A 46967-nucleotide genomic window follows, 5' to 3' on the forward strand; every position below is an offset into this window, starting at 1 on the left:
CTTATTAGTTGATGTTTTAGATTCTATAGATGCTGAAACAGCAGGAATTGAAGAGATCGACCGAATCATCGGAATGCTGGACGACTTAGAAGAAAAGTGCAAACAGTTCCGTCACGATTGGGAAGAAAAATAAGCTCGAAAACCGTTTCTTTATTAGAGAGACGGTTTTTTTTGTTATAATGAACTCATTAATAATTTGATTACGCTTACAATAGCAAGTCACAAAGGGGTAGTGAAGAGATGGAGAAATTTCAAGAAAGCATGTACAAGCTGATTGTTGAAACATCAACGAAATTGCCAAAAGACGTTCGCCGTGCCATTCTTGCAGCTAAGCTAAAAGAAAATGCCGGAACACGTGCTGCGATGTCTTTAGATACGATTACAGATAATATCTTAAAAGCAGATGAAAATGTCTCGCCGATCTGTCAGGATACGGGACTTCCTACTTTTAAAATTAAAGTTCCTGTAGGAGCGAACCAGATTAAGATGAAAAAAGCCATCCGTCAAGCGATCGCGGATGCAACAAAAGACACGAAACTTCGTCCGAATTCAGTTGATTCGATCACTGGAGACAACAGTGGAGACAACTTAGGAGACGGGACGCCTGTTATTAAATTTGAGCAGTGGGAAGAAGATTACATCGATGCTCGTCTGATCTTAAAAGGCGGCGGTTGTGAGAACAAAAACATTCAATATAGCCTTCCTGCTGAATTAGAAGGCTTAGGACGAGCGGGACGTGATCTAGACGGTATTCGTAAATGTATCATGCACTCCGTTTACCAAGCTCAAGGCCAAGGCTGTAGTGCCGGCTTTATCGGTGTTGGTATCGGTGGCGACCGTACATCAGGTTATGAGCTTGCTAAAGAGATGCTATTCCGTTCGGTAGATGACGTTAATCCGAACGAAAATCTTCGTAAACTTGAAGAGTATGTGATGGAGAACGCGAATAAGCTCGGTATCGGTACGATGGGCTTTGGCGGTGAAACGACATTGCTAGGCTGTAAAGTTGGTGTGATCAATCGTATTCCAGCGAGTTTCTTTGTATCAGTAGCTTATAACTGCTGGGCTTACCGTCGTTTAGGGGTAAAACTTAACGCTGAAACGGGAGAAATTCAAGATTGGTTGTATACAGAAGGTGAAGAAGTGGATTTCACTAAAGCTGAAGAGGAAGCAGCTGCGGCTGTTGAACAGCAAGAAGAGAAGACGAGAAGTGTCACACTTGAAGCTCCTATTACCGAAGAGCAAATCCGTGAGCTAAAAGTCGGAGATGTTGTGACGATCAACGGAATGATGCACACGGGTCGAGATGCTATTCATAAACACTTAATGGATAATCCTGCTCCAATCGATCTAAACGGTCAAATCATCTACCACTGCGGGCCAGTAATGGCAAAAGACGCTGAAGGAAACTGGGTTGTAAAAGCGGCAGGACCGACTACAAGTATTCGTGAGGAGCCTTACCAAGGTGATATTATGAAAAAGTTCGGAATCCGCGCGGTTATTGGTAAAGGTGGAATGGGTCCAAAAACATTAGCAGCTCTTAAAGAACATGGTGGTGTTTATTTAAACGCTATCGGCGGTGCTGCACAATATTACGCAGAGTGCATGGAGAAAGTTGAAGGTGTCGACCTGATGGAATTCGGTGTTCCAGAAGCGATGTGGCACATTCGTGTTAATGGATTTACAGCTGTTGTAACGATGGATTCACATGGAAACAGTCTACACGAGCATGTGGAGAAATCGTCCTTACAGAAGTTAGAGCAGTTTAAAGATCCCGTATTTAAATAAAATGAATGTGTGAGCCACAGTTCTGATATGGAACTGTGGTTTTTTATTTTTACAGCGTGAGATGAATAGGGAGTGTCGAAAAATATCTATATTTGTAGACTCGTGGATAAATCGCAAAAACTTTAGGATTGAGCATAAAAACTTATGGATTGAAACACAAAACTTTAGGATTAGGCATCAAAATTTGTGGATTGAAGCACAAAACTTTAGGATTCACCATATTAACTATCGGATACAAAGCGCCAGGATATTTGGTTTCAACAAATTACACTCGTTTCCTTTATATCCCTAGCATGGTTTTCTACAATTACACCAAAATAAAGGTATAGGTTGTCGCTTGAAGGAGGAAGTTTAATGAAAATCAATCGGCTCCTGTGCCTAATATTGGTTTCAATCATATTTTTTACACAAACGCATGTTATTTATGCTCAAAGAGGCGTATCCAATCAAAGACTGGAATGGTACTTTGAGAAAAAAGGGGAAGAGAAGCCTCCGATTACAGATGCAAGATACATGGAGCTCGTCCATAAATACGATAGCCTTTTTATTGGGGACCCGACCAAAAAAGATATCTATTTAACCTTTGATAACGGATACGAAAACGGTTATACCGATAACGTTTTGGATGTTTTGAAGAGAAAGAAAGTACCTGCAGCCTTTTTTGTAACCGGACAATTTATGAAGACTCACCCTCACCTAATTAAACGAATGGCTGAAGAAGGGCATATTGTTGGGAATCACTCTTATTACCATCCAGATCTTACCCAAGTGTCTGATGCACGTTTGAAGAACGAGCTTGAAAAAGTAAAGCACAGATACACGGAGATAACAGGTAAAACTGATATGAATTATATTCGACCTCCAAGAGGAGTGTTTAGCGAAAGAACGATTATGCTTGCTAAACAAGAAGGCTATACACATGTGTTCTGGTCACTTGCCTTTTTAGATTGGGAAACCAATAAACAGCGTGGTTGGCAATATTCATACAATCAGATCATGAAGCAGATTCATCCAGGTAGCATCATGCTTCTGCATACGGTTTCTAAAGACAATGCAGATGCACTCGAACGCACGATTGAAGCCCTTCAAAAAAGAGGCTACACATTCAAAAGCTTAGACGACTTACAGCTTAAGAAATCTGTGCCAACACCATTATTGTTTAAGTCTTAAAAACACTTTTGCATACTTTGCGAAGGTGTTTCTTTTTGTACTAAAAGGATACAAAAAACGCTTAAACCTTTGCTTTTGAGAAAACAGTGGTTTAAGCGTTCAAGGATTATTTTAAAACAGATAGCTGCACGTCATCGAGATAGATCTCATGTTCGCCTAGTGGTGATCCTAGACTTTTTCCAAAAAGGAACTTTAAAGACAACGTATCTGTATCAGTAGGGGTTATTTTGTACGTATAGGTGGTTTTTTCAGTTCCGATTTCAATGCTCTCAGCAAAATAACGCTTGTACTGTGCGTTCTCTAACGTTACCTCTATGTTGCGAGCGATCTGTGAGGAAACCGAAAAACGTAGTTCGTAATTCAATCCCTTAACTAATTTTAAATTGCCTTGTTCTAAAAGAACGCTCCATGGCTCATTTCCTTCAGAATTGATGTTAATCATGGCTTTGCCTTCCTCACTCATAATTTCAGCGTTAGCATCGTAATGAATGTAGGGGCTCCAAAATGAAAGGCCGGAAAGAAAATCTCCATTTTTTAATGGTTTCATTTCCACATCGTTGTAATCAGGAATGTTGGTTAATTTTTTCAAAACAATATCATCTAAGTAAACATCAGCAGGATTGCCGCCTAAGTAAAAGATTAACTGGCTATTATAATCTGACGTTTCTCCTTCATACGTAAACCTTACCTCGTGCGTATCACTCTTTTTGTTCAGAGTTACTTTAGCTGGTGTTACATAGTACTGTTTGCCGCTTTCATCTAACACACCAATTGCAATGGATCGAGCTCTATCGGCTTTTCCTTTAAAAGTTAAAAGGTATTCATTTCCTTTGATCAATTGGATTCCTTTTTGAACAAGGTATCTATCTGTTTTGTTAGTAGAGTGTCCCTTTAAATCAGCATGAAATTCACGAGATTTCTCGCTAACAACAGCTCTATCTTTTTTGTGTTTGGAAACAAAGTTCCAGTACGTTAATCGATCCATCGCGCCTTGATCGAATGTTCCGTTATAAATGTGGTTACCATCGCGAAGTGGTGGCTTAGAGGCGGACTCATCAATGGGCTCATTTGTAACTTCTTCTACACGCACGTTACCGATCCAAACAGGAACGCTTCCGTTGTTTCCTAGATTGAATTCTAATCGAGCAGCAAGGTCTGTATCGGCAAGCATATCAAAAGTAAAGGAATAACTTGAAAGTGCAGTGCCTAATTTGATATTTTCTTCATTGGAGTATTTACCCCAACCTCGCTCTGCGCCACCGCCAACTTTAACAGTCATTTGTCGATCAGATGCTGCTTTTGCATCAAAGCTAACTTTGTAACGTCCGCTTTTACCGAGTGAAAGAAGTTGGATCGCTTGAACAGAATGTGAAAATGCTCCAGGAACTTGTGGAGTGATCACTGCAAAATTCGTATTATCGATCATTTCTTTATCAGCTGAAGCTTCACCACCAAAGTCGGGAAGGGTAACAAGATTCCAGTAGGATGGATCGAAAGGCTGTTCATTTTGATTGATAAGTGTAAAAGGTCTTTCAAAGTTTCCGTCATAAATCAGGTTTCCATCTTCAAGAGGTTGTTTAGCATCTTCAGGCAGTTCAACAGGTTTTGGAGTAGGTTCCACTGGATCTCGGTAATCGCGGTTTTTCATCTCATATACACGAACATAATCAATCTCCATCTGTTGAGGGAACGTAGTCGTTTCATCAGGATCTCCATCAAACCATCCGCCAACAGCTAGGTTCATGATTAAATAAAAGTTTTGATCGAATGGCGCTGGATACGAGTACTTGATCGGATTATTTTGTCCTTTTGCATACCACTCATTTTGCGTTTGGTACAGTTCACCATCTACATACCATCTGATCTCACCAGGTTCCCATTCGATGGCATATGTGTGCCAAGTATTGATTCCCTCGTTAAAAGGGAATTCAAACTCTTTTCCTGTATACCGATTGTTTGGCCAAGTCTCCCCATAATGGAGCGTGCCAGCTACTTTATTAGGTTTACTTCCCCAAGCTTCCATGATGTCTATTTCCCCTGATGCAGCCCATCCGCCATATCGGTCCTTTTCAGGCAACATCCAAACCGCCGGCCACAATCCTTTACCAGTAGGAGATTTAGCGCGAACCTCATACCGGCCATACGTTTGACTGAATAATCCCTTTGTTTTTAATTTGGCAGACGTATAATCATAAGTACCTGAGTCATCAGTCGTACTTTCTTTTTTAGCACGGATAATCAATTTACCGTCTTTGATAAATGAGTTCTCATCTGAGTTCGTATAATACTGTTTTTCATTGTTTCCCCAGCCTGGTGTAATGAGATTCCCATCTTCATCTTTTATCCAGTTACCGATATCATACGTCCACTTTTTTGGGTCAATTTGAGGTTTGTTAAATTCATCTGACCAAGTAAGAGACCATTTCGCTTTCCCTTTCTTTTTTTGTACTTCTTTATCCACATCGTCATCTGCAGAGGCAGTCCCCCCGCTAGGCATCATTAATAAAGCAGAGAGAGCAAAGGCATAGATTTTTTTCACTGAGCAATATCCTCCTTTATTATAAATACTGAAACGAAAGCGGTTTCGAAAATACAAAAAAATGATAAGCGCTATTTACGAAAGCGCTTTCGTTAAAGCTATTATAGAGATTATAAAAATTCAAGACAATCTGACTTTAGTATTATTTTTATATAAACTCTTTTTTTGATTGAGATTGAAGTTGGTAGAACAAGCAAGTTTCGTCTACAATAAGGAAAGCCACTTTTAGCTAAGAAACGAGTGAAGATATGATGAAGAATACTAAACAAAATAATCCCATTATGAAGATTGGCGAGACAATTCCTTTATCCATTAAACGATTAGGTATCAATGGAGAAGGAATCGGATTTCATGAACGACAAGTTGTATTTGTCCCTGGAGGGATTCCGGGTGAAGAAATGTCGGTTATTATTACAAAAGTCTTTCCAAATCGAGCAGAAGCAAAGATTAAAAAAGTATTTAAAAAGTCAAAGGATAGAGTAACACCACCTTGCCCGATCTATGAGACGTGCGGGGGATGTCAGATTCAGCATATGTCCTATCCAGCGCAACTAAAAGAAAAACGAGATATTGTTGTGCAAGCCTTCGAGCGATACACAAAGATTCATAGGGATAAATTGAATGTGAGAAAAACAATTGGAATGGATGAGCCTTGGGCCTATCGCAACAAGTCTCAGTTTCAGGTGGGTAAGATCGATGATACTATCATTGCTGGTCTTTACAGCAGCAACTCACACAAGCTGATTAACATTGATCATTGTCTCGTACAACACGAAGATACGAATATTGTAACGAATAAAGTGAAACAGATTATTAGAGATCTGAACCTTCCTGTATATGACGAAAAAGAACAAACTGGAAGCATTCGTACGATTGTAGTCAGGACGGCTTTCCGTACAGATGAAATTCAGCTAGTAATCGTAACTGCAACCACTGAGTTGCCGAAAAAAGAACTTTTTATAGAAGAGATCAAGAAAAGACTGCCTCAAGTGACATCTCTTGTTCAAAATGTAAACGAAGAGAAAACTTCGCTTGTATTTGGTGATCAGACGGATGAGATTTACGGAAAAGATACGATTACTGAGCATCTTGGCGATCTTCGTTTTGAGCTATCAGCGCGTGCATTTTTTCAATTGAATCCTGAGCAAACCGTGAGCTTATATAACGAGGTAAAAAGGCAGGCGAACCTTACTGGTAATGAAAAGGTCGTTGATGCATATTGTGGGTCAGGCACGATCGGCATGTGGCTTGCAAAAGATGCCCAAGAAGTGAGAGGGATGGATATTATTAAAGAATCCATCATGGATGCTAGAAAAAATGCTGACAAACATCACATCAAAAATGCTTTTTATGAAACGGGAAAAGCAGAAAAACTTCTCCCGAAATGGGTTAAAGAAGGCTGGCAACCCGACGTTGTAGTGGTGGATCCACCAAGAACGGGGTGTGATCCTGTTTTCTTAGATACAATCATAAAAACAAAACCTAAAAAAATGATTTACGTTTCATGTAATCCGTCAACATTAGCAAAAGATGTCCACATGTTAATAAGTAATGGTTATAAAGTAGAACAAATCACTCCTGTGGATATGTTTCCGCAAACATCACAAGTTGAAGCTGTTTGTACGTTAGTACTGAAATAAGTCAAGATACGAAGGGAATGCTGCTGTGTGAAAACGGAAAAAGAGAAAATGATAGATGGCGAGATGTATCGTCCCGATGATGAGCAGCTTGTAAACGAACGAATTCAAGCAAGAAGACTGACTCGAGAGTACAATGCAACAACAGAAGAGGAAGTGGATAAGCGTACATCTTTAATAAAAAAATTATTCGGATCAACCGGTCAGAATGTTGGAATAGAACCGAACTTTAAATGTGATTATGGCTATAACATTCATGTTGGGGAAAACTTTTATGCCAACTTTGACTGTACCATTTTAGATGTGTGTGAAGTTCGATTTGGAGATAATTGTATGCTGGCACCAGGTGTTCATGTTTATGCGGCTACACATCCATTAGATCCAAGTGAAAGAAATTCGGGTGTAGAGTATGGAAAACCTGTTGAAATTGGAAATAACGTTTGGCTCGGTGGGGGAGTCATTATTAATCCAGGTGTAAAAATTGGAGATAATGTGGTTGTAGCTTCTGGAGCTGTAGTCACCAAAAATGTTCCGGCTAACGTAGTAGTTGGGGGTAACCCAGCAAGAATCATTAAAACGATTGAAATGAAATAATATATTTAAAGCTTAAAAAATTCAGAAATATACACACTATCCACATGTTTTTCCACAGAAAATGTGCATAACTATTGTGTTTTGCACAAATTTGCACACAATAACTATTATGTTAATTTCAAATATCAACATTATCAACAGTGTTGTGGATAACTTTGTCCACAATATATTAAAACCATAAGGATTTCTATACTAAAAAAAGACCTGCTATCCCAGCAGGTCTTTTTTGCACTTAGCGACGACTTTTTTTCTGGCGTCGGTCAGCGGCTTGTGCACGTGCTTGTGCTTCAAGATCGTTTTGATCTGCCAATTCACTTGAGTACTCGACATCAAGTCCTTTGGCTTGAGAAGCTTTAGCATTATTGTGCAATGAGGACTTTCGGTTACGTTTTTCCACACAAATACCTCCTTAAAGATATCACGATGTTTGAAACGTAAAACAAAAGCAATTGAGGAACTTGTCCTCAACTATAGAATGTGCATTTTTCAGCTAAATATTATAGGAAGAATCATCCTTTTAGAAAATCCGTTTCAGATGCTCGCTTTCCACGGGACGTGCCTATGAAGAAAAACTTAGGAATTATCTTCGTTTGTCATTTCTTGTGTCTCTGCCGTTGATTCTGCAGACTTTAATTCCTCTTTATATAGAATTTCTTGTGTTTTTGTTAGATCGTTGTTTCTTTCTTTTGCTTGTTGTTTACGGCTTTCCATAACTTTACCTCCTTAGAAAAAAATAAACACCACTCAATAGGAGTGATGTTCATTAGTATGCGCAGAGTAAGTGTACACATTACCTGTATTAAGCTTCCTTTAACTGTTCTTCCACAATTTCAAGAGGCTGTGATTGAGTACGAAGCATGTGCATGAGATAGTTATCTTTTTCAATCTGATATAGGTTATAGATATCCTGACCTTGGTTTAACTGATCATAAACATCTTTTCTTGTTTCGTTGGCTAACGTCACATAAGGAATTTTTTCAGCTGCTTTTTGTGAACGAATATTTACTTTACGAATACGCATAAAGATTGTGTGGATATCTTTTTCATAAAACAATTCAGAAAAGAAAGCATCTTTTGCTAAAGAATTGTACCCTTTTCCAAAGTAAGGCTGACCAATCCAGGTGCCAAGAAAGCCATAGCCATCTTGGACATCAAATAAATTAATGGTGCCGATTGGATTATGCCACTCATCCAAAATCGTTCTGGAAATAATGTTTCCTTGGTCCTCTTCCTCGATCGTTTGCTTCGTTAGAAATAGAAATTCTTCGAATGAAGCCGCTTTTTGACGCACAAAAGGGAAGACGTCTGGGTGCACCATTAAATTGTAAAGAACATGACTCTCTGATAAATCACGCTTTTTCAACAATTTAATCCCTCCTAGAGGGCAGAAGTATCCCCCACCCTCGAATTAAGAATAAAAATTAATTCGGGGTGGGAATCGAACCCACTAGGACCAGTCATAGCTGGTGGCGCACCAATTGCCTTCCCTTGCTTCAATATTTAATTTATGAAAATAATGTTGTATTTGACTCTTGAGCGACTTTTAAAATGTTCCGGATTCGCTTAATCCGCATGTTGCTCTATTTGTATCATAAGACATTTTTTCAAAAAAGAAAATAGTTATTTTGTAGATTTTTTGTAAATTATTTCACCGTCAATCATGGTCATAACAGGGGTAGCAGAAAAGTGGAACGGATGCTCGGTCCAAAGGGATAAATCTGCATCTTTTCCTGGCTCGATACTGCCTACTCGATCATCTATTCCAAGATTTCTGGCAGGAGCGATGGTGATCCCTTCAAGCGCCTTTTTTTCACTCAAACCTTCCCTTACAGCAATTGCCGCACAAACGTTTAAATACTGTATAGGGATGTAAGGGTGATCGGTCGTAATGGAAACATCAACATTATTTTCAGATAGTATACGATACGTTTCCCATGATTTGTTCTTCAGTTCGATTTTGGACTTTCGTGTCAGAGTAGGACCAACGCTTACTTTCAAGTTCAAGTCTTTAAATGAGTCTGCAATAAGGTGGCCTTCTGTACAGTGTTCAATACGAAAATCTAAGTTGAATTCCTCCGCAAAACGGATAGCCGAAAGAATATCATCTGCACGGTGAGCATGAATGCGAACAGGAATCTCACGGTTTAAAGCAGCTGCGATCGGTGCAACACGCAAATTATCTTGATACGCTGAATCTTTTGCTTGATAGAAGGCTTCACGAAGCATGCCCATAATTCCCATACGAGTGATGGAATCATTATGACGTCCACTATGGATACGTTTTGGATTTTCACCCAACGCGATTTTAAGTCCTGCTGTTTCCTTAATAATCATCTTTCTAATGTCATGACCATGCGTTTTGATAACAGAGGTTGTTCCACCAATAACATTTGCACTTCCGGGCATGATGTGAGCAGTAGTTACTCCAAAACGAACAGCATCTTTAAAGGCGATGTCTAGAGGGTGGCAGCCATCGATCGCACGGATGTGAGGAGTGAGCACCTCGTGCGTCTCGTTAGCATCATTTCCAGCCCAGCCTGTTCCTTCATCATACAAACCTAAATGAGTATGAACATCAATGAATCCTGGTAGAAGATGCAGGTTTTCAGCTTGGATGATCTCCATGTCAGCTGACGGTTCTATGTGTGCTTCGACAGCTGAGATTTTGCCGTTTTCTACTAGAACATCTCCTTGCTGAAGTTCGCTGCTCGTAATCGGATATACTTTTGCTTTTTGGATTAATGTTTTCATAATGTGTCACCTGATAAATTATTTTTATTATCATTGTAACAAATCATGTAAAGCCCCCTTTAAGTGAGGATATGTAAACGTATAGCCTAAGTTTCCCGCTTTTTCAGGAAGGACGTGCTGTCCCTTGAGAATCAACATACTCATCTCTCCAAACATGATTTTAAAAGCTATAGATGGTGCCGGGAGCCAGTGTGGGCGATGCATAACGTCAGCTGTTACTTGACCAAATTCTTTCATCTTAACAGGATGTGGGGAAGTAACATTTACAGGTCCTGAGTATTGTTCATTCTCTATGGCTTCTGTAATGAGTTTTGCTACATCTTCTACGTGCACCCATGAAACCCACTGCTCGCCTGAACCAACCGTACCCCCTGCAAAGAATCGATAGGGAAGGCTTAGCTGGGGAAGTACTCCACCGTCTTTACCTAGTACGAGGCCGAACCGTGTGAAAACCGTTCTGATACCAAGGGATTCTGCTGCTGATGCTTTTGTTTCCCAGGCTTTTACGACTTCGGCTAAAAAGTCAGAGCCATGCTTTGAGGATCTCTCTGTGAACACTTCGGTTTCAGAAGTACCATAATACCCTATGGCAGAAGCGTTAACCCAAACAGAAGGCTTTTGAGGCATCTTCTTAACAAGCTTTAATAATTCTTCTGTCACCTTTAAGCGGCTGTTTAAAATCGATTTTTTCTTTTCATCGGTCCATCTGCCATTTATAGATTCTCCAGCAAGGTTAACAACGGCATCGATCGGAGGCAGGTCAGGTTCATTGCTTCCCATCCATTGCACATATTGAACGCCTTTTTTCTCTGACTGTTTATCTTTTCTTGTCAGAATATAGACTTCATTTCCAAGCGCTGTAAGGTGCTTGGTTAGAAATCCCCCTACAAAGCCAGTGCCTCCGGTTACTAAGATTCTTTTCAAGGTAATCCACCTCTTTCCAATTTATTTATTTAAAAATTATGAATATTTGATATAATTCATCTTGTACATATTATATTACCCTATTAAGGAGGAAAGAAGGCTTATGGAGCTCCAAAGAAATGTGCAAGCAAAAAAGAAGAACCCCTTTTTGAAAGCGCTCTTATGGATTGGGATTGCTTTAGCTGGTGGAATCGCCTTGTCGATCATCGCGCTTCAAAGAGATGAGAAGATCAACGCGATCTGGTTTGTTGTTGCTTCATTGTGTACGTATGCTATTGCATACCGCTTTTATGCAAGATTTATTGCTACAAAAATCTTCAGCCTTAATAAAAACAATGCAACACCTGCAGAAAGGTATGCAGATGGGAAGGATTATGTACCAACTAACAAATGGGTCCTTTATGGACATCATTTTGCAGCGATCGCAGGTGCAGGTCCCCTTGTAGGTCCAACATTAGCGGCACAGATGGGATATCTTCCAGGAACCATCTGGATTATTGTCGGAGCTGTTCTTGCTGGTGCTGTACAAGACTTTGTTATTTTAATTATTTCCATGAGACGTAGAGGTAAATCAATCGGTCAGATTGCAAAGGAAGAAATAGGGCCAGTTGGTGGAATGCTAGCGCTGATCGGTGTTTTTGCTATTATGGTTATTTTAATTGCCGTGCTTGCACTAGTAGTTGTTAACGCACTCAAGTCCAGCCCATGGGGTACATATACGATTGCCATGACCATTCCAATCGCTCTTTTCATGGGTGTTTATATGCGATATTTACGCCCGGGAAGAGTAGGGGAAGCGTCTATAATTGGTTTTGTATTGTTAATATTTGCTTTGGTCAGCGGCCAATGGGTAGCAGACTCACCAACACTAGCACCTCTTTTTACTTTCGATGGTGAGACTTTAGCTTGGATGCTGATTGTTTATGGCTTCCTTGCATCCGTTCTACCTGTTTGGATGCTTCTTGCACCAAGAGACTATTTAAGTACGTTTCTAAAAGTAGGGGTAATCGGAATGATGGCACTCGGTATTCTTATCGTAATGCCTGAGATTCAGATGCCTGCACTTACTAAATTTATTGATGGAACAGGGCCTGTATTCGCAGGGAACCTTTTTCCGTTCTTGTTCATTACGATTGCATGCGGAGCCATCTCTGGTTTCCATGCTCTGATCTCTTCAGGCACATCTCCTAAACTGATTGCGAACGAGCAGCATGCTCCTATGATCGGTTACGCCGGAATGTTAACTGAATCATTTGTTGCGATTATGGCGATGGTAGCGGCAACGCTATTAACTCCAGGGATTTACTTTGCGATCAACTCACCAGGTGCTGCGATCGGAACGGATGTCGCGACCGCTGCTACCACGATATCCTCTTGGGGTTTCACAGTATCAGCAGATGAGATCAATGAGCTCGCTAAAAATGTGGATGAGGAATCGATTCTTTCTCGTACAGGCGGTGCTCCTTCGTTAGCAGTAGGGATCGCCCAAATTTTCTCGCAAGTGATCGGTGGGCCACAATTGATGGCGTTCTGGTACCATTTTGCGATACTATTTGAAGCCGTGTTCATACTAACCACCATAGACGCAGGTACACGGGTAGGCAGGTTTATGTTGCAGGATCTTCTCGGACAAATATATAAGCCGCTTCGAAAAACAGACTCTATGCCGGCTGTATATTTCACGAGTGCGTTAGTCGTTGCAGGCTGGGGTTATTTCTTAGTTGTTGGTGTAACTGATCCGTTAGGCGGAATCAATACACTATGGCCGTTGTTCGGTATCGTTAACCAAATGTTAGCGGCCATCGCACTTATCGTGGCAACAACTGTTATCTTGAAGATGGGCAAGAAGAAGTTCGTATGGGTCACATTAGTTCCCCTTGCTTGGTTGATGATCGTAACGTTCTCAGCTGCTTGGCAAAAGATTTTTTCTGATGTTCCGAAAATTGGTTTCTTGAAACAAGCAGAAGTGATGAAGGAAGCAATAGCGAGCGGCAATTTGCCTGCAACTGTACCTTCCATGGAAGCTGCTAAACAGCTGGTCTTCAACAATACGTTAAACGCGTATTTAACCGCGATTTTTATGTTGCTTATTTTAGGAGTGCTGATTGATGCGATGCGCATCTGGTACAAGGCGGTCAAGAGCGAGAAGCCTTTAGAAACATCAGAAGAGCCGTTTGTACAAACAAAGCTTGGTGATGTATCGTGACATTTCAAGCCGCTTGGCAATGGGTGAAAAACATCTTCCAGATCCTTTTATATATCGGAAAGGGCATCTCAAATCTCCCTGATTATCAAGCATATGTGAAGCACCTAAAAGAAAATCATCCAGAGCGCACACCGCCTACTGAAAAAGAGTTTTTTGCAGAGTTGCTCGAGAATAAATATGGCGCAAATGCAAAACGTTGTTGATAAGCCTTCATAAGTGCAGGTTGCACTTTCACGAAAAAGCATTCTCTCCAAAACGGGGAGGGTGCTTTTTTTATGTCATGAATGGATCAGTGCCCTTTTTGTTAACAAATCCATACAGATACAAATCGATGGTTTGAAGGATGTTTAAACAGTACGAAATCCATAAGATATGGTACACTATTTGGTGAAAGAAGGTGGGTAGATGGCTGTTATAACAAGGATTTCTGCTCAGCAAAAAAACGACGAACGATTCAATATTTTTATACAAAAAGGCCCAAAAGAAGAATTTGCGTTTAGCGTAGACGCAGATGTTTTAATAAAATTTTCACTTCAAAAAGGTATGGAGATCGATGAAGAAGAATGGGAATCCATCATTGAAGAAGATCAATATCGAAAAGCTTTTAATAAAGCTCTTCACTATTTATCTTTTCGAATGCGAACGGCTCATGAGATCGAGGTATATCTAGAAAAGAAGGAAGTTCCTGAAGCCACGATCAAACGTGTTCTGCAAAAACTTTCGGAGTATGATTTTGTGAATGACCAAACATTCGCAAAATCACTCGTAAGAAGCCGTATGAACACATCCTTTAAAGGACCCGGAATGATTCGGCAGGAGCTGAAGAAAAAAGGAATCAGTGATCGTCACACGGAAGAAGCACTTGATCAGTTCAGTTATGACGAACAACTAGAAGCTAGCATTGCGTTTATTCAAAAACAATTTTCAAGCGGAAAGAAACGTTCTGAGAAAGAACAAAAGCAAAGGATTGCTCAGCAGCTTCAGCAAAAAGGCTATATGTGGGATGTTATTGAGATGGCATTTCAAGAAGCGAAGATCAGTCAATCTGCTGAAGATGAAAAAGAAGCCTTGCTGGCGCATGCTCGCAAAGCTCACCAAAAATATAAGAAGTATAGTGGCTTTGAATATGAGTCACGCATGAAGAAATTTCTTTACAGCAAAGGCTTCAATTCCGAAGTGATTTCAGAACTGCTTAACGGGGATGAAATTAACGATCTATAAAGATTTCAGGTCGGTTGTCGTCCTGTTCAACGATTAGTGACGCAACTTGCTCTGGAGACTTTAAACGTGAGCGATCTGCAATATGAGTGGATTCATCCCAGAATGGCGTATCCATTCCACCCATATAGACGGCTGTGGGATAGATATTCGATCCGTCCCATTCCTTTACGAGACTTTCTGTAAATCCTCTAACGGCAAACTTAGAAGCACAATAGACGGATTCATTTACCTTTCCGCGTAAGCCAGCAGTGGAAATGATATTCATGACCTTGCCAAAGCCCTGTTTTTTAAATAACGGGAAAGCAATCTTCGTTGGGAAAATCGTGCCATAAACATTCGTTTCAAGCATTCCTGTAATATCTGTTTTAGATAAGTTTTCAAGAGGCTCGAAAACTCCCATACCTGCATTATTGATCAACAAGTGAACGTTCTCACTTTGAAAGATGGATTGCAATATGGATTCTGTTTGTTCGTAATTCGTAACATCACAAACTTTAAACGATACCTTGTTTTCGCTGTGAGTGAATGATTGAACAGCTTCCTCTAATTTTTTCTCATTACGACCAACGAGATATACGTTGTACGTTTTATTATATTCGCGGGCTAGTGAGAGTCCTAAGCCTGAACCGCCGCCCGTAATAATGACAGTCTTACTCAAAATTATCACTCCTATGTAGTTAATTCTTAAGCATATATAGGGTACAGAAAAGAAAGGAAGTAATCAAATGGAAAAAAGATTCAGCGAGATGACAGAAGTTGAAATTAAAGGCGAAATTGCTTCCCTTCGAGCAAAAGCACAAAAAGCAGAACAAATGGGTATGGTAAGTGAGTACGCAGTTTATGAACGCAAGATCGCGATGGGTAAATGCTATCTGATGGACCCGTCAACGATCGAAAGCGGGAAAGAGTACGGAATTCAAGGGGACCCGGGATCGACTTTTTCTGTGCTGTACCTAAATGGTATTTTTGCCTGGGGTTACAAAAATAAACAAAGTGCACTCGAAGCATTGCCGATTTCAGTTCTTGAATAAAACGTTTTAGCATTTACAATGATGTCTATGGAAGTGGTTGATCTCCGTTTCAGGTGCTCCCTTTCCGGGGGGCGTGCGGTGAGCCACCTCGGCGCATTGCACCCTTAGGTGTCTCACCTGTCCCGCTGATCCCCCAGGAGTCTCGCACCTTACACTCCAATCAACTAGTCAGAGAAGCATTGTAAACACTTAAAGATAATAACTTCAAAACAGAAATCAACAAAGACTATAAACATAAAAAACAAAATAAAGAAGCGGTACAGGACCGCTCCTTTATTCGTCACTATGAACGCTTACGTGTTTGAATTTCAAGCACATAGTTATTTAATGCTTGCTGGGTCTCCCCGTTCACTTGGTTGTACGCATGCTTCGAATTGGCACGCGGTGAGTGAAAGGGGTCAGAATATTTACCGTTAAATCGCGTTGATGAGAAGTAGTCTTTCTTGTTCAACTGATTCACCCCCCAGAATGAAATTCATAACCGCAAGAGTTACTGATCATCTCGGTGTTGATTGGACAAAAACATTCGTTCCTGCGGATGGTCACGAATGGATCCATCTGGCCGTTTAGAAGAGAATTCTTCTTTTGATCTCGGCTCACCTGAGAAGGAGATCCGATTAGGGAAGTTTTTCGATTTATTGCGCATGTGATTACCTCCTTATTATCGGTTCTCAACTAGTATGAAACGTGAGAGAACCCTTTATGTGACGGGGGTTTCTTTAAAAATTGGTTAAGGAGGGAGAATAATGGAAGAGCGTTTTGACAGATTGGCGAAATTACTGCAAGAAAAGAACCCAGCCCTTACAAATCAAGAAGCAAGGGAATGGGTGGAAGGATTATGGGAAGATTTTGAGTCTACTCGAGCGAAAGCGGGATGGGAGTATGAAGGACAAGAGGTTACTGAGAAAATGGTAACCCAATTGATTACTTCATATGGCCATAAGCTTCATGAGTATTTTTCAAACAATCCTAAATTTCAGCGATTTGTAAAAAAAGACGGGCCTATTCAATAAGCCCGTCTTCTTCCTATTCATTATTGTTGATGAGGTCGAGTGGAGAGAATTCCATCTTCTTTTTTAAGCGGTCTTCAGAATAAACCCAGCCTGTAAAAGAAGTAATGATGTTCAAGTTTTCATCTAACTGTACCATCGCGACAAAAGGATAGTGTCCTTTACTTCTATATCGAAGATCAATAAATTGAACGAGGTGCCCGTGATCGTTTTTCTCGACTTCCCACCTGTGTACAGGAGAAAAGGAAAGAAAGGCAGATATATTTTTATCTTTTTTCGCTGCATCGATCAATTTCGTTTTTGGAACAGCTAGACGATCAAACGTATCCCAAACCGTAACTTTTCCATTTTTCAAACCGGCTACAAAGAATTCATGCTTCGATTTAATGGCAAGATGGTATTGTCCCCAACGAATCGTAGGGCTAGCATAAATCTCTTCAGCTTCTGGAATCTTTTTCAGCACAATCTTATTTACTCGCTGCCTGGACATGATTCGAATGATGTAATAAACGACGAGTATGATATATACCGTTAGGAACGTGTATCCTGGATCAACACCAACATACCAGAGCAACAAACCTCCTATATGCAAGAAAAAGATAAAGGGATCAAAGATACTGATGACACCTAGTGCGATCCATTTCTTTGAAACAGGGTACAGTGCCTGTGTGCCGTAAGCATTAAAGATATCAACGAATACATGAAGGAAAACTGCGATCGCTGTCCATAACAAAAGCTTTCCGTTATCAGCTTCAGGAACAAATAACGAGATAGCCCCAAATAAAAGCAGCGGCCAGATCACAAGAGCAGGCAATGAATGTGTAAGCCCTCTATGATTGCGGATGTATACCGCATTATTTTTAAGTTTAAGTACTGTGTCAAAGTCTGGTGCTTGGGAACCGATTAGTGTCCCAGCAAGAATGGCTTGGGAGGTCACTGGATCATTTGCAATTGCAGGGTCCAGCATCGCTAATCCACCTAACCCGAGCCCCATTACAATATGAGTGCCTGTATCCAAGGCGATCACCTCCTATGTAGGAATGGAGTGAAATAATATGTTAACAGTTTTTATGGAGTATAAAGTAAGTCCGGATTCCATTCAATATTATGAGTCTCAAATGGTTTCTGTGATTCAAGAACTTAAAGCTTTTGGAGCTTCTGATATTCAATGGTATAGGGCAGCAGATCAGCCTTCCCTATATGTTGAATGTTTCCAAGTTAATGATCAAGAATCATATGATACGATTAAAAAAAATCGAACTACACTTCAGCATCCTGTTTTTTCATTACTTAATGAATGTGTAACAGGAGGACTTGAAAAAGTCCATTGCTGGGCGTTTGAAAAGCTTAATACAAAGGAAGATCTGTAAATTGAACACAACAAGTAATAGTATATTTTCCCTCAATGATTCATATGTGAAACAATTTCAAGACCATTTGTTAACTTGGTATAACGAGAACAAACGAACATTGCCTTGGAGAGAAAATCAAGACCCCTATCGTGTTTGGGTCTCTGAGATTATGCTTCAGCAAACAAGAGTAGATACGGTTATTCCTTATTTCGAACGTTTTACTCAACTGTTCCCAACGCTTCAGGACCTCGCTTATGCGGATGAAGAAAAAGTCTTAAAAGCATGGGAGGGTCTAGGTTATTATTCCCGAGTTCGAAACTTACAAACCGCAGTAAGAGAAGTATGCGAATCTTATGGAGGAAAAGTACCGAATACGCCAAAAGAGATCGCTGGATTAAAGGGAGTTGGCCCATATACAGCAGGCGCGGTTCTAAGTATTGCGTACGGTATTCCAGAACCTGCCGTTGATGGTAATGTTATGCGTGTTTTATCACGAATTCTATTGATTGAAGAAGACATCAGTAAACCAAAAACGCGTATACTCTTTGAAAAAGCAGTGAGGGAACTGATCTCACATGAAGATCCGTCTTCTTTTAATCAAGCATTAATGGAGCTAGGAGCATTGATTTGTACACCCAAATCACCAGCTTGCTTATTATGTCCGATGCGAGAATTATGCAAAGGGTTTGAGAGTGGAAGACAAGCTGAACTTCCTGTAAAGTTAGGAAAAACAAAAGTAAGAACAGCTAAGATGACTGCAGGTGTGCTAGTGAATAGTAATGGAAAAATTCTTATTCACAAAAGACCATCAGAAGGCTTGCTTGCTAACATGTGGGAATTTCCGAACACCGAGTATGTGGGGGAGCACAAAGATGCAGAAATAAATGCGTTGGTTGGATATGTACAAGAACAGACGAATTTGGGAGCATCTGTAGAAGATAAAGCAGGATACATTGAGCATGTTTTTTCTCACTTAAAATGGGAAATTCAAATTTGGCAGGGAAAAATCGAAAGTGAAGATAATTTAGAACAGCTGCCGGCAGATTGGAAATGGGTCAGTGTAGACGAGCTTGACACATATCCATTTCCTGTCTCTCATCAAAAAATCATTCGGCTTATAAAGGAGGCATTAATTGTATGAACTTAGATCTTGAAGGAAAAGTTGTGCTTGTTACAGGTGGTTCTAAAGGGATCGGTCAAGGTATTGCTCATGCCTTTTTAGAAGAAGGTGCAAAAGTAGGAATCGTCGGTCGTAACTTGGCTGATCTGGAAGCTACTCAAAAAGATGGGATCGAAATTTTTCAAGGTGATGTAACGAATGCCGATAATCGTGAAGAAGTGATGAATGAGTTCGTTACAAAGTTTGGAACGATTGATGTTTTGGTTAACAATGCAGGTGGAAGCAATGGGTCTTCTGTTATGGAGACAAGCATCGAGCAGTTTGAAGAAGCGATGCATCTGAATTTTCTTTCAGCTGTTGATCTGAGCAAGAAAGCGGCAGCGATAATGAGCGGGAAATCAGACGGTGGAGCTATTATTAATATTTCATCTATTTTTGGCCGAGAATCTGGTGGTAAGCCTACGTACAATGCAAGCAAGGCAGCCATGATTTCCTTCACAAAGTCATTTGGTGACGAGATGATCAAGAAGGGGATTCGAGTAAATGGCGTCGCCCCTGGATCGATCTTGCATGAAACAGGAAATTGGAAAAAAAGATTGGAACAAGATCCAGACAAAATCAATTCGTTTGTAGAAGAACATATTTCTGCTGGCCGATTTGGGACGGTAGAAGAAGTAGCCAACGTTGTAGTGTTTTTAGCTTCCAAAAAGTCATCATGGGTCGTTGGAAGTACGCTGAACGTGGATGGCGGACAGTCTTATAGTAATTTTTAAAGGATATGAAGGAAAAACAAGCCCCTGCAGTGTGCAGGGGCTTGTTTGTTTGTGCTCGTCCAGCAGCTGGTAGGCTTGCTGGACGAGCGATTCCCAGGGTTTATGAGCGATTCCCAGGGTTTATGAGCGATTCCCAGGGTTTATGAGCGATTCCCAGGGTTTATGAGCGATTCCCAGGGTTTATGAGCGATTCCCAGGGTTTATGAGCGATTCCCAGTCAATCAGGATATCAATCGTATTTAACCTCAGTCCCATGCGTCCAATCGGCTTCATCTCGTTTCATTCCGCCTCTTGCTTCAATCTCTTTAATGATCTCGCGGTGCATGCTAGTTCCTTCTTCGTTTAAATAAGGAGCCACCTGCTGCAAAGAGTGGTGAAAATATGCGAGTTCCGCATCCTTCCAATCGGTCTTACTCGTCATACTCAATTCCGTCATATCTCTTCCTACATACATGAGTTGTCCCTCCTTTTATCAAGATTTAGTTATTCATTCATTTATCCCCTATATCTCAATGTTTTAATACTGGAAATATCTAATAAAAAAAGTGCTTATAAAAAAGGACTACACCGGGTAAATTATATTTCGTGGAGGTGAAAAACATGGACAAACAACAAAAACAACAACAACAACAAGCTCGTCAAAAGCAACAAAACGCTCAACAACAACAAGCTGGTCAATCTTACGGGACTGAATTTGCTAGCGAAACTAACGCTCAAGAAGTTCGCCAACAAAACCAACAGTCTCAACAAGGTAAAAACCAACAACAAAAATAACCTCTATCCAGGAATGCTCCCTAATCACTAGGGAGCATTTTTTGGTTCCTCTTCATTTTTTATCTGACATTCACAAGAATTACATACGTTTTCTAAACATGACCGATGGGAATACTAGTGACGAGTGGAATTATTTGAAAAAAGGCGCTTTTATGAAAAAAACAGGGACAAGTACATTTCCAAACTATTCTTAAAACGATATAATAAAGAAGAGAAAAAAAGCGTGTGTTATGAAAGAAAGTAATGATCGGGAATAAAAACATCGAAAAAAATGAAGAACGAGGTTTATTAATGGAGCTGGTGAATTACCGACAATTGGTTAAAGAGGAAGGAGAATTAACAATTCAATAGGTAACATTAGCTTCCGGAACTCGGGCAGAAAGGAGAGAGAGATGAGTTTTCCTGCAACCGGAAGTATAATCAATATCCAAAGCTATAAGCATAACGGTTATCTTCATAGAAACTGGGAAGATACGGTTATTTTGAAAGGGACTCCTAGTCAGGTGATTTGTGGTAACGACCGGATTCTTGTTACTGAATCTGACGGGCGTCAATGGCGCACGAGGGAACCGGCCATTTGCTACTTTAACGCGAAGCAATGGTTTAACGTGATCGGAATGATACGAGAAGACGGGATTTATTACTACTGCAACCTAGGCTCACCATTCATGTGGGACAAGGAAGCATTGAAGTATATTGATTATGATCTTGATATAAAAGTATTTCCAGATGGCACTTATATCTTATTGGATGAAGATGAATATGAGCTGCATAAAAGAATGATGAGGTATCCGAGTCAGCTCGATACGATTATTAAGAAGAACCTTCAAGAATTAATCTTGATGGTCACACAAAAAAAGGGGCCGTTTGAACCTGGATTTGTGGAACAATGGTACGAAAGATATTTAGAATTCCGATAAAAAGGAAAACCTGTTGAAGAGTCAACAGGTTATCCTTTTTTTATCTTTGGTTAACTTGGCGCTTTGCCAAGTTTTCTTTTTATGAAAGAAAGAATGGTGAAATGAAATGGATAGTATTAAACGTTATTTGAAATTTGTAAAACCATACAAGTGGCAAATCTTTTGGACGATTTTAATCGGGTTAGCCAAGTTTGGTATCCCGTTGCTAACACCACTGATTTTAAAATATGTAGTGGATGATATCATTCAAGTCTCATTGCCGGTAGATGAAAAGTTAAACAAACTTTACTGGCTCATGGGCGGAGCTGCACTCATATTTGTTGTGCTTCGACCACCAATCGAATACTGGAGACAATATTATGCACAGTGGGTGGGGACGAAGGTTTTATATGACATTCGTGATAAGATGTTTGATCATATCCAACGCTTGAGTCTGCGTTTTTATTCAAACAATAAATCAGGCGAAATTATTTCAAGAGTCATCCATGACGTTGAGCAAACAAAAACGTTTGTCATTACCGGTCTTATGAATGTATGGCTAGATATGGCGACGATAATTATTGCAGCGGCCATCATGTTCTCTATGGATTTCTGGCTAACGATCGTAGCCTTATCCATGCTTCCGGTTTACGGGTTTTCGGTAAAATTTTTCTATGCCCGACTTCGTCAATTAACGAAAGATCGTTCGCAGGCTCTAGCTGAAGTGCAAGGCCATCTGCATGAACGCGTTCAAGGTATGTCAGTCATCCGCAGTTTTGCACTCGAAGATCACGAGCAGGTTCAGTTTGATAAACGAAACCGCAACTTCTTAGACCGTGCAATGGATCACACAAAATGGAACGCAAAGACATTCTCGGTCGTAAATACTGTAACAGATATCGCGCCGCTTCTTGTTATTGGGTTTGCAGCGTATCAAGGCATTCAAGGAAACATTACAATTGGGGCTTTAGTTGCTTTTGTAGCGTATATGGATCGACTATATAATCCACTTAGACGACTAGTGAATTCATCTACAACACTGACACAATCGATCGCGTCTATGGACCGGATGTTTGAGTTTTTAGATGAGTCCTATGATATTGAAGACTCTCCTCAGGCGAAATCCTTAACATCGGTAAAAGGAAAGCTTGATTTTGAAAATGTATCATTCACTTACAACGAGGAAGAAGCGGATGTGTTACATAATGTTTCCTTATCGGTTGAAGCAGGTGAAACGATTGCTCTTGTGGGAATGAGTGGCGGAGGTAAATCTTCGTTGATCAGCTTGATTCCACGCTTTTATGACGTATCAGAAGGAAGCATCAAGCTCGATGGAACGGATATCCGCGATTTTAAAGTGCGAACACTAAGAGATAATATCGGTATGGTTCTTCAAGATAATATTCTTTTTAGTGAATCTGTTCGCGCGAATATTCTTATGGGTAATCCAGAGGCTTCAGATGAAGACATGATTGCGGCTGCTAAAGCGGCTAATGCACATGAATTCATAATGAGCCTTCCGGAGGGTTATGATACCAAGATCGGGGAACGTGGAGTCAAATTATCTGGCGGTCAGAAGCAGCGAGTGGCTATATCTCGTGTCTTTTTAAAAAATCCACCGCTCCTTATTCTTGATGAAGCAACTTCTGCACTCGACCTTGAGAGTGAACATTTAATTCAAGAAGCTTTAGAAAAACTTGCAAAAGATCGAACAACGTTCATTGTGGCCCACCGACTTTCCACTATAACGCATGCGGATCGAATCATCGTGATCGATCACGGCAGGATCGTAGAAATCGGTAACCATAAGAAATTGATGGAAAAACAAGGCGCCTATTATGACCTATTCATGGTTCAACAACTAAGTTAATTTTAGACGAGACCAGCAGAGATGCTGGTCTTTTTTATAGCTTTTAAACGGGATTGTAGTTTCAAAGGCACATGAAAATCATACGAAAGAACTACAACATAAGACATATTTGTCGACTATTCTGAAAATTAAATATTGTCAAATTGTCAGAGTAGTGTCATAATTCTCAACAGAGAAGTAATATTCTAGGAAATTTGGCAGCTTAGAGAAAGGAGTGAGATCTCATGGGAAATCCAGTTCTAGAAGTGAAGAACTTAAGAACTTCTTTCCTTACAGACGATGGCGCAATCCCTGCTGTGGATGGTGTTGATTTCCACGTCAATCCTGGTGAAGTGCTTGGTATCGTAGGAGAATCGGGCTGCGGTAAAAGTGTGACGTCACTATCCGTAATGGGACTAGTACCTACACCGCCTGGGAAAATTGAAGGAGAGATTCTCTTTAAAGGTGAAAATATTGCTTCAGCACCAGAAAGAAGGATGCGGCAAATTAGAGGCAATGAAATCGGAATGATTTTTCAGGAGCCGATGACAAGCTTGAACCCGGTTATAACAATCGGTGAGCAGCTTATTGAATCACTACGCATACATAGAAAATGGTCCAAAAAAGAAGCGATGGGCAAAGCCGTTGAGATGCTTAAGCTAGTGGGGCTTCCACGGGCAGAAGAGCTTGTAAAAGAATATCCTCATCAATTATCAGGAGGTATGCGTCAGCGTGTCATGATCGCCATGGCCATGATCTGTGACCCTAAACTTCTGATAGCGGACGAGCCTACTACCGCTTTGGATGTTACGATTCAAGCCCAGATTTTAGATCTGATGAAACGACTAAACAAAGAAACAGACACCGCCATCATGATGATTACACATGATCTTGGTGTAGTTGCTGAGATGTGTGAGCGCGTTGTTGTAATGTACGCTGGAAAAGTGGTCGAAGAAGGTGAAGTAAAAACCATCTTCCAAGATCCGAAGCATCCTTATACGGTAGGGTTGATCAAGTCCGTACCAGACATGAGGGAGAAGGTTGGCCGTCTATACTCTATACCAGGAAACGTACCGAAACCCGGTTCTGTCAAAACGGGTTGTTCGTTCGCACCACGTTGTGAGCATGCAGGAACAAGGTGTATAACTGAAACTCCTCATCTTAAAACTCAAGAAGGCAGTCATCAAGTCAGATGCTGGCTTTACGAGGACGGGAAAGGAGTGAATCTGCATGAGTCAGACACAGCCATTAGTTAAAGTTGAAAATTTAAAGATGCACTTTCCGATTAAAGGCGGACTATTGAGCAAGACCGTTGGCGAAGTAAAGGCAGTAGACGGAATCTCTTTTTACATAAAAAAAGGGGAGACACTCGGCCTCGTAGGAGAGAGCGGGTGCGGTAAGTCCACGACAGGACGCATGCTCTTAAGACTTTTAGAACCTACTGAAGGAAAGATCTACTTTGAAGGCGAGGATATTACGAAATTATCCTCGAGTGAGATGAGGAAGAAACGCCGCGAGATGCAGATGGTGTTTCAAGATCCTTTTGCTTCCCTGAACCCGCGTCATACGGTTGAGAAAATTTTAGAAGAGCCACTAATCGTTCATGGTGTAAAAGATAAAGCGGAACGAAAAAGACGAGTAAAAGAACTGCTTGAAGTGGTAGGACTCTCAAGCTGGCACGCAAAGCGATATCCTCACCAATTTTCAGGAGGACAAAGACAGCGTATCGGAATCGCACGAGCACTTGCCGTGAATCCGAAGCTCATTATCGCGGACGAGCCGGTATCTGCACTGGATGTTTCCATTCAATCTCAAGTATTAAACCTTTTACAAGATCTTCAAAAAGAGTTCGATCTTACGTATTTGTTTATCGCGCATGACCTTGGCGTAGTCCGCCATATCAGTGACCGAGTGGGAGTTATGTATTTGGGTCATATCGTAGAGCTTGCTGATAGTGAAAAGCTTTATGATGATCCAAAACATCCATATACACAAGCTCTTTTATCAGCTGTTCCTATACCAGATGTAGAGCATCGAAAGGACCGTGTCATCCTGCAAGGAGATGTTCCGAGTCCATCGAATCCGCCTGCTGGTTGTCCGTTCCATACACGTTGCCCTGCAGCGATGGATCATTGTGGAACCGTAAAGCCTGTTTTAAAAGAAGTTGCTGAAGGCCACTACGCTGCCTGCCACCTTTACGAATAACGGCAGACACGTACATATAAACAAAGGCATAACTAAAATGAGAACTGGGGGAAAGAAGATGAAGAAAAGTTTATTAACTTTATTTGCTTTAATGCTCGCTTTATCTCTTGCGTTGGCAGGGTGTTCATCAGGAGGAGATAGCAGCAGTGGAGGAGACGACGAAAAAGTCGATCCGAACAATGTCATGATCTACGGTCGTGGCGGAGATTCTGTAGCACTTGATCCAGCAGTTGTTACTGACGGTGAATCATTCATCGTAACAGAGCAAATCTATGAGCCACTAGTAAACTACGGAAAAGATAACACAGATATCGTTCCTGGTCTTGCAAAGAAATGGGAGATCTCTGAAGATGGCTTGACGTATACATTCGAGCTTGAAGAAGGTGTTAAGTTCCACGATGGTGAGAAGTTCAACGCTGATGCAGTTGTAAAGAACTTTGACCGCTGGGCACAAAGTAAAGATGGTGAGAAATTCGCATACTACGGATCTATGTTTGGTGGGTTTGAAGGTGACGAAGGCCACGTCATTAAAGATGTAAAAGCAGATGGTGAGAACAAAGTAGTTATTACGTTGAACAAGCCACAAGCTCCATTCTTAAAGAACGTAGCCATGAGCCCGTTCGCAATCGCGAGTCCTAAGTCATTAGACGGCGACAAGCTAAGCAAAGAGCCAGTTGGTACAGGTCCTTTCAAATTCAAGAGCTGGAAGCCAAACGATACGATCGTTCTTGAAAAGAATGCTGACTATTGGGTAAAAGATATGCCGAAACTTGATGGCGTAACGTTTAAAGTAATCAAAGATAACTCTTCTCGTTTGAATGCACTAACAAAAGGCGAAATCGACTTAATGGATGCTCTTAATCCATCTGATATGAAAAAAGTTTCAGACAATGGGAAGCTTCAGTTGTTCGAACGTCCATCTATGAATGTTGGTTACCTAGGATTTAACGTTGAAAAAGCACCATTTGATAAAAAAGAAGTACGTCAGGCGATCAGCCACTTGATCGACAAGCAAGCGATCATCGACAACTTCTATGAAGGAACAGCTGAGCCGGCTAAAAACCCAATGCCTCCTTCAATCGCTGGATACAACGATGAGATTCAAGATCGTGAGTATGACGAAGCAAAAGCAAAAGAACTTTTAGCAAAAGCAGGTATGGAAAAAGGATTCGAAATGGATCTTTGGGCAATGCCTGTAGCACGTCCATATATGCCAAATGGTCAAAAAGTAGCTGAAGCGATTCAAGCGAAACTTGCAAAAGTGAATATTAAAGCGAACATCGTAACATTTGAGTGGGGTACTTACCTTGAGAAAGTTCAAAAAGGTGAAGCACCAATGTTCATGTTAGGTTGGACAGGTGACAATGGAGATGCGGATAACTTCCTTTATACGCTTCTTGATAAAGACACGATCGACTCTAACAACTACTCTCGTTATGCGAACGAAGACGTTCATAAGCTTTTAGTTGAAGCTCAAACAACGGCTGACGAAGCGAAGCGTGAAGAGCTTTACAAACAAGCACAAGTAATCATCCATGAAGATGCTCCATGGGTACCACTTGTTCACTCTAAGCCTCAGTTAGCTGGAGCAAGCAAGATTAAAGGATTCGTTCCACATCCTACAGGTTCTCAATCTTTCGCGGACGTATCTTTCGAATAATGTATGGCGGGGAGTATGGCCTAAAATAGCCTGCTCCTCTTTTTTTGGAAAATGATTCTCTAAAAGGTAGTCTTTCATAACCCCTTTGATACGTTGATTGGAAAGTAAGGTGCGAGACTCCTGGGGGATCAGCGGGACAGGTGAGACTCTTAATAGCGCCTAGCGCTAAAAGGCTCACCGCACGCCCCCCGGAAAGCGAGCATCCTGGAGTGGAAAGCAACGCCTTTCAAGAATCACAACTCGTAACCTAACATACTTGTAATTCTTCTTAAGAAAGAGGTGACCCTATGTTTGCCTATACGATCAGACGGTTAGCAACGCTCGTTCCTGTACTTTTAGGGATGACATTTATCGTGTTCATGATGATTCGCGCTATCCCGGGTAATCCAGCACAATTAATTTTAGGGCAACAGGCCACAAAGGAAGCTGTTGCTGCATTAACTCAGCGACTTGGATTAGACCAACCGTGGTACACGCAATTTATTGATTATTTGACAGGTCTTTTTACAGGAGACCTAGGAGTTTCATTAAAAACGAACGTTCCGATCGCAGAAGAAGTGTGGCCGTATCTAGCAGCTACCATTGAACTTGCTTTAGTTGCGATGGTTATTGCAATCGTGATTGGAGTTAACGCAGGTATCATTTCCGCGTGGTTTCAAAACTCTTGGTTCGATTATACGGCTATGGTTCTTGCGCTAGTTGGTGTTTCTATGCCGATCTTCTGGCTTGGATTGATGGAGCAATATGTTTTCTCTATTCACTTTGATCTTCTACCGACTACAGGAAGAGACAACATTCGTGTCCCGGTTGATCCGATCACGCATCTGTATTTGATCGACACATTGATCCAAGGAAGAATGGATCAGTTTGCTGAGGTAGTCAAACATCTCATCTTGCCAGGAGCTGCACTAGCTACGATACCGATGGCAATTATCGCGCGTATGACTCGCTCAAGCATGCTTGAAGTTATGCGCTCAGACTACATCCGAACGGCTCGTGCTAAAGGGATGAAAATGTTTTGGGTCGTATACAAGCATTCATTGAAAAACGCGTTAATCCCAGTAGTAACGGTTATCGGTCTTCAGACGGGACTGCTATTGGGCGGTGCGATTCTGACTGAGACGATTTTCGGATGGCCGGGCATTGGTACATACATCTATGATGCGATCTCGTATCGTGATTATCCGGTTATCCAATCTGGTATTTTAGTAGTCGCAACGATTTTTGTATTAATCAATCTACTCGTTGATTTGCTGTACGCAGCAATTGACCCGAGAATTAAATTCAAGTAGGAGGGATTAGAATGTCAGAACTCACAAGATCAACACCTCCCGTAGTTCCGCAGCCACAGCATATGCCAGTGGAACCTGTGGAAGACAAAGTAATCTCTCCTTGGAAAGATGCTTGGAGAAGCTTCAAAAAGAATAAGATCGCTCTTGTCGGTCTATCGATCGTATCGCTATTTATCTTGATTGCGATTTTCGCGGACCTGATTGCACCTTACAGCTATAGTGAAGTTGAGCTAAAAGATAAACACATCGCTCCATCTGCTGAACATTGGTTTGGAACGGATGAATTCGGCCGTGATATTTTAAGCCGTGTCATTCATGGTGCTCGCATCTCGCTTTGGGTAGGATTTTTCTCGGTAGCTGGCTCCGTTATCGTAGGTTCCTTGCTTGGCATTATTGCAGGATATTATGGAAGATGGGTCGATGGCATCATTTCCCGTATTTTTGATATTTTACTGGCGTTTCCAAGTATCTTACTTGCTATTGCAGTTGTGTCTGTACTTGGACCTTCTCTAAAAAATGCGTTGATCGCGATCGCGATTATAAACATTCCAACGTTTGGACGCTTGTTGCGCTCAAGGGTGCTTAGTGTAAAAGAAGAGGAATACATTACAGCAGCTCGAGCGGTCGGAATGAGCGACTTCAGGATACTGATTCATCATATCCTCCCGAACAGTCTCGCTCCAATTATCGTTCAAGGAACACTTGCCATCGCAACGGCGATCATTGAAGCAGCAGCTCTTGGATTCTTAGGAATGGGTGCACAGCCACCAACTCCAGAGTGGGGTAAGATGCTCGCGGATTCAAAAGACTTTATCATTCAAGCGCCATGGACCGTATTGTTCCCAGGCTTAGCGATCATGCTCACGGTACTCGGATTCAACCTTATGGGTGACGGCCTGCGTGATGCACTAGATCCACGAATGAAGAGTTAGCGATTAGTTGAATGTGAGGAAGCTTGGCTTAGGCTGAGCTTCTTTTTTATGTGGTTTTTTCTAGGAGGGGGGTTAGGTTGTATTTGCGGGATTTTCTATTCCCTGTAAAAGGAAGGTCTAATAATCGTAAAAGATTATATGCTTGTTTTTTTGATGATAAGTTTAAATAATCACTACATTCACTTGTTGTGATGGTATGAGAAATTAATAGAGCATAATCTTGTAGTGCCGTGATATGAGCTGTTTTAGATGAAGATGAGCAAGTAGGGCAATACCAATTCCCCCAAACATAGCTCATTGAAGAATGATCACATTTTGAGCAGAACACACCTCGGATTAGCTCATTTTTATTTATTTTATATAATTTACAAACATCTGGATCGTAAGAAGAACTTACTTTGGAAAGTATTTTACTTAACTTCTTTATTTCCTTATGTGTATACAATATATTGGGATGCTTTCGAGATAGGTTTGCGTATTTATGTTGTAGGCTCGAGCTTCTAATTACTTTTTCGGAAGCTTCTAGATAAGTTGGAGAAGCTTCAATAATTGATGAAGGGTTAGTAATGACTACAAGGGTTTCAATGGGAAGTGACGTGAATTTATATTGATTTAGTATTTTATATAAATGTAACTTTTGGAGTTCAACTTGTTCTATGGGATTCGGGAACGCTTCTTTTTTACCTTCATAAGTCCGAATAAGTTGGGAAAAACGATCATCAAAGTATAGATGTCCAACTAAATTTTTAATTTCTAGTATTGTAATGAAGCTAGGAGAAAGAATTACGGTGTCCATTTGAAAATAATAATCATCCTGAAGAATACGTATGTTATGTAGGAAATAAACATCTTTAGGTAGATATCGATAGAAAAATTCAAGTGATTTTTCACCTTTATAACCAGTGGTGTGGTTTTTCAATTTCTGTTGAAGTTCAAGCAACTTATTATGTGTTTGGGGCATACGTTTAATTAATTTTGATAATTTGGTTATATAAATAGGAATTTTCCTATGTTTTTTAATAATTACTCCTCCAATATCCCGTTTTTTTGTGTACATTTTCATTTTGAATTTTTTATATGTCCTAATCAAAAGGTAAGATTACTATTTTGAGTGTGGAAATTTACTAATTTGAAATATTTAATACTTAATTTAGAAGAAAACAACTATAATTTGAACAATTAAATGCGTAATTTGACCAAATCTAAGCATATATTGACGAGATTACAATTATAGACATATTTCGATACGGCTGTTTAAGCAAAGTGTCCACACAAACAAACAAACCAACCCTCAAAAAAGGGTTGGCTTCCAATACACATGTTAGTCTTCAAACCGCTGGTCCAACTGCACTTCACTGTCTTCCTGGTGGTAGTTCTTAAAGCTTTCTACCAGTGTGTTCAAGTGTTCCAATTGGTCTGCGTAATCTATGATCAGGGCGAAAACGGGGAATAGTTCGATCCAATCTTCGTTCTCTGGATTTTTGTAATAGCTCATGATGCATTTCATGAGTGCTTTTTTATTGATAGCATCATCCATATCAAGCGTATGCTGTGCACGGATCTTGTCTGTGTACTTCAACAGCATCTGTTCGTGGAAGTTGGTCAAGCCATCAAGTTTTAATTGGATCAGCTCTTGAAGAGGTTCAGGCATGTTGTTCAATTCGTTTTCATGACGGTGAAGACTCTTCAACAGTTCTAGTGCTTTGTTTGTCGTTTGTATCATCTGGCGGTAAAGAACCAGTTTTCGTGTTTTGGTGTACTTATTGCTTCTAAAATACGTACGTTCTTCTTTATACAATAAGTAATATTGATCCATCTTAAAGCGGTTTTCTTTGAGATGAGTCAGATCTTCTTTAATGGCACTATGTTCTGTAGCATGACGGGTAATCATGCGAATCCATTTTATGATTTCGTCCGTGTGATCGGAAATTTTATAATACAGTTTCGTTTCGTATTTAGGCGGCATGAATACCAAGTTAACTAAGAACGCTGATAATACGCCAAGCATGATCAATAAGAAACGGTCGATCGCAAAACCGATAAAGTTTTCCGTATGGCTCTCCATGATCACGATCACGGTAACGATGGATAACGGAATCGTTTTCTCAATCTTCATTTTTAAGTTCGCTGCAATGACAAGTACGACAACGAATCCGATAACAAATGGGTTGTTTCCTAGTAAAATTACAAAGATAATAGCAAAAATGGCACCCACCAAGTTACCTTGAACTTGTTCTAAAATGGTTTGATACGATCTATAGATGGATGGCTGGATCGCAAATGTAGCGGCAATCGCGGCATAGACCGGCTGATCCAATTGAAACAACATCGCTAAGTAGATCGATAAAGAAATGGCTAAACCCGTTTTAATCATTCGGGCTCCTAGTTTCATAACTGCAATAATTCCTTTCTCATAAAAAATGTTAATAATCTCAAACACTATAAACTGTTTCGACCTTTTAATCAAGTAAATATCTGTTAACAAATTGTGAAAAGTAACAGACCTATATACCTTATGAAAAACAAAAACGCTCTATTACAGGTTTTCCCTTAAATCAAAAAAAGAATCCGTACCATGACGGATTCTTTCATATTTCTATAAAACTTATAGGGAGCTGAATGCTCTGCCAGCTGCTTCGATCGTTGCGCGAACGTCTTCTTCGGTGTGCGCTGTTGTTAAGAACATCGCTTCATATTTGGATGGAGCAAGGTTGATCCCTTCATGCAGCATGTGTTTGAAGTATCTTCCGAAAATCTCACCATCTGTTGCTTCTGCTTGTACATAGTTCTCGATCTTTTCATCTGAAAAATAAAGGGTTAAAGCACCTTTCAAGCGGTTGATCGTTACGGAAACACCATGTTTCTCAGCTTGTTCAAGCAAACCTTTTTCAAGAATAGCACCCAAGCGGTCCATTTCCTCGTAAACGCCTTCTTCTTTTAAAACTTCTAAACAAGCGATACCCGCTGAAATCGATGCTGGGTTTCCTGCCATCGTTCCAGCTTGATATGCAGGTCCGAGTGGTGCTACTTTTTCCATGATCTCTTGTTTTCCGCCATATGCGCCGATCGGCAGTCCGCCGCCGATAATCTTTCCGAGCGCTGTCATGTCTGGTTTAACACCAAGAAGATCTTGTGCGCCTCCATACATGAAACGGAAAGCTGTAATCACTTCATCATAGATTACAAGTGCGCCATGTTCATGGGTGATATCGTTAACAGCTTGCAAAAAGCCTTCTTTCGGTTCGACGATCCCGAAGTTTCCAACGATCGGTTCCACTAAAACAGCAGCGATCTGATCTCCCCATTTATCCATCGCCTCACGATAAGCGTCAACATCATTAAATGGAACGGTGATCACTTCTTGCGCGATAGATTTTGGAACACCAGCTGAATCAGGAGTACCTAGAGTCGAAGGACCAGAGCCAGCTGCAACTAAAACTAAATCGGAATGGCCGTGATAGCAGCCAGCGAACTTGATGATCTTATCGCGTCCTGTATAAGCACGAGCGACGCGGATTGTTGTCATGACCGCTTCTGTTCCAGAGTTTACGAAACGAACTTTATCCATCGCAGGCATCGCTTCTTTTAACATCTTCGCGAATTTTACTTCAAGAGAAGTAGGCGTTCCGTAAAGAACACCGTTTTGTGCGGCTGTCACGATTGCCTTTGTGATATGAGGATGAGCATGTCCGGTAATAATAGGACCATAAGCAGCTAGATAATCGATGTACTGATTGCCGTCTTCATCCCAAAAATATGCGCCTTGTGCGCGTTCCATAAATACAGGTGCACCACCGCCAACTGCTTTAAATGATCGGGACGGACTGTTAACACCGCCAACAATATGTAGAAGCGCTTCATCATAGAGAGCTTCAGATTTCGTATGATTCATCTATAAATACCTCCTGTAAACGATACGTCAGTTAAGTTCAATTCATATTGTAGCATGAATAAGCGCGAGGAACAGGTATGGAAAACTATAACAAAGCAGTCTCAACTATTTGAGTTTATGAATGTGATTGGAGTAAACTTATCGAGTGCCTTGAGTTTCTTTATTTAGGAAACTTTAAATTTCACATTGCAAAATTGGGACCTTACAAGGCTAAGAATTGGATTCTCTAAGAAAGGTTACTTTCTATTTTGATATTTTCTTCATTGACTAGTTGATTGGAGCGGAAGGTGCGAGACTCCTGTGGGACTAGCGGTCAGGTGAGACACTTAAGGGCGCAAAGCGGCGAGTGGCTCACCGCCTGCCCCACGGAAAGCGAAGCACCTGAAGCGCAGATCAACCACTTTAAAGAACAACATTTATAGCGAAAAAAATTACGGAGGCATTTCTATGCAGAACATTATAGATGTACAAGGTTTAAAAAAAGAATTTAAATCCTTCTCCAGCCGATCAGGTCTGAAGGGGGCGTTTCGTGACCTTTTTACACGAAACTATACGATTAAGACAGCAGTAGATGACATCTCTTTTACGATAAAAAAAGGAGAGATGGTCGGTTATATCGGGGAGAACGGTGCAGGTAAGTCGACTTCCATTAAAATGCTGACAGGGATCCTCACACCGACTGACGGAAAGATTGTCGTTAACGGCATGAATCCGCATAAGGAACGAGAGAAGTTCGTAAAAACGATCGGTGTTGTCTTTGGCCAAAGATCGCAGTTATGGTGGGATATAGCGGTTCAAGAGTCATTCAGATTATTAAAGAAAATCTACAATGTGCCGGATCAACAGTATGAAGAGCATATGAAAGATGTGATCGAGACGCTTGATATCGGGCCGTTGCTCGACAAGCCTGTCCGCAAACTTTCACTCGGACAACGCATGCGCTGTGAACTCGCTGCAGCTCTTATTCATAATCCGCCGCTATTGTTTCTGGACGAGCCGACAATCGGACTTGATGTGCTCGTAAAGTTAAAAATTCGTGAGTTTCTAAAGAGAATTAACGAGAAATACGGTACGACGATTCTTTTAACAACGCATGACCTTTCAGATATTGAAGCGCTTTGTGAACGAGTGGTTATGCTTGATGAAGGAAAAATTATTTATGATGGACCACTAAAAGAGCTTCGTGAAAATTGGGCAGAAGGAAAACAGATTCAGTTTCAGTTTAGTGAAAAAGCAACGTTGGAAGAGTTGCAGCATCTTACACAAGAACATCTTGTGGTTTGGGAAAAAGGCGAGAGTGACCTAGTATGGGTTGCTTCGGTTGATGCTGACGAGACCGTGATTTCAGGTGTGATCGGAAAAGTGACTGCAGCTAAAAAGATTGCTGACTTGAAGATTCTTGAGATATCAACAGAAGAGATCATCCGAAATATTTATGTTGAAGGTGCTGTTCGTCATGGGTAAGTATATCGAGATGATTCGCATCCGTTTTTTAATGATGCTTGCATACCGGACGAACTATTACAGTGGAATACTCATTTATAGCATTAATATAGGAGCTTATTACTTTCTATGGAGTGCCATCTATGGAGGAAAAGAAAACATACAAGGTCTTTCTATCACTCAGATGACAACGTATATAGCTGTTGCGTGGATGGCAAGAGCCTTTTATTTTAACAACATCGACCGAGAGATTGCGATGGAAATTAAAGAAGGAAAAGTGGCCGTTGAGATGGTCCGTCCTTATCCATATTTAAACATGAAGATGATGCAAGGCTTAGGCGAAGGAATCTTCAGGCTTTTATTCTTCTCTGTTCCTGGAATGATCATCGTAGCGCTCGTGTTTCCGATTGAATTATCCACGAACGCAAGTACATGGTTGTTATTTTTCCTATCGATCACGTTCAGCTTTATCATTAACACACAGATCAATCTGTTAGCTGGAATCGCAACTTTCTTCTTATTTAATAATGATGGCTTGATTCGGGCAAAACGTGTCGTGATCGATTTGTTTTCTGGACTTATCTTACCGTTAAGTTTCTATCCGATGTGGGCTCAGAACGTGATGAGCTATTTGCCGTTTCAAGGGATCAGCTATATCCCGAGTATGATTTTTACTGAAGGGTTTAAAGGCTCACAGATCTATGAAGCCCTTCTTAACCAAGCAATATGGTCGCTACTCCTTATCATTCCGGTGTATGGGCTTTGGATTTTGGCGAAGCGTCAGCTTGTGGTTCAAGGGGGTTAGAAGCAGATGGAGTATATTTCAATCTTTTTTCAATACGTCGGACAATATTTAAAAACAAGGCTTACGTATCGTGCTGATATGATCGTCGAAATCTTTTCAGATCTATTATTTCAAGCGGTAAATTTAGTTTTTATCCTGGTCGTATTCGGCCATACGAATCTTCTTGCCGGATGGAGTAAGGATGAGATGATCTTTATTTACGGATTCTTCTTAGTTCCATTCTCGATCTTTGCTTCTTTCTTTAATATCTGGGATTTTACAGACAGATATATTGTAAAAGGCGAGATGGATCGTATCTTAACAAGACCCGTTCACAGTCTTTTTCAAATTGTACTTGAACGAATGGAGTTAGAATCACTGTTCGGTGTAGTTACAGGATTAGTGGTCATGTTCTATGCAGGTGATAAGCTGGGTCTCGAGATCAGCTGGTACGATCCGTTCATCTTCATTCTGTTAGTAATAGGCGGAGCACTCGTGTATGCAGGTATTTTTATTGCTCTTGCAACGATCGGGTTCTGGTCTGATTCGAGAACAGATATAATGCCGATGATGTACAACATCGGAAACTACGGAAGATATCCAGTTGATATCTACAACAAAGTGATCAAGTATGTGTTAACGTGGATCCTTCCGTTCGCGTTTGTCGGTGTATATCCATCTTCCTATTTCTTAGAACGTGAAGAGTGGTATACGTATGCGTTCTTAACACCGGTTGTTGGAATCGTGTTTTTCTTGATCGCTGTAACGTTATGGAACGTTGGAGTGACAAAGTATAGAGGCGCTGGTAACTAAAGAAAAACCGTTCTCCTTAATTGAGAGAGCGGTTTTTGTTGTTTAATTTTCCATACTAGACTTGTTTTGATAATCGTTCTAGGACAGCTGGGCAAGTATGACACTTGAAAGTGAAACGTACCAATATGGCACACCGCCTGCCCCGCGAAAAGCGATCAATTTAAAGCGGAGATCAACTACTCTCAAAAGCAACAATGAATACAAAAACAGCCATTTCATTTAGACAAAGATCGATTCTTAAAATGCTGTTCTAAATCTTTCGTCATGATGTTAATGCAAAGCACCAAAAGGGCAAAAGCGGTTACAGGAACCATAACGATAAATGGCTCTAGCATTAGTTCCTTGTGATAAGCAGAGATTAATCCAGTCCATTCATTAGAAACCGATGCATAATGGTTGAATTGGTCATGCTCTTGACCGGAAGTGATTTGCACACCGCCAATAAAAAGATGATAGATTGCTAAGTGAAGCATTAACGTTAGAACTTGTGCAAATTGGCGGCCGACTAAAACAAACAGTCTCGGCCATAGATGGGGAAAAATATGTTTTGCTGTGATTTGAAAGGAAGAAGCACCCATGAGTTTGGCACATATAACATAATCCGTCCTCGATAACAGTTCAGTCGTTTCAGCGATGATTTTTCCGAGCGGCAGAACACCAACTGCAATAAGAACAAGCAACTGAAGAAATAATGTTTCTGAAGTTGAGAGCACAGATTCATTTCTTAATTCGTAAAAAAGAAAAGGCGACAAAGTCAGCAGTACAATAAGGGATGGTGGAACGTATTGGAAGCTTTGGATCAGACCGCTGAACCAGCTGCTATTCAACAAGCGTTTAAAAAACAATCCCAAAATAACAGAAATTAAGATTCTTGCTAACGTAATGATACAGGCAAAAAGAATCGTATATTTGGCACCGTCAACTAAGATATAAAATAAATCCTTTCCAATACGATCTGTACCAAGCCAATTCTCTTTAGAAGGACTATAAGGCGGAATGTCCAACTTTTTTAAGGAATCAGAGTATCGAAATTGGTTTACTTCAGGTTCAGAAAATGCGAGCGGAATGACAATACTTGCAGCCAAAATGAACAGAAGCAAAAAGAGACCTGTAAAGAAAAGAGGAATTTTACTCAGCATGAATATACCTCCTCTTGAAGATCACTTTTTGTAAACCTTTAATTGCTGCAAATAACGGAGTGACGATCAGCAGTAAAAGCATAGCCTTCGTTTCATAAGGTTGTTCACTTAATAGAATTTGAATAACACCATTCATATTAAACAGGTATTCCAATACGACCATCTGGCTGAATAAAAGAAGCATGATGATGGGGAAGTGTGTACTGAGTTCAGAGATGGTGTTACTTAAAAGATGTTTCAAAATTATAGCGGATTTACTGATCCCTTTTGAACGAGCAAAAGTGATATAATCCTTATCCACCTCTGTCTCTGAAAGTAATAGCATCATTCTAAATAAATAGATACCAGGTACAATACTGAGTGTTGCAAGCGGAATCAAAAGAGCAGGTTCTTTGCTGGATGTAAAAGGATTTGCGGCAAGCCACCCAGTTTGCTTATAAATCCAAACAACGAATAGCTGTATGCAAAAAACAAAGAACAAATCTGGCATCGATTCTAGTAAGCTGCAGCATTTTAGAAGTACTTTCTTAAAGATGGAAGGAAGCAGTTCTGTCATCCATCCAAGTACTATAGCCATAATGATAGAGATAGTAAAACTAGCTATGATGAGTCCTGCAGTATAGATGACAATACTCCAAACCTCTGGAAATAATGGTCTTTCAGTGATCTGATCCAGAAACTCTACTGAGCGGTTTTCGGGCATTTTAGGAAAGGCGAGTGTTTGTGTTTGTGTGTAAAGAGTTAACGTATGTGGTTTGGTTAGTTGGACAATTGTTTCAATAACAGTCTGTCCGTAACGAAACAGGCTGAATTTCAAAGTGTTCTCTCCAGCAAATAAAGACGGAGTTGCTGAGAGTAAAATAACACCTATGGACAGCAATAAATAAGGTTTCATTAATACGAATAACTTCTTCATGACTTTAGCTTCCTTTCACGTTAAGTCAGCCGTGAAAATATATTCGTCCAAAACAGGCTGCTGCATAAATTGAGCGACATCTGTACGAAGTGATTCCAGTCTTTCTCGCTTACCGGTGTAAAAAACGTAATAGCCTTTTCTTTGTGTTTCGGCTAAACCACATAAAAGCAACTGCTTTAAATGATTCGATACGGTAGCTTCAGTGAGATGGTATTTATAAGCAAGTTGTTTCGTGCTGTAAGGATGGTGAAGCAAGTCTTGCAGGATCTTAAGTCTTGTTGGCTCACTCAGTACTTTTAATAAGGAAATTAAATCTTCAGGTGGTTCATGGTTTTTTTCTGAATCCGGAACAGCAACATGGAGTGCGATGCTAACTCGGTCTTGGTTGCAGCAAAGCATGACGTGTGGCGTAGCGAATGTAGATGGCTGAATCACGAGTCTAGGAAACTCTTCAAACGAAAACGTGTAAACATCATTCTTCTTAATTTTTATCGAATCAGAAGTTACTGTAACATCAGGATGTATGCTGTTTAAGCATTCAATTTTCGAGTCACTCAGTTCTTTCTTGAAATTGTCAGATGCTCTTGAAATCCAAGGCGTAATTCTGAAAAGCTCTTCTGCAAACAAGTAACGGTTGTAATCATAAAAGAAATCACAAACCTTCTTTTTCCAGGGCGCAGCATGTAAAAGAATGTCTCGTTCAATAGAGTGAAGAGGTGCTGATGCAGGGCTGTTTTTCCACTTGAGCAAAGAGTCACTTCCATATTTCTCACCTAGCAAGAGATAGGAAAACGTTAAGTCTGGAATGAGCGCTATACGTTCAATGGCCTCTTCGACGGTAGATTCATTAAATTGAAATTCGTTTCGAATGTTAACGAAATACATCCAGTCATAAAAATGCGGTCCCCATTTGTTGATTAAAAGTAAAAGATCTTGCGGTAATTTTTTTTTTGCTTTTTCAGCCCATGCAAGTCGATATGGGTGGTGAGCAGGATTTTGAATAACGTGGAGGCTCATTATCATTTCGTTAAAAGGGGAAAAGTCAACTGAAACTAGTGCCATTTTCATCGTCCTTCCATTTTGAATGATTTATAATTTGATTAGCTGAAGATCGAATTAGTTTTTGAGAATTTCAAAATTACAAATAATTTACATTCTAATAGGAGATAAGTCAATGTTTATTTTCTGGACTTAAGACCTGATTTTTTACATGTCAAAGCTTATTGTTATAAATAAGCATTCATTATCCTGTAAGATATAAACAAAATCACATTGCATAGCAGAAATGAGGAAATACATATGAAAATTATGGTGATTGCAGGAAGTCCGACAGCAGAATCAAGAACAAGAGGAATTGCACAATTCGCTGCAGAAACGTTGAAACAGATGAACGTTGAAGTCTTGTATTTTGATGTAGGAATCGATAAGTTACCTTTATTTACAGGAGATGCTACGACAGCTCAGAATGAGGCAGTAAAAAAATTAGCTGAGTATGCTGAACAAGCTGATGGCTTTTTTGTAACGAGCCCAGAGTATCACAGCGGAATAAGCGGAGCATTGAAAAATGCGCTTGATTTCTTAGGAGGAAAGCATTTTAAGAACAAACCGTCAGCAATTGCTGTTGCTGCAGGAGGCGGAAAGGGCGGAATGAACGCATTGACTAATCTTCGCACTGTGCTCCGCGGTGTATACAGCTTAGTACTGCCAGATCAATTTGTTGCAGATCCAGTTAATTTTGATGAAGGCAACGTACTCGTTGATGAATTGGCACAAACGCGCGTGCGTGAGTTAACACTTCAGTTAAAAGAGTTAACAGAAGCGATTTCAGTAAACCAAGCTAAATAAAAAGTAAGAAGACAGCCTGTGAAAATCAGGCTGTCTTTTTTGATCATAAGGCTGTCCTATTCAATCTTTCTTTTTCATAGGATAAAGAGAGGTGGACAGAATGGAAAATGTCGTATTAGTAATCTTGATCATAACAACTGCTAGTCTCATTATCAGAAGTATATGGATGCTCTTTAAACATCCTGGAATCAAAGAACATCTGATGCCAGCGAGTCATCTGCTGATCTTGTTCATCGTGTACGGAACAATCATTTCAGGATTTGGACTCATTTATGCCCTTATCTCTCTGATGGGCTATCCCGTCATAAAACTAGAATTGAATCAGAGTGATTTTTTCTCTTTTATAGAAGCATGTATCTATTTCAGCAGCACGACGATTTTGTCAGTAGGTTATGGAGACATCGTACCTGTTGGAGCAGGAAGGTGGATAGCCGCTCTTCAAGCGCTGATCGGGTATTTGCTGCCGATTGCTTTCGTGCTATCTTCGGTTGTTCACCATAACAAGATGGCAAAATAGTTGTTTGAAAACGGACATATAGGCTACCCTTAAAGAAGATGAAACTTTAAGGAGGTCTAAAATACAATGACGATAAAAACAGGAAGTAAAGCACCTGACTTTACATTACCGGCAAGTAATGGAGAAGAAGTTAAATTAATAGATTTCAAAGGCAAAAATGTGGTTCTCTACTTTTATCCAAAAGATATGACGCCAGGATGTACAACGCAAGCATGTGATTTCAGAGATCGTCACGAAGACTTTAAGCAACAGAATACCGTTATTCTCGGAGTTAGTCCTGACCCGCTAGCGCGACATGACAAATTTATCGAGAAGCATGGTCTTCCGTTCATCCTTTTAGCTGATGAGGAACATAAAGTTGCAGAGCTATACGATGTTTGGAAACTGAAAAAGAACTTTGGCAAGGAATACATGGGAATCGAACGCTCCACGTTTATTATTGATGGAGAAGGAAACATCGCGAAAGAATATCGAAAAGTAAAAGTAAAAGATCATGTAGAAGAAGCGTTGAAATTTATAGAAGAAAATCTGTCATAGAAAAAAGCCCTGAGAAATCGGGGCTTTTTAACTTTCCTGAAGTTCGTTTACCGGTATGTCCATTTCTTGATCGGGTTGTTCTCTTGTGTATGCTCTAGCGGTTTGATTGTTTTCATCAACAGATTGAAGCCATACAGGAGTTCCGTTGTGAAGCACTTGGAACTCTTTTTCTGATTTAATGATCTGCTGAGCGCGTGATACGTTCATGAATTCATTCACCTCCACGCCAAATAGTATGCAACAGAGACTGATAGACTATGCTTTTCGTTCCTAATAAATAGGCATGATGGCTTATGCGTGATAAAATGAAATAGTGTGAATTTTATAACATATAAATTCGGGGGTTATACATAATGAGAGATGAACGTTTAACGACGTTGGCTAGAACATTGCTGACGCATTCACTAAAGGTTGAAAAAGGGCAAAAAGTACTTATTACTTCATTCTTAGCAGGGAAGCCACTCGTAAAAGAGCTCGTACAGGAAACTTACAAGTTAGGAGCTTTTCCTTACGTTCAACTAGCAGACGAAGAAATTTCACGTGCATTAATGATGGGCTCAACGAAAGAACATTCTGAGGCACAACTGAAATGGGATCTTGCACGCATAGAAGATATTGATGCGTATATCTCTATTCAATGTAAAAACAATGATGCAGAGTTCTCAGAAGTTCCAAGTGAGATTTTCCAGATGAAAGCGGAGATCAATAAGCCTGTTCAAAACATGATCATCAATGATCGCCAATGGGTTTTATTAAACTACCCAACTACAGGTCTTGCACAAATGGCAAAAATGAGCTTAGAAAAGTTCACTGATTTTGTACTTGATGTGTGCAACGTGGACTATAAGGCGATGGCTGAAGCACAAAAACCACTTCATGCATTAATGGAAAGTACAGATAAAGTACGCATCACAGCTCCGGGAACTGATCTAACGTTCTCGATCAAAGGAATTCCAGCTGTTATGTGTGCAGGTGAAAATAACATTCCTGACGGAGAAGTATTTACGGCACCCGTAAAAGACAGTGTGAATGGAACCATTACTTATAACACACCTTGTCCTTATCACGGAACCACGTTTAACAACGTAAAACTTACATTCAAAGATGGAAAGATTGTTGAAGCCACTTCAGACAACACCGAAAAATTAAACGAGATCTTTAATACAGATGAAGGTGCTCGTTATGTTGGGGAATTTGCGATCGGGGTAAATCCACTGATCCAGCACCCGATGGGAGATATCTTATTTGATGAGAAGATTGGCGGAAGCATTCACTTCACACCTGGAAGAGCGTATCAAGATGCATACAACGGAAACGAATCAGGCATCCACTGGGATATGGTGTTGATTCAGCGTCCAGAGTACGGCGGAGGAGAAATCTACTTTGACGATGTATTGATCAGAAAAGACGGTTTGTTCGTTCTCCCGGAACTTCAAGGACTTAATCCGGAGAATCTTAAGTAGTATTCTTAATTGGAAGGGATACCTCGGCTTTTACCTTCAGTGAGAATGTTGATTGGAGTGTAAGGTGCGAGACTCCTGGGGGATCAGCGGGACAGGTGAGACTCTTAATAGTGCAAGGCACTAAGAGGCTCACCGCACGCCCCCCGGAAAGGGAGCATCCTGGAACGGAAATCAACCGCCCACATAGAGCAACAAAGCCTATCTCAAACAGCCAAAACAAAACAGCAACAACTTAAAAAGCGGGGAGCACGTTCCCGCTTTTTCTATTACTCGAAAAGAGGTGTTTCTTATGATTCTTTCCAGCGCGCGATTAAGAGATGATATAAAAGACGGATTAAAGAACACGTTCCCGAATGAAGAATTTCATTTTTATAAGAACATGAAAGAAGCTAAGGCGTATCTTAATCAAGCTGAAATCTTATTATCTTATGGGGAAGATCTAACTGATGAATTAGTAGCTGAATCAAAAGAACTACAATGGATCATGGTTATTTCAGCTGGTCTTGATAAAATGCCGTTTAAAGCTCTAGAAAAACAAGATATTCTGATTACGAATGCAAGAGGCATCCACAAAACGCCTATGGCAGAATATACGATTTCCATGATGCTGCAAGTTTCACGGAAAGCAAGTCTGCTTTTAGAAAATCAAAAACAGCACACGTGGGATCGGAAAGTGCCGATGACTGAGATCTCAGGAAAGACGCTTGGTATATTAGGAACAGGAGCAATCGGATGCGAGATAGCAAGACTTGTGAAAGCTTTTAATATGAAAACCATCGGATTTAATAGAAGCGGGCATTCGGCTGAAAACTGTGATGTAATCGTGGATAAAGAAGGAATCTCCACTCTTTATGAAGAAAGTGATTTTATCGTGAATGTTCTCCCATCAACACCACATACTTTTCATTTCGTTGGAAAGAGCGCCTTTTCTCTAATGAAGCAAAACACAGTATTCATTAATATCGGAAGAGGAAAAACGGTAGATGAAGAAGAGCTGATCCAAGCATTGCAAACCGAGAGAATTGGCCACGCCGTTCTCGATGTGTTTGAAAAAGAGCCATTAGTAGAAGAAAGTCCATTATGGGATATGAAGAACGTAACGGTTACGCCGCACCTTTCAGGGATTTCACCTCAATACCAAGAAAGAGCGATCGAGATCTTTTGTGATAATCTAACTCTATATAGAAATGATAAGCGTAAAGAGATGATCAATATCATTCCATATGACCGGGGGTATTAGTATGAAAATTTACACAAAAACTGGAGATAAAGGAACAACATCCTTAATCTTTGGTGAACGGGTTTCTAAAAACGATGTGCGGGTAGACGCGTATGGCACATGTGATGAAGCGAATAGCATGATCGGATTTGGCGTAAGCTTGCTGCCGAGAGAAGAATGGGCAGAAAAAGCGACAACTGTTATGCAAAAAGTACAGACTGTTTTGTTTCATGTTGGAGCTGAGCTAGCGACTCCAGCGGGTAAGGAAGTAGCTTGGAAATTAAAAGAAGAAGATATCTCATTTCTTGAAGAGACGATTGATCATTGGCAGGCGGGACTGAAACCTTTAAAGCAGTTCATTCTTCCTGGTGGTTCCCCGTCAGCAAGTGCTCTTCATACCGCACGAACAATTGCGAGGCGAGCAGAACGTATTGCTGTAGAAATTGAAGGTGTAAATCCACTTGTGTTGTCTTATCTTAACAGACTTTCTGATTTCCTCTTCGTTGCTGCACGTTACGTTAACGAACAAATGAAAGTGAAAGAGCCAGTTCTACACGAAGATCAGTCTTAATACAATACTGCATACATACACTTCAATTGACAAAACCTGTAGAAAAGCAGTAGACTAATTATAACGATTATAAAGTAAGAATTCTTAAAGAAATGGGGTGCATGACGATGTCAAGCGCTAAGATAAACGCGGCAATCGACAACTTAAAATCAGTAGGTGTACGGATTACACCTCAGCGTCATGCTATCTTAGAGCATCTTATCCAATCAATGTCCCATCCGACTGCTGATGAGATTTACAAAGCGCTGGAGGGGAAATTTCCAAATATGAGTGTAGCAACAGTCTACAATAACCTTAGAGTTTTTAAAGAAGCGGGTCTTGTAAAAGAACTGACTTATGGGGATTCATCAAGCCGATTTGATTGTGTGACGACTGATCACTACCATATCATCTGTGATTCATGCGGCAAGATAGTGGATTTCCATTATCCCGGTTTAGATGAGGTTGAGAGTCTAGCAGAATCTGTAACAGGTTTTGATGTAGGCCGACACCGTATGGAAATTTACGGAGTATGCCCGGATTGCAAAAGAAAACATTAAAAAAAAGCTGACTTTCCACTACGGTAAGTCAGCTTTATCTATTCTCTTTGCGCATCTGGCGTTTTGAGTTGTATTTCTCATCAAATTCTTCGCCCTCAAGACCTTTATCCATCGTAAGTGGCTGGTTACATGACATACATGCATCTACACGTCCTAGTACTTTCGTTACTTTTCCGCAGTTTGGGCAGACAACCTGCACAGCCTGAGTAGAGATCATACCTATCCAGAAGTAAACACCAGCACTAGCGATCGTTGCGATAAACCCAATCACCATAAAAATAGACATAACGACAAAACTTGTCTTGAAAAACAGGCCTGCATACATGATGATAATACCTATAAACACAAGGCTAAGAGCGAACGTACGTATTTTATTGATTTTGCTCGTATACTTTATCATACCTGTCCCTCCTCCGTTCATTAGTATAACATATGAACTCTTAGGAAAAGAAAAAGGATTTCTTTATTTGATGTTGAAAGTAACAAACAGGATTTTGTTAAAATGGGAGATGACCTTCATGGAAGATATTTTACGCCCGCTGTATCAGGAGAGAGCAAGCAACGAAAACACATTAGGAGTGCTTTTTGTTGAAAAGAATAAACCATTCAGCCCTGGCACGGATCACTTTGATTCAATACTTCTTATTATAGTAAAAGAATCCGATCAGCCTTTGATGATCAAACACTACGAGTGTGAGTCAACCTCAGCTGCGCTTCACATTGTGACAGAACAACTGCTTAATTCTTGGTTGATGCTCGGTACGAATAAAAGAGCGGTTGATTGGGTGATGAACGGGAAAGTTCTATTTAACCGTAATGAGTACATAACAAGATTAAGAGACCGACTTCACGAGTTTCCTGCTGAAGAAAGAACACATAAGATTGGTCTTGAATTTGCAAAACTACTTCGCCGTTATAACGATGGAAAAGAACTCTTCCACTCGGGCCATTATTTAGATGCATTTAACAACATCATGCATGCTCTTCATCATTTAGCTCGTCTATCTGTTATTGAACATGGATATTATCCAGAAGTTACTGTTTGGAACCAGGTGAAGATGATCCAACCTGAAATCTTTAAGTTGTATGAAGAGCTTGTAACAGGAGAAGAGACGATTGATAAAAGAATCGAACTTCTATTACTAGCATCAGAGTTTTCACTTTCTTCTAAAACAAAATTAGGTGCGCATCATCTGTTGGGTATTATTAAAGAGAAGGATGAATGGGCATATCATGAATTGATGGAACATGATGAGGTTCAAGACTATGCGATCGATCTTCCTATGATTCTTACTCACTTAAAAGACAAGGGTTATATAAAGGCAATCAAGCGGGAAACAAAGAGCAAAAACCTGTATCATCGTTACTACTCAATAAAAGAATAAACTTTTTTCTAAAAAGGTGTTGACCTGTTTATCTATATCGTGCTATATTATTTCTTGTCGCTGCGACACACAGAAACAATGTTGCAGTCGGGAAACACGATAAAAAAACAGGTTGACATCTTGTTTTTAAGATGATATCCTAATAAAGTCGCCAAAACGAGCGACACACGAAACAAG

At 40.4% G+C, this 46967-nt stretch carries 51 protein-coding genes (1 of these 51 only partly in view); 32 read left to right on the top strand and 19 right to left on the bottom strand.

All coding sequences use genetic code 11. From position 1 onward, the window contains the following. The 3 genes from IHV09_RS15705 to pdaA form a co-directional block, all read left to right on the top strand. Positions 1-133, top strand: the 3' portion of a protein-coding gene (locus IHV09_RS15705; RefSeq protein ID WP_066243343.1) for an SE1561 family protein. It extends 59 nt beyond the left edge of the window; only the last 133 of its 192 coding nucleotides appear in the window; the start codon falls outside the window, past its left edge; the stop codon is at positions 131-133. A 107-nt stretch (positions 134-240) separates the two neighbouring features. Next, positions 241-1788, top strand: a complete 1548-nt coding sequence (locus IHV09_RS15710; protein ID WP_144703919.1) for a fumarate hydratase — start codon at positions 241-243, stop codon at positions 1786-1788. 360 nt (positions 1789-2148) lie between these two features. After that, a complete protein-coding gene (gene pdaA / locus IHV09_RS15715; protein WP_370568992.1) occupies positions 2149-2958 on the top strand; it encodes a delta-lactam-biosynthetic de-N-acetylase in 810 nt (269 codons plus the stop codon). A gap of 106 nt (positions 2959-3064) precedes the next feature. Here the strand turns inward: pdaA and IHV09_RS15720 are convergent, their stop codons facing one another. Further along, complete coding sequence (locus IHV09_RS15720) at positions 3065-5497, bottom strand: carbohydrate binding domain-containing protein (protein WP_370568989.1); 2433 nt, start codon at positions 5495-5497, stop codon at positions 3065-3067. Positions 5498-5745: 248 nt separating this feature from the next. Here IHV09_RS15720 and rlmD point away from each other — a divergent pair, with 248 nt between their 5' ends. Together rlmD and IHV09_RS15730 are read left to right on the top strand one after the other, a co-directional pair. Continuing rightward, a complete protein-coding gene (rlmD, locus tag IHV09_RS15725) occupies positions 5746-7137 on the top strand; it encodes a 23S rRNA (uracil(1939)-C(5))-methyltransferase RlmD (protein WP_370568990.1) in 1392 nt (463 codons plus the stop codon). A 27-nt stretch (positions 7138-7164) separates the two neighbouring features. Continuing rightward, positions 7165-7728: a maltose acetyltransferase domain-containing protein gene (locus IHV09_RS15730; RefSeq protein WP_197264927.1), complete on the top strand. Its 564-nt coding sequence runs from the start codon at positions 7165-7167 to the stop codon at positions 7726-7728. A 232-nt stretch (positions 7729-7960) separates the two neighbouring features. Here the strand turns inward: IHV09_RS15730 and IHV09_RS15735 are convergent, their stop codons facing one another. From IHV09_RS15735 to IHV09_RS15755, 5 genes are all read right to left on the bottom strand, one after another. Continuing rightward, positions 7961-8125, bottom strand: a complete 165-nt coding sequence (locus IHV09_RS15735) for a YfhD family protein (protein ID WP_197134017.1) — start codon at positions 8123-8125, stop codon at positions 7961-7963. A 176-nt stretch (positions 8126-8301) separates the two neighbouring features. Next, the gene (locus IHV09_RS15740) at positions 8302-8439 is read right to left on the bottom strand and encodes a hypothetical protein (RefSeq protein WP_197134020.1); all 138 of its coding nucleotides are present in this window, start codon (positions 8437-8439) and stop codon (positions 8302-8304) included. Between the two features lie 88 nt (positions 8440-8527). Next, a complete protein-coding gene (locus IHV09_RS15745; RefSeq protein ID WP_197134023.1) occupies positions 8528-9094 on the bottom strand; it encodes a GNAT family N-acetyltransferase in 567 nt (188 codons plus the stop codon). Between the two features lie 254 nt (positions 9095-9348). Next, entirely contained in the window at positions 9349-10479 is a 1131-nt protein-coding gene (locus IHV09_RS15750; protein ID WP_197134026.1) for an amidohydrolase, read from the bottom strand. A gap of 30 nt (positions 10480-10509) precedes the next feature. After that, positions 10510-11403, bottom strand: a complete 894-nt coding sequence (locus tag IHV09_RS15755) for a TIGR01777 family oxidoreductase (RefSeq protein WP_231618343.1) — start codon at positions 11401-11403, stop codon at positions 10510-10512. Between the two features lie 103 nt (positions 11404-11506). On the opposite strand from IHV09_RS15755, the gene IHV09_RS15760 reads away from it, so the two are divergent. The 3 genes from IHV09_RS15760 (at position 11507) to recX (ending at position 14830) form a co-directional block, all read left to right on the top strand. Then, positions 11507-13609 (top strand): carbon starvation CstA family protein, encoded by a 2103-nt coding sequence (locus IHV09_RS15760; RefSeq protein WP_197134029.1) that lies wholly within the window; start codon positions 11507-11509, stop codon positions 13607-13609. After that, entirely contained in the window at positions 13606-13812 is a 207-nt protein-coding gene (locus tag IHV09_RS22835; RefSeq protein ID WP_197134032.1) for a YbdD/YjiX family protein, read from the top strand. The genes IHV09_RS15760 and IHV09_RS22835 overlap by 4 nt, the downstream gene beginning before the upstream one ends. Before the next feature lie 202 nt (positions 13813-14014). Continuing rightward, positions 14015-14830: a recombination regulator RecX gene (recX, locus tag IHV09_RS15770; RefSeq protein ID WP_197264928.1), complete on the top strand. Its 816-nt coding sequence runs from the start codon at positions 14015-14017 to the stop codon at positions 14828-14830. Here the strand turns inward: recX and IHV09_RS15775 are convergent. Further along, complete coding sequence (locus tag IHV09_RS15775) at positions 14817-15497, bottom strand: SDR family NAD(P)-dependent oxidoreductase (RefSeq protein WP_370568991.1); 681 nt, start codon at positions 15495-15497, stop codon at positions 14817-14819. The two genes, recX and IHV09_RS15775, sit on opposite strands and share 14 nt — an antisense overlap. 58 nt (positions 15498-15555) lie before the next feature. Here IHV09_RS15775 and IHV09_RS15780 point away from each other — a divergent pair, with 58 nt between their 5' ends. After that, positions 15556-15861: a YfhH family protein gene (locus IHV09_RS15780; protein ID WP_137791576.1), complete on the top strand. Its 306-nt coding sequence runs from the start codon at positions 15556-15558 to the stop codon at positions 15859-15861. Positions 15862-16144: 283 nt separating this feature from the next. On the opposite strand, the gene IHV09_RS15785 is transcribed toward IHV09_RS15780, so the two are convergent. Both IHV09_RS15785 and sspK read right to left on the bottom strand, forming a co-directional pair. Continuing rightward, positions 16145-16321 carry a YpzG family protein gene (locus IHV09_RS15785; RefSeq protein ID WP_370568716.1) on the bottom strand — a complete coding sequence of 59 codons (177 nt, stop codon included), beginning with the start codon at positions 16319-16321 and terminating at the stop codon, positions 16145-16147. Between the two features lie 30 nt (positions 16322-16351). After that, positions 16352-16507 carry a small, acid-soluble spore protein K gene (sspK, locus tag IHV09_RS15790; protein ID WP_066242730.1) on the bottom strand — a complete coding sequence of 52 codons (156 nt, stop codon included), beginning with the start codon at positions 16505-16507 and terminating at the stop codon, positions 16352-16354. Positions 16508-16607: 100 nt separating this feature from the next. Between sspK and IHV09_RS15795 the strand changes: the two genes are divergently transcribed. After that, a complete protein-coding gene (locus IHV09_RS15795; RefSeq protein WP_197134041.1) occupies positions 16608-16874 on the top strand; it encodes a YfhJ family protein in 267 nt (88 codons plus the stop codon). A gap of 13 nt (positions 16875-16887) precedes the next feature. On the opposite strand, the gene IHV09_RS15800 is transcribed toward IHV09_RS15795, so the two are convergent. After that, positions 16888-17889 carry a metal-dependent hydrolase gene (locus IHV09_RS15800; RefSeq protein WP_197192118.1) on the bottom strand — a complete coding sequence of 334 codons (1002 nt, stop codon included), beginning with the start codon at positions 17887-17889 and terminating at the stop codon, positions 16888-16890. A 37-nt stretch (positions 17890-17926) separates the two neighbouring features. Here IHV09_RS15800 and IHV09_RS15805 point away from each other — a divergent pair, with 37 nt between their 5' ends. From IHV09_RS15805 to IHV09_RS15815, 3 genes are read left to right on the top strand one after another with little or no spacing between them, the layout of a single operon-like run. Beyond that, positions 17927-18241 carry a hypothetical protein gene (locus IHV09_RS15805; RefSeq protein ID WP_197195939.1) on the top strand — a complete coding sequence of 105 codons (315 nt, stop codon included), beginning with the start codon at positions 17927-17929 and terminating at the stop codon, positions 18239-18241. Position 18242: 1 nt separating this feature from the next. Next, positions 18243-19364, top strand: coding sequence for an A/G-specific adenine glycosylase (gene mutY / locus IHV09_RS15810; RefSeq protein WP_197264930.1), 1122 nt, complete (start codon positions 18243-18245; stop codon positions 19362-19364). Continuing rightward, positions 19361-20116 carry an SDR family NAD(P)-dependent oxidoreductase gene (locus IHV09_RS15815; protein ID WP_197264931.1) on the top strand — a complete coding sequence of 252 codons (756 nt, stop codon included), beginning with the start codon at positions 19361-19363 and terminating at the stop codon, positions 20114-20116. The genes mutY and IHV09_RS15815 overlap by 4 nt, the downstream gene beginning before the upstream one ends. A 229-nt stretch (positions 20117-20345) precedes the next feature. On the opposite strand, the gene IHV09_RS15820 is transcribed toward IHV09_RS15815, so the two are convergent. Beyond that, positions 20346-20570 (bottom strand): hypothetical protein, encoded by a 225-nt coding sequence (locus IHV09_RS15820; RefSeq protein WP_153238266.1) that lies wholly within the window; start codon positions 20568-20570, stop codon positions 20346-20348. A gap of 146 nt (positions 20571-20716) precedes the next feature. On the opposite strand from IHV09_RS15820, the gene IHV09_RS15825 reads away from it, so the two are divergent. The 8 genes from IHV09_RS15825 to IHV09_RS15860 all read left to right on the top strand — a co-directional run bounded on the left by IHV09_RS15825 (position 20717) and on the right by IHV09_RS15860 (position 29727). Continuing rightward, positions 20717-20890 (top strand): gamma-type small acid-soluble spore protein, encoded by a 174-nt coding sequence (locus tag IHV09_RS15825; RefSeq protein WP_082861254.1) that lies wholly within the window; start codon positions 20717-20719, stop codon positions 20888-20890. Positions 20891-21282: 392 nt separating this feature from the next. Continuing rightward, complete coding sequence (gene ntdP, locus IHV09_RS15830; RefSeq protein ID WP_066242704.1) at positions 21283-21810, top strand: nucleoside tri-diphosphate phosphatase; 528 nt, start codon at positions 21283-21285, stop codon at positions 21808-21810. Positions 21811-21916: 106 nt separating this feature from the next. After that, entirely contained in the window at positions 21917-23659 is a 1743-nt protein-coding gene (locus IHV09_RS15835; protein ID WP_197264932.1) for an ABC transporter ATP-binding protein, read from the top strand. Positions 23660-23883: 224 nt separating this feature from the next. Beyond that, positions 23884-24894 carry an ABC transporter ATP-binding protein gene (locus IHV09_RS15840; RefSeq protein WP_197134059.1) on the top strand — a complete coding sequence of 337 codons (1011 nt, stop codon included), beginning with the start codon at positions 23884-23886 and terminating at the stop codon, positions 24892-24894. Continuing rightward, complete coding sequence (locus tag IHV09_RS15845; RefSeq protein WP_197134062.1) at positions 24869-25843, top strand: ABC transporter ATP-binding protein; 975 nt, start codon at positions 24869-24871, stop codon at positions 25841-25843. The genes IHV09_RS15840 and IHV09_RS15845 overlap by 26 nt, the downstream gene beginning before the upstream one ends. Positions 25844-25901: 58 nt before the next feature. Continuing rightward, positions 25902-27503, top strand: a complete 1602-nt coding sequence (locus IHV09_RS15850; RefSeq protein WP_197134065.1) for an ABC transporter substrate-binding protein — start codon at positions 25902-25904, stop codon at positions 27501-27503. A gap of 287 nt (positions 27504-27790) precedes the next feature. Further along, positions 27791-28795 carry an ABC transporter permease gene (locus IHV09_RS15855; RefSeq protein WP_197134068.1) on the top strand — a complete coding sequence of 335 codons (1005 nt, stop codon included), beginning with the start codon at positions 27791-27793 and terminating at the stop codon, positions 28793-28795. An 11-nt stretch (positions 28796-28806) separates the two neighbouring features. Next, entirely contained in the window at positions 28807-29727 is a 921-nt protein-coding gene (locus IHV09_RS15860; protein WP_197134071.1) for an ABC transporter permease, read from the top strand. Positions 29728-29773: 46 nt separating this feature from the next. On the opposite strand, the gene IHV09_RS15865 is transcribed toward IHV09_RS15860, so the two are convergent. The 3 genes from IHV09_RS15865 to IHV09_RS15875 all read right to left on the bottom strand — a co-directional run bounded on the left by IHV09_RS15865 (position 29774) and on the right by IHV09_RS15875 (position 33619). After that, positions 29774-30790, bottom strand: a complete 1017-nt coding sequence (locus tag IHV09_RS15865; RefSeq protein WP_197264933.1) for a nuclease-related domain-containing protein — start codon at positions 30788-30790, stop codon at positions 29774-29776. 258 nt (positions 30791-31048) lie between these two features. Continuing rightward, positions 31049-32119, bottom strand: coding sequence for an FUSC family protein (locus IHV09_RS15870; RefSeq protein ID WP_197134076.1), 1071 nt, complete (start codon positions 32117-32119; stop codon positions 31049-31051). A 213-nt stretch (positions 32120-32332) separates the two neighbouring features. Further along, the gene (locus IHV09_RS15875) at positions 32333-33619 is read right to left on the bottom strand and encodes a glutamate-1-semialdehyde 2,1-aminomutase (protein WP_197192125.1); all 1287 of its coding nucleotides are present in this window, start codon (positions 33617-33619) and stop codon (positions 32333-32335) included. Between the two features lie 447 nt (positions 33620-34066). On the opposite strand from IHV09_RS15875, the gene IHV09_RS15880 reads away from it, so the two are divergent. From IHV09_RS15880 to IHV09_RS15890, 3 genes are read left to right on the top strand one after another with little or no spacing between them, the layout of a single operon-like run. Next, positions 34067-35083: an ABC transporter ATP-binding protein gene (locus IHV09_RS15880; RefSeq protein WP_197195933.1), complete on the top strand. Its 1017-nt coding sequence runs from the start codon at positions 34067-34069 to the stop codon at positions 35081-35083. Continuing rightward, positions 35076-35867 carry an ABC transporter permease gene (locus IHV09_RS15885; RefSeq protein ID WP_144703842.1) on the top strand — a complete coding sequence of 264 codons (792 nt, stop codon included), beginning with the start codon at positions 35076-35078 and terminating at the stop codon, positions 35865-35867. The genes IHV09_RS15880 and IHV09_RS15885 overlap by 8 nt, the downstream gene beginning before the upstream one ends. A gap of 6 nt (positions 35868-35873) precedes the next feature. Then, positions 35874-36659, top strand: coding sequence for an ABC transporter permease (locus IHV09_RS15890; RefSeq protein WP_191755535.1), 786 nt, complete (start codon positions 35874-35876; stop codon positions 36657-36659). A 215-nt stretch (positions 36660-36874) separates the two neighbouring features. On the opposite strand, the gene IHV09_RS15895 is transcribed toward IHV09_RS15890, so the two are convergent. From IHV09_RS15895 to IHV09_RS15905, 3 genes are read right to left on the bottom strand one after another with little or no spacing between them, the layout of a single operon-like run. Beyond that, a complete protein-coding gene (locus IHV09_RS15895) occupies positions 36875-37798 on the bottom strand; it encodes an ABC transporter permease (RefSeq protein WP_197264934.1) in 924 nt (307 codons plus the stop codon). Beyond that, positions 37788-38714, bottom strand: a complete 927-nt coding sequence (locus IHV09_RS15900; RefSeq protein WP_197264935.1) for an ABC transporter permease subunit — start codon at positions 38712-38714, stop codon at positions 37788-37790. The genes IHV09_RS15895 and IHV09_RS15900 overlap by 11 nt, the downstream gene beginning before the upstream one ends. Before the next feature lie 15 nt (positions 38715-38729). Further along, entirely contained in the window at positions 38730-39782 is a 1053-nt protein-coding gene (locus IHV09_RS15905) for an ArsR/SmtB family transcription factor (protein WP_197264936.1), read from the bottom strand. A gap of 231 nt (positions 39783-40013) precedes the next feature. Here IHV09_RS15905 and IHV09_RS15910 point away from each other — a divergent pair, with 231 nt between their 5' ends. The 3 genes from IHV09_RS15910 to bcp all read left to right on the top strand — a co-directional run bounded on the left by IHV09_RS15910 (position 40014) and on the right by bcp (position 41613). Next, on the top strand, positions 40014-40559 hold the full coding sequence (locus IHV09_RS15910) for an NADPH-dependent FMN reductase (RefSeq protein ID WP_197134109.1): 546 nt from the start codon (positions 40014-40016) through the stop codon (positions 40557-40559). Between the two features lie 100 nt (positions 40560-40659). Continuing rightward, positions 40660-41076, top strand: a complete 417-nt coding sequence (locus IHV09_RS15915) for an ion channel (RefSeq protein WP_197134112.1) — start codon at positions 40660-40662, stop codon at positions 41074-41076. Positions 41077-41142: 66 nt separating this feature from the next. Next, positions 41143-41613, top strand: coding sequence for a thioredoxin-dependent thiol peroxidase (bcp, locus tag IHV09_RS15920; protein WP_197264937.1), 471 nt, complete (start codon positions 41143-41145; stop codon positions 41611-41613). Between the two features lie 27 nt (positions 41614-41640). On the opposite strand, the gene IHV09_RS15925 is transcribed toward bcp, so the two are convergent. Beyond that, positions 41641-41820: an H-type small acid-soluble spore protein gene (locus IHV09_RS15925; protein ID WP_197264938.1), complete on the bottom strand. Its 180-nt coding sequence runs from the start codon at positions 41818-41820 to the stop codon at positions 41641-41643. 146 nt (positions 41821-41966) lie between these two features. On the opposite strand from IHV09_RS15925, the gene IHV09_RS15930 reads away from it, so the two are divergent. From IHV09_RS15930 to perR, 4 genes are all read left to right on the top strand, one after another. Continuing rightward, positions 41967-43076, top strand: a complete 1110-nt coding sequence (locus IHV09_RS15930; protein ID WP_197134121.1) for an aminopeptidase — start codon at positions 41967-41969, stop codon at positions 43074-43076. 289 nt (positions 43077-43365) lie between these two features. Continuing rightward, on the top strand, positions 43366-44316 hold the full coding sequence (locus IHV09_RS15935; protein ID WP_197264939.1) for a D-2-hydroxyacid dehydrogenase: 951 nt from the start codon (positions 43366-43368) through the stop codon (positions 44314-44316). 1 nt (position 44317) lies between these two features. After that, a complete protein-coding gene (locus IHV09_RS15940; RefSeq protein ID WP_197134127.1) occupies positions 44318-44866 on the top strand; it encodes a cob(I)yrinic acid a,c-diamide adenosyltransferase in 549 nt (182 codons plus the stop codon). 107 nt (positions 44867-44973) lie between these two features. Then, the gene (perR, locus tag IHV09_RS15945; RefSeq protein ID WP_137792276.1) at positions 44974-45405 is read left to right on the top strand and encodes a peroxide-responsive transcriptional repressor PerR; all 432 of its coding nucleotides are present in this window, start codon (positions 44974-44976) and stop codon (positions 45403-45405) included. 34 nt (positions 45406-45439) lie between these two features. Here perR and IHV09_RS15950 read toward each other — a convergent pair whose 3' ends face one another. After that, complete coding sequence (locus IHV09_RS15950) at positions 45440-45805, bottom strand: YgzB family protein (protein WP_066286256.1); 366 nt, start codon at positions 45803-45805, stop codon at positions 45440-45442. 118 nt (positions 45806-45923) lie between these two features. On the opposite strand from IHV09_RS15950, the gene IHV09_RS15955 reads away from it, so the two are divergent. Continuing rightward, the gene (locus IHV09_RS15955) at positions 45924-46790 is read left to right on the top strand and encodes a nucleotidyltransferase-like protein (protein ID WP_197264940.1); all 867 of its coding nucleotides are present in this window, start codon (positions 45924-45926) and stop codon (positions 46788-46790) included. The last annotated feature ends 177 nt before the right edge of the window (positions 46791-46967 follow it).

Origin of the sequence: Fictibacillus sp. 23RED33 (genome assembly GCF_015903925.1) — a bacterium.
Lineage (GTDB): Bacteria > Bacillota > Bacilli > Bacillales > Fictibacillaceae > Fictibacillus > Fictibacillus phosphorivorans.

Excerpts from the sequence above, each read along its gene's own strand:
- IHV09_RS15710 (WP_144703919.1), top strand. The coding sequence starts at position 241 with ATGGAGAAATTTCAAGAAAGCATGTACAAGCTGATTGTTGAAACATCA.
- rlmD (WP_370568990.1), top strand. The coding sequence starts at position 5,746 with ATGATGAAGAATACTAAACAAAATAATCCCATTATGAAGATTGGCGAG.
- IHV09_RS15740 (WP_197134020.1), bottom strand. The coding sequence starts at position 8,439 with ATGGAAAGCCGTAAACAACAAGCAAAAGAAAGAAACAACGATCTAACA.
- IHV09_RS15750 (WP_197134026.1), bottom strand. The coding sequence starts at position 10,479 with ATGAAAACATTAATCCAAAAAGCAAAAGTATATCCGATTACGAGCAGC.
- IHV09_RS15760 (WP_197134029.1), top strand. The coding sequence starts at position 11,507 with ATGGAGCTCCAAAGAAATGTGCAAGCAAAAAAGAAGAACCCCTTTTTG.
- recX (WP_197264928.1), top strand. The coding sequence starts at position 14,015 with ATGGCTGTTATAACAAGGATTTCTGCTCAGCAAAAAAACGACGAACGA.
- IHV09_RS15780 (WP_137791576.1), top strand. The coding sequence starts at position 15,556 with ATGGAAAAAAGATTCAGCGAGATGACAGAAGTTGAAATTAAAGGCGAA.
- sspK (WP_066242730.1), bottom strand. The coding sequence starts at position 16,507 with ATGCGCAATAAATCGAAAAACTTCCCTAATCGGATCTCCTTCTCAGGT.
- IHV09_RS15795 (WP_197134041.1), top strand. The coding sequence starts at position 16,608 with ATGGAAGAGCGTTTTGACAGATTGGCGAAATTACTGCAAGAAAAGAAC.
- IHV09_RS15805 (WP_197195939.1), top strand. The coding sequence starts at position 17,927 with ATGTTAACAGTTTTTATGGAGTATAAAGTAAGTCCGGATTCCATTCAA.
- IHV09_RS15815 (WP_197264931.1), top strand. The coding sequence starts at position 19,361 with ATGAACTTAGATCTTGAAGGAAAAGTTGTGCTTGTTACAGGTGGTTCT.
- IHV09_RS15820 (WP_153238266.1), bottom strand. The coding sequence starts at position 20,570 with ATGTATGTAGGAAGAGATATGACGGAATTGAGTATGACGAGTAAGACC.
- IHV09_RS15825 (WP_082861254.1), top strand. The coding sequence starts at position 20,717 with ATGGACAAACAACAAAAACAACAACAACAACAAGCTCGTCAAAAGCAA.
- ntdP (WP_066242704.1), top strand. The coding sequence starts at position 21,283 with ATGAGTTTTCCTGCAACCGGAAGTATAATCAATATCCAAAGCTATAAG.
- IHV09_RS15835 (WP_197264932.1), top strand. The coding sequence starts at position 21,917 with ATGGATAGTATTAAACGTTATTTGAAATTTGTAAAACCATACAAGTGG.
- IHV09_RS15840 (WP_197134059.1), top strand. The coding sequence starts at position 23,884 with ATGGGAAATCCAGTTCTAGAAGTGAAGAACTTAAGAACTTCTTTCCTT.
- IHV09_RS15845 (WP_197134062.1), top strand. The coding sequence starts at position 24,869 with ATGAGTCAGACACAGCCATTAGTTAAAGTTGAAAATTTAAAGATGCAC.
- IHV09_RS15850 (WP_197134065.1), top strand. The coding sequence starts at position 25,902 with ATGAAGAAAAGTTTATTAACTTTATTTGCTTTAATGCTCGCTTTATCT.
- IHV09_RS15855 (WP_197134068.1), top strand. The coding sequence starts at position 27,791 with ATGTTTGCCTATACGATCAGACGGTTAGCAACGCTCGTTCCTGTACTT.
- IHV09_RS15860 (WP_197134071.1), top strand. The coding sequence starts at position 28,807 with ATGTCAGAACTCACAAGATCAACACCTCCCGTAGTTCCGCAGCCACAG.
- IHV09_RS15865 (WP_197264933.1), bottom strand. The coding sequence starts at position 30,790 with ATGAAAATGTACACAAAAAAACGGGATATTGGAGGAGTAATTATTAAA.
- IHV09_RS15870 (WP_197134076.1), bottom strand. The coding sequence starts at position 32,119 with ATGAAACTAGGAGCCCGAATGATTAAAACGGGTTTAGCCATTTCTTTA.
- IHV09_RS15875 (WP_197192125.1), bottom strand. The coding sequence starts at position 33,619 with ATGAATCATACGAAATCTGAAGCTCTCTATGATGAAGCGCTTCTACAT.
- IHV09_RS15880 (WP_197195933.1), top strand. The coding sequence starts at position 34,067 with ATGCAGAACATTATAGATGTACAAGGTTTAAAAAAAGAATTTAAATCC.
- IHV09_RS15885 (WP_144703842.1), top strand. The coding sequence starts at position 35,076 with ATGGGTAAGTATATCGAGATGATTCGCATCCGTTTTTTAATGATGCTT.
- IHV09_RS15890 (WP_191755535.1), top strand. The coding sequence starts at position 35,874 with ATGGAGTATATTTCAATCTTTTTTCAATACGTCGGACAATATTTAAAA.
- IHV09_RS15895 (WP_197264934.1), bottom strand. The coding sequence starts at position 37,798 with ATGCTGAGTAAAATTCCTCTTTTCTTTACAGGTCTCTTTTTGCTTCTG.
- IHV09_RS15900 (WP_197264935.1), bottom strand. The coding sequence starts at position 38,714 with ATGAAGAAGTTATTCGTATTAATGAAACCTTATTTATTGCTGTCCATA.
- IHV09_RS15905 (WP_197264936.1), bottom strand. The coding sequence starts at position 39,782 with ATGAAAATGGCACTAGTTTCAGTTGACTTTTCCCCTTTTAACGAAATG.
- IHV09_RS15910 (WP_197134109.1), top strand. The coding sequence starts at position 40,014 with ATGAAAATTATGGTGATTGCAGGAAGTCCGACAGCAGAATCAAGAACA.
- IHV09_RS15915 (WP_197134112.1), top strand. The coding sequence starts at position 40,660 with ATGGAAAATGTCGTATTAGTAATCTTGATCATAACAACTGCTAGTCTC.
- bcp (WP_197264937.1), top strand. The coding sequence starts at position 41,143 with ATGACGATAAAAACAGGAAGTAAAGCACCTGACTTTACATTACCGGCA.
- IHV09_RS15925 (WP_197264938.1), bottom strand. The coding sequence starts at position 41,820 with ATGAACGTATCACGCGCTCAGCAGATCATTAAATCAGAAAAAGAGTTC.
- IHV09_RS15930 (WP_197134121.1), top strand. The coding sequence starts at position 41,967 with ATGAGAGATGAACGTTTAACGACGTTGGCTAGAACATTGCTGACGCAT.
- IHV09_RS15935 (WP_197264939.1), top strand. The coding sequence starts at position 43,366 with ATGATTCTTTCCAGCGCGCGATTAAGAGATGATATAAAAGACGGATTA.
- IHV09_RS15940 (WP_197134127.1), top strand. The coding sequence starts at position 44,318 with ATGAAAATTTACACAAAAACTGGAGATAAAGGAACAACATCCTTAATC.
- perR (WP_137792276.1), top strand. The coding sequence starts at position 44,974 with ATGTCAAGCGCTAAGATAAACGCGGCAATCGACAACTTAAAATCAGTA.
- IHV09_RS15950 (WP_066286256.1), bottom strand. The coding sequence starts at position 45,805 with ATGATAAAGTATACGAGCAAAATCAATAAAATACGTACGTTCGCTCTT.
- IHV09_RS15955 (WP_197264940.1), top strand. The coding sequence starts at position 45,924 with ATGGAAGATATTTTACGCCCGCTGTATCAGGAGAGAGCAAGCAACGAA.